Annotated in this window: 53 protein-coding genes and 2 pseudogenes (2 of these 55 only partly in view); 39 read left to right on the forward strand and 16 right to left on the reverse strand. The window is 67.9% G+C overall.

What is annotated here, in order from left to right; all coding sequences use genetic code 11:
* From AC5WS7_RS16025 to AC5WS7_RS16070, 10 genes and pseudogenes are all read left to right on the forward strand, one after another.
* Positions 1–853, forward strand: partial view of a hypothetical protein gene (locus AC5WS7_RS16025; RefSeq protein ID WP_495955916.1) — the 3' portion only. 32 nt of this gene lie to the left of the window's left edge; 853 of the gene's 885 nt are visible here — the last part of the coding sequence; its start codon lies beyond the left edge, outside the window; its stop codon occupies positions 851–853.
* A 147-nt stretch (positions 854–1000) separates the two neighbouring features.
* Positions 1001–1342, forward strand: a complete 342-nt coding sequence (gene rplS, locus AC5WS7_RS16030; RefSeq protein WP_040826229.1) for a 50S ribosomal protein L19 — start codon at positions 1001–1003, stop codon at positions 1340–1342.
* A 120-nt stretch (positions 1343–1462) separates the two neighbouring features.
* Positions 1463–2290 carry a signal peptidase I gene (gene lepB, locus AC5WS7_RS16035; RefSeq protein ID WP_495955917.1) on the forward strand — a complete coding sequence of 276 codons (828 nt, stop codon included), beginning with the start codon at positions 1463–1465 and terminating at the stop codon, positions 2288–2290.
* A gap of 116 nt (positions 2291–2406) precedes the next feature.
* Positions 2407–3198, forward strand: a complete 792-nt coding sequence (lepB, locus tag AC5WS7_RS16040; RefSeq protein ID WP_495955918.1) for a signal peptidase I — start codon at positions 2407–2409, stop codon at positions 3196–3198.
* Positions 3199–3330: 132 nt separating this feature from the next.
* Positions 3331–4026 carry a ribonuclease HII gene (locus AC5WS7_RS16045; protein WP_495955919.1) on the forward strand — a complete coding sequence of 232 codons (696 nt, stop codon included), beginning with the start codon at positions 3331–3333 and terminating at the stop codon, positions 4024–4026.
* 67 nt (positions 4027–4093) lie between these two features.
* On the forward strand, positions 4094–4399 hold the full coding sequence (locus AC5WS7_RS16050; protein ID WP_011210678.1) for a DUF2469 domain-containing protein: 306 nt from the start codon (positions 4094–4096) through the stop codon (positions 4397–4399).
* A 129-nt stretch (positions 4400–4528) separates the two neighbouring features.
* Positions 4529–4885 (forward strand): YraN family protein, encoded by a 357-nt coding sequence (locus AC5WS7_RS16055; RefSeq protein ID WP_495955292.1) that lies wholly within the window; start codon positions 4529–4531, stop codon positions 4883–4885.
* Positions 4885–6393 (forward strand): YifB family Mg chelatase-like AAA ATPase, encoded by a 1509-nt coding sequence (locus AC5WS7_RS16060; RefSeq protein ID WP_495955293.1) that lies wholly within the window; start codon positions 4885–4887, stop codon positions 6391–6393. Before AC5WS7_RS16055 ends, AC5WS7_RS16060 begins: the two co-directional genes overlap by 1 nt.
* A 641-nt stretch (positions 6394–7034) precedes the next feature.
* Positions 7035–8147: pseudogene (gene dprA, locus AC5WS7_RS16065) on the forward strand (DNA-processing protein DprA).
* A gap of 477 nt (positions 8148–8624) precedes the next feature.
* Positions 8625–9551, forward strand: coding sequence for a tyrosine recombinase XerC (locus AC5WS7_RS16070; protein ID WP_495955294.1), 927 nt, complete (start codon positions 8625–8627; stop codon positions 9549–9551).
* A gap of 575 nt (positions 9552–10126) precedes the next feature.
* Here AC5WS7_RS16070 and AC5WS7_RS16075 read toward each other — a convergent pair.
* Positions 10127–10639: a DUF1990 domain-containing protein gene (locus AC5WS7_RS16075; protein ID WP_495955295.1), complete on the reverse strand. Its 513-nt coding sequence runs from the start codon at positions 10637–10639 to the stop codon at positions 10127–10129.
* 127 nt (positions 10640–10766) lie between these two features.
* Here AC5WS7_RS16075 and AC5WS7_RS16080 point away from each other — a divergent pair, with 127 nt between their 5' ends.
* On the forward strand, positions 10767–11534 hold the full coding sequence (locus AC5WS7_RS16080; protein ID WP_495955296.1) for a siderophore-interacting protein: 768 nt from the start codon (positions 10767–10769) through the stop codon (positions 11532–11534).
* Positions 11535–11580: 46 nt separating this feature from the next.
* Here AC5WS7_RS16080 and AC5WS7_RS16085 read toward each other — a convergent pair.
* Positions 11581–12018: pseudogene (locus AC5WS7_RS16085) on the reverse strand (M23 family metallopeptidase); the annotation flags it as partial.
* Between the two features lie 365 nt (positions 12019–12383).
* Here AC5WS7_RS16085 and rpsB point away from each other — a divergent pair.
* The 6 genes from rpsB to AC5WS7_RS16115 all read left to right on the forward strand — a co-directional run bounded on the left by rpsB (position 12384) and on the right by AC5WS7_RS16115 (position 18627).
* The gene (gene rpsB / locus AC5WS7_RS16090) at positions 12384–13226 is read left to right on the forward strand and encodes a 30S ribosomal protein S2 (RefSeq protein WP_495955297.1); all 843 of its coding nucleotides are present in this window, start codon (positions 12384–12386) and stop codon (positions 13224–13226) included.
* Positions 13227–13363: 137 nt separating this feature from the next.
* Complete coding sequence (tsf, locus tag AC5WS7_RS16095) at positions 13364–14188, forward strand: translation elongation factor Ts (RefSeq protein ID WP_495955298.1); 825 nt, start codon at positions 13364–13366, stop codon at positions 14186–14188.
* Positions 14189–14384: 196 nt separating this feature from the next.
* Positions 14385–15113 carry a UMP kinase gene (gene pyrH / locus AC5WS7_RS16100; RefSeq protein ID WP_067888339.1) on the forward strand — a complete coding sequence of 243 codons (729 nt, stop codon included), beginning with the start codon at positions 14385–14387 and terminating at the stop codon, positions 15111–15113.
* Positions 15114–15198: 85 nt separating this feature from the next.
* Complete coding sequence (gene frr, locus AC5WS7_RS16105) at positions 15199–15756, forward strand: ribosome recycling factor (RefSeq protein ID WP_495955299.1); 558 nt, start codon at positions 15199–15201, stop codon at positions 15754–15756.
* 99 nt (positions 15757–15855) lie between these two features.
* On the forward strand, positions 15856–16800 hold the full coding sequence (locus AC5WS7_RS16110) for a phosphatidate cytidylyltransferase (RefSeq protein ID WP_495955920.1): 945 nt from the start codon (positions 15856–15858) through the stop codon (positions 16798–16800).
* A 150-nt stretch (positions 16801–16950) separates the two neighbouring features.
* Positions 16951–18627, forward strand: coding sequence for a metallophosphoesterase (locus tag AC5WS7_RS16115; protein WP_495955300.1), 1677 nt, complete (start codon positions 16951–16953; stop codon positions 18625–18627).
* 3 nt (positions 18628–18630) lie between these two features.
* Here the strand turns inward: AC5WS7_RS16115 and AC5WS7_RS16120 are convergent, their stop codons facing one another.
* Complete coding sequence (locus AC5WS7_RS16120) at positions 18631–19029, reverse strand: LapA family protein (RefSeq protein ID WP_495955301.1); 399 nt, start codon at positions 19027–19029, stop codon at positions 18631–18633.
* 121 nt (positions 19030–19150) lie between these two features.
* Here AC5WS7_RS16120 and rlmN point away from each other — a divergent pair, with 121 nt between their 5' ends.
* The 3 genes from rlmN (at position 19151) to AC5WS7_RS16135 (ending at position 22469) form a co-directional block, all read left to right on the forward strand.
* On the forward strand, positions 19151–20260 hold the full coding sequence (rlmN, locus tag AC5WS7_RS16125; RefSeq protein ID WP_495955302.1) for a dual-specificity RNA methyltransferase RlmN: 1110 nt from the start codon (positions 19151–19153) through the stop codon (positions 20258–20260).
* A 351-nt stretch (positions 20261–20611) separates the two neighbouring features.
* On the forward strand, positions 20612–21541 hold the full coding sequence (locus tag AC5WS7_RS16130) for a glycoside hydrolase family 3 N-terminal domain-containing protein (protein ID WP_495955303.1): 930 nt from the start codon (positions 20612–20614) through the stop codon (positions 21539–21541).
* Between the two features lie 34 nt (positions 21542–21575).
* Complete coding sequence (locus tag AC5WS7_RS16135) at positions 21576–22469, forward strand: fructosamine kinase family protein (protein ID WP_495955304.1); 894 nt, start codon at positions 21576–21578, stop codon at positions 22467–22469.
* A gap of 57 nt (positions 22470–22526) precedes the next feature.
* On the opposite strand, the gene AC5WS7_RS16140 is transcribed toward AC5WS7_RS16135, so the two are convergent.
* From AC5WS7_RS16140 to AC5WS7_RS16155, 4 genes are all read right to left on the reverse strand, one after another.
* Positions 22527–23933: a purine-cytosine permease family protein gene (locus tag AC5WS7_RS16140; protein ID WP_495955305.1), complete on the reverse strand. Its 1407-nt coding sequence runs from the start codon at positions 23931–23933 to the stop codon at positions 22527–22529.
* Positions 23934–24163: 230 nt separating this feature from the next.
* Positions 24164–24865, reverse strand: a complete 702-nt coding sequence (locus AC5WS7_RS16145; RefSeq protein ID WP_495955306.1) for a DUF8020 domain-containing protein — start codon at positions 24863–24865, stop codon at positions 24164–24166.
* A gap of 103 nt (positions 24866–24968) precedes the next feature.
* Positions 24969–25886, reverse strand: a complete 918-nt coding sequence (locus AC5WS7_RS16150; RefSeq protein ID WP_495955307.1) for an enoyl-CoA hydratase — start codon at positions 25884–25886, stop codon at positions 24969–24971.
* Between the two features lie 19 nt (positions 25887–25905).
* Complete coding sequence (locus tag AC5WS7_RS16155; RefSeq protein ID WP_495955308.1) at positions 25906–26952, reverse strand: phosphotransferase family protein; 1047 nt, start codon at positions 26950–26952, stop codon at positions 25906–25908.
* A 251-nt stretch (positions 26953–27203) separates the two neighbouring features.
* On the opposite strand from AC5WS7_RS16155, the gene AC5WS7_RS16160 reads away from it, so the two are divergent.
* The 5 genes from AC5WS7_RS16160 to AC5WS7_RS16180 are packed head-to-tail and all read left to right on the forward strand — an operon-like array spanning position 27204 to position 32866.
* Entirely contained in the window at positions 27204–28682 is a 1479-nt protein-coding gene (locus AC5WS7_RS16160) for a class I adenylate-forming enzyme family protein (RefSeq protein WP_495955309.1), read from the forward strand.
* A 47-nt stretch (positions 28683–28729) separates the two neighbouring features.
* A complete protein-coding gene (locus AC5WS7_RS16165) occupies positions 28730–29908 on the forward strand; it encodes a thiolase family protein (protein ID WP_495955310.1) in 1179 nt (392 codons plus the stop codon).
* Between the two features lie 46 nt (positions 29909–29954).
* Positions 29955–30716: an SDR family NAD(P)-dependent oxidoreductase gene (locus AC5WS7_RS16170; protein ID WP_495955311.1), complete on the forward strand. Its 762-nt coding sequence runs from the start codon at positions 29955–29957 to the stop codon at positions 30714–30716.
* 40 nt (positions 30717–30756) lie between these two features.
* A complete protein-coding gene (locus AC5WS7_RS16175) occupies positions 30757–31521 on the forward strand; it encodes an SDR family NAD(P)-dependent oxidoreductase (RefSeq protein WP_495955312.1) in 765 nt (254 codons plus the stop codon).
* Between the two features lie 52 nt (positions 31522–31573).
* On the forward strand, positions 31574–32866 hold the full coding sequence (locus AC5WS7_RS16180) for an acyl-CoA dehydrogenase family protein (protein WP_495955313.1): 1293 nt from the start codon (positions 31574–31576) through the stop codon (positions 32864–32866).
* Positions 32867–33046: 180 nt separating this feature from the next.
* Here AC5WS7_RS16180 and AC5WS7_RS16185 read toward each other — a convergent pair whose 3' ends face one another.
* Complete coding sequence (locus tag AC5WS7_RS16185) at positions 33047–34270, reverse strand: CoA transferase (protein WP_495955314.1); 1224 nt, start codon at positions 34268–34270, stop codon at positions 33047–33049.
* Positions 34271–34374: 104 nt separating this feature from the next.
* Between AC5WS7_RS16185 and AC5WS7_RS16190 the strand changes: the two genes are divergently transcribed.
* From AC5WS7_RS16190 to AC5WS7_RS16220, 7 genes are all read left to right on the forward strand, one after another.
* Positions 34375–35553, forward strand: coding sequence for an acyl-CoA dehydrogenase family protein (locus AC5WS7_RS16190; protein ID WP_495955315.1), 1179 nt, complete (start codon positions 34375–34377; stop codon positions 35551–35553).
* 126 nt (positions 35554–35679) lie between these two features.
* Positions 35680–36420 carry a 3-oxoacyl-ACP reductase FabG gene (gene fabG / locus AC5WS7_RS16195; RefSeq protein WP_495955316.1) on the forward strand — a complete coding sequence of 247 codons (741 nt, stop codon included), beginning with the start codon at positions 35680–35682 and terminating at the stop codon, positions 36418–36420.
* Between the two features lie 74 nt (positions 36421–36494).
* Positions 36495–36644, forward strand: coding sequence for a hypothetical protein (locus AC5WS7_RS16200; RefSeq protein WP_495955317.1), 150 nt, complete (start codon positions 36495–36497; stop codon positions 36642–36644).
* Positions 36645–36663: 19 nt separating this feature from the next.
* A complete protein-coding gene (locus tag AC5WS7_RS16205; protein WP_495955318.1) occupies positions 36664–36804 on the forward strand; it encodes a hypothetical protein in 141 nt (46 codons plus the stop codon).
* 101 nt (positions 36805–36905) lie between these two features.
* A complete protein-coding gene (locus AC5WS7_RS16210) occupies positions 36906–39278 on the forward strand; it encodes a CaiB/BaiF CoA transferase family protein (protein ID WP_495955319.1) in 2373 nt (790 codons plus the stop codon).
* Positions 39279–39281: 3 nt separating this feature from the next.
* Positions 39282–40541 carry an acyl-CoA dehydrogenase family protein gene (locus tag AC5WS7_RS16215; RefSeq protein ID WP_495955320.1) on the forward strand — a complete coding sequence of 420 codons (1260 nt, stop codon included), beginning with the start codon at positions 39282–39284 and terminating at the stop codon, positions 40539–40541.
* A 51-nt stretch (positions 40542–40592) separates the two neighbouring features.
* Positions 40593–41696: an acyl-CoA dehydrogenase family protein gene (locus tag AC5WS7_RS16220; RefSeq protein ID WP_495955321.1), complete on the forward strand. Its 1104-nt coding sequence runs from the start codon at positions 40593–40595 to the stop codon at positions 41694–41696.
* Positions 41697–41718: 22 nt separating this feature from the next.
* Here AC5WS7_RS16220 and AC5WS7_RS16225 read toward each other — a convergent pair whose 3' ends face one another.
* From AC5WS7_RS16225 to AC5WS7_RS16235, 3 genes are all read right to left on the reverse strand, one after another.
* On the reverse strand, positions 41719–43107 hold the full coding sequence (locus tag AC5WS7_RS16225; RefSeq protein ID WP_495955322.1) for an amidohydrolase family protein: 1389 nt from the start codon (positions 43105–43107) through the stop codon (positions 41719–41721).
* A complete protein-coding gene (locus AC5WS7_RS16230) occupies positions 43104–44276 on the reverse strand; it encodes a CoA transferase (RefSeq protein ID WP_495955921.1) in 1173 nt (390 codons plus the stop codon). Before AC5WS7_RS16230 ends, AC5WS7_RS16225 begins: the two co-directional genes overlap by 4 nt.
* A gap of 81 nt (positions 44277–44357) precedes the next feature.
* The gene (locus tag AC5WS7_RS16235) at positions 44358–45149 is read right to left on the reverse strand and encodes an SDR family NAD(P)-dependent oxidoreductase (protein ID WP_495955323.1); all 792 of its coding nucleotides are present in this window, start codon (positions 45147–45149) and stop codon (positions 44358–44360) included.
* Positions 45150–45398: 249 nt separating this feature from the next.
* Between AC5WS7_RS16235 and AC5WS7_RS16240 the strand changes: the two genes are divergently transcribed.
* Both AC5WS7_RS16240 and AC5WS7_RS16245 read left to right on the forward strand, forming a co-directional pair.
* On the forward strand, positions 45399–46604 hold the full coding sequence (locus AC5WS7_RS16240) for an acetyl-CoA C-acetyltransferase (protein WP_495955324.1): 1206 nt from the start codon (positions 45399–45401) through the stop codon (positions 46602–46604).
* A gap of 82 nt (positions 46605–46686) precedes the next feature.
* Positions 46687–47463 (forward strand): SDR family NAD(P)-dependent oxidoreductase, encoded by a 777-nt coding sequence (locus AC5WS7_RS16245; protein WP_495955325.1) that lies wholly within the window; start codon positions 46687–46689, stop codon positions 47461–47463.
* 18 nt (positions 47464–47481) lie between these two features.
* Here AC5WS7_RS16245 and AC5WS7_RS16250 read toward each other — a convergent pair whose 3' ends face one another.
* Genes AC5WS7_RS16250 through AC5WS7_RS16260 form a run of 3 tightly spaced genes read right to left on the reverse strand, consistent with a single transcriptional unit; the run spans position 47482 to position 49827 of the window.
* A complete protein-coding gene (locus AC5WS7_RS16250) occupies positions 47482–48669 on the reverse strand; it encodes a thiolase C-terminal domain-containing protein (RefSeq protein WP_495955326.1) in 1188 nt (395 codons plus the stop codon).
* Positions 48670–48674: 5 nt separating this feature from the next.
* A complete protein-coding gene (locus tag AC5WS7_RS16255) occupies positions 48675–49094 on the reverse strand; it encodes a Zn-ribbon domain-containing OB-fold protein (protein ID WP_495955327.1) in 420 nt (139 codons plus the stop codon).
* Position 49095: 1 nt separating this feature from the next.
* Entirely contained in the window at positions 49096–49827 is a 732-nt protein-coding gene (locus AC5WS7_RS16260; protein WP_495955328.1) for a FadR/GntR family transcriptional regulator, read from the reverse strand.
* 160 nt (positions 49828–49987) lie between these two features.
* Between AC5WS7_RS16260 and AC5WS7_RS16265 the strand changes: the two genes are divergently transcribed.
* Both AC5WS7_RS16265 and AC5WS7_RS16270 read left to right on the forward strand, forming a co-directional pair.
* On the forward strand, positions 49988–50815 hold the full coding sequence (locus AC5WS7_RS16265; RefSeq protein WP_495955329.1) for an SDR family NAD(P)-dependent oxidoreductase: 828 nt from the start codon (positions 49988–49990) through the stop codon (positions 50813–50815).
* A gap of 21 nt (positions 50816–50836) precedes the next feature.
* Positions 50837–51307 carry a nuclear transport factor 2 family protein gene (locus tag AC5WS7_RS16270; protein WP_495955330.1) on the forward strand — a complete coding sequence of 157 codons (471 nt, stop codon included), beginning with the start codon at positions 50837–50839 and terminating at the stop codon, positions 51305–51307.
* Between the two features lie 180 nt (positions 51308–51487).
* Here the strand turns inward: AC5WS7_RS16270 and AC5WS7_RS16275 are convergent, their stop codons facing one another.
* Entirely contained in the window at positions 51488–52615 is a 1128-nt protein-coding gene (locus AC5WS7_RS16275) for a CaiB/BaiF CoA transferase family protein (protein WP_495955331.1), read from the reverse strand.
* A gap of 320 nt (positions 52616–52935) precedes the next feature.
* Here AC5WS7_RS16275 and AC5WS7_RS16280 point away from each other — a divergent pair, with 320 nt between their 5' ends.
* The 3 genes from AC5WS7_RS16280 to AC5WS7_RS16290 all read left to right on the forward strand — a co-directional run bounded on the left by AC5WS7_RS16280 (position 52936) and on the right by AC5WS7_RS16290 (position 55782).
* The gene (locus AC5WS7_RS16280) at positions 52936–53952 is read left to right on the forward strand and encodes an LLM class flavin-dependent oxidoreductase (RefSeq protein WP_495955332.1); all 1017 of its coding nucleotides are present in this window, start codon (positions 52936–52938) and stop codon (positions 53950–53952) included.
* Between the two features lie 74 nt (positions 53953–54026).
* Complete coding sequence (locus AC5WS7_RS16285) at positions 54027–55466, forward strand: MFS transporter (RefSeq protein WP_495955333.1); 1440 nt, start codon at positions 54027–54029, stop codon at positions 55464–55466.
* Positions 55467–55581: 115 nt separating this feature from the next.
* Positions 55582–55782: a ferredoxin gene (locus AC5WS7_RS16290; protein WP_495955334.1), complete on the forward strand. Its 201-nt coding sequence runs from the start codon at positions 55582–55584 to the stop codon at positions 55780–55782.
* A gap of 98 nt (positions 55783–55880) precedes the next feature.
* Here the strand turns inward: AC5WS7_RS16290 and AC5WS7_RS16295 are convergent, their stop codons facing one another.
* Positions 55881–56152 carry the 3' portion of a cytochrome P450 gene (locus AC5WS7_RS16295; RefSeq protein ID WP_495955335.1) on the reverse strand. 961 nt of this gene lie beyond the right edge of the window, so 272 of the gene's 1233 nt are visible here — the last part of the coding sequence; its start codon lies beyond the right edge, outside the window; the stop codon is at positions 55881–55883.

The raw sequence follows: 56152 nt of genomic DNA on the forward strand, positions 1-56152 counted from the left end.
GCACGGCCACCTGCCGCTGCTGTGCTTCCTGCTCGGATTCATCGTCGGTTTCCTGCTGATCCGGCTCAGCGTCCGGTTGATCCGCAAGCGGGTGCGCTGGTGGCCCGGCAACCTGCGCGCGGGCGATGTGCACATCCACCACATGGTGTTCGGCGTGGTGCTGGTGCTGGTGTCCGGGATCGGCCTGGTCGCCCTCTACCACAGCGGGGTCGGCACGATCAGCGTGCTGGCCTCGGCATTCGGTCTCGGCGCCGCGCTGGTCCTGGACGAATTCGCGCTCATCTACTACCTACGCGACGTCTACTGGGAGGAACAGGGCCGGACCTCGGTCGACGCAGTGTTCGTCGCTTTGGCGGTGACCGGACTGCTGGTACTGGGCTTTCATCCGCTCTGGCTGCTGGACGTAGGAAATATCCGGCATGACCACAGCCCCACCGGCCGCACCTTCCTGAGCCTGTTCGCACTGGTCAATCTGATGCTGGCCGCGATCGTCATCGCCAAGGGCAAGATCTGGACCGGACTGTTCGGTATGTTCTTCCTGCCTCTGCTGGTCGTCGGGGCGCTGCGGCTGAGCCGGCCCGGCGCACCGTGGGCGCGCTGGCGATATGCCGGCCGGCCCCGGCTGATGCAGCGCGCGATCCGGCGCGAACGCCGTTATCGGCGACCGGTGATCCGTGCGAAGATCTTCGTCCAGGATCTGATCGCCGGGAAGCCCGACCCCGTGGCGCATATGCGGGTCGCCGCGGAGGAGGAGTTGGCCCGCACGGTGCTTCCCGCACCCGCACCGCCGCATCCGATCGGGCAATCCCGGCCGAGAATTCCCGGTCACGGCCGCCGGACCGGGGGCGATTAACGGTCGTGCGCGGTCCTCTGGCACAATACTCGGGTTGCCTTGGGCAGATCTGCCCAGCGCACCGCCCATATCCGGAGCACGAACCGGTCGAGCGCCCAGTGCGCGCCGCCAGGTTCCTCTGTTCGCGCGAACTCCACAAGGACGGAAATGAACACCCTCGACTTCGTCGATGAAAAGTCGCTGCGCAGCGACGTCCCCGACTTCCGGCCGGGCGACACCATCAATGTGCACGTCAAGGTCATCGAAGGTAACAAGGAGCGCATCCAGGTCTTCAAGGGCGCCGTGATCCGGCGTCAGGGTGGCGGCATCCGCGAGACCTTCACGGTCCGCAAGGTTTCCTTCGGTGTCGGTGTCGAGCGCACCTTCCCGGTGCACAGCCCCAACATCGATCACATCGATGTGGTGACCCGCGGTGACGTCCGCCGGGCCAAGCTGTACTACCTGCGCGATCTGCGCGGGAAGGCCGCCAAGATCAAGGAAAAGCGCTGACCACATCCCGCTGACGGGATCGCGTTGTTCGAAAGCCTCCGGCCGCACAGCCGGAGGCTTTCGGCTTCTCGGGTCATCGACCCGCCGCGAATGCCAAGTGCGGCTAGGTTGTTCGTCGTGATGCGGGACAGTGAGACGATGCGCGAATCCGACGACGTGCGGGCGGGCGGATTCACGCCGCGCCGGTCCCGGGTGAATACCTCGCGCGGCCGGACGCGGAAGAAACAACGCCCCTTCTGGCAGGAGTTGCCGATTCTGCTGGTCATCGCGGCGGTGGTCGCGGCGTTGGTGGTGACGTTCATCGGTCGGCCGTATGTGATTCCGTCGCAGTCGATGGAACCCACGTTGCACGGTTGTCCGGGGTGTACCGGTGACCGGATCTACGTCGAGAAGCTCGGTTACGACTTCGGTGATCCGAAGCCGGGGGATGTGGTGGTGTTCAAGTCGCCGAGCAGTTCCTGGGACGAGGGCTACCACTCGACGCGATCGAGCAACGCCTTCGTCCGGGGAATCCAGGACTTCTTCTCCTTCTTCGGTTTGGTGCCGCCGGATGAGAACGACCTGGTCAAGCGGGTGATCGCGGTCGGCGGTCAGACCGTTCAGTGTTGTGATGCCCAGGGGCGGGTGCTGGTCGACGGCAAACCGCTCGACGAGCCGTACGCGCGCTACATCTTCCCGTATCAGCCAGGCCTGCCCTTCGCGGTCGAGACGGCGATGGGGGTGTCGACCAATCCGGCAGGCCGGGAGTTCGGCCCGATCAAGGTGCCCGAGGGCAATCTGTGGGTGATGGGCGACAACCGCAACGATTCGCTCGACTCGCGCGGGCATATCGACGATCAGTACACGGGCACCGTGCCGGTGCAGGATGTACGCGGTAAGGCGGTGTTCAAGATCTGGCCGCTGAACCGGATCGGACCGGTGCGATCGCAGGATCCGCAGCAGAACTGAGTGCGTCGTGCCGAACGCGTTGCGGCACTTGTCGACATCCCGGTCACCGGCGCAGGTGTGGGCGGGATAACCTGTTCGGCGTGGCAGACGAATTCGACTCGAGGGCGTCGACCGAGGTGGACGACGACGGTGCGAGCGCGCCGGTGCCGCGCCGTCGGCGATCGCGGGGCAGGAAGCAGAAGAAGCAGCGCCCGTTCTGGCAGGAGTTGCCGATTCTGATCGTGATCGCGGCGGTGATCGCGGCCTTGGTGGTGACGTTCATCGGTCGGCCGTATGTGATTCCGTCGCAGTCGATGGAACCCACGCTGCACGGTTGTCCAGGGTGTACCGGCGACCGGATCTACGTCGAGAAGCTCAGTTACGACTTCGGTGATCCGAAGCCGGGCGATGTGATCGTGTTCGTTGGTCCGAGCGGATCGTGGAACAAGGAGTACCACACGAATCGCTCCAGCAACGTCGCCGTGCGCGGCGTGCAGAACTTCTTCTCCTTCTTCGGCTTGGTGCCGCCGGATGAGAACGACCTGGTCAAGCGGGTGATCGCGGTGGGCGGTCAGACGGTGCAGTGCTGTGATGCGCAGGGGCGGGTGCTGGTCGACGGCAAACCGCTCGACGAGCCGTACGCCCGGTACCTGTACCCGTATCAGGCAGGTCTGCCGTTCGCGGTCAAGACGCCGATGGGGCTGTCGATCAATCCGGTCGGGCGGGAGTTCGGTCCGGTGAAGGTGCCCGAGGGCAATTTGTGGGTGATGGGTGACAACCGCAACGAATCCGCCGATTCACGCGCACATCAGGACGACGAGTTCTCCGGCAGCGTCCCGGTGAAGGATGTGCGTGGCAAGGCGGTGTTCAAGATCTGGCCGCCCGGGCGGATCGGTCCGGTGCGATCCCAGAATCCCCAGCAGAACTGACCAGCTGTGTGCATCCGCCGGGCCTGTGGGGAGTCCGGCGCGCACAGTTGTGAAGAGCGAACGGATAATCGAACGGTGGGTGCAGTGGCGCGCAACGGGCAACGAGCCGGGGACTGGCCGCCGCGAGTGGTGATGCGCAAGGCCGGTGGTCTGCGCACGCTCGAGGCGGCCCTGATTCGCAGCGGCCTGGGGCCGGTTGCCGGAGTCGACGAGGCCGGGCGGGGGTGCTGTGCGGGTCCGCTCGTCGTGGCGGCCTGCCTGCTCGCGCCCAAGGCATACGATTCGCTCGCCGGTCTGGATGATTCCAAGAAACTCACCGAGGCCGCTCGCGAGGAGCTGTTCCCGATCATCAAGCGCCGGGCACTGGCTTGGCAGGTGGTGGTGATTCCGGCCTGGGAAATCGATGCGATCGGCATCCACGTCGCCAATATCGAGGGGATGCGGCGCGCGGTGGCAGGATTGGATCAGCGGCCCGGTTATGTGCTCACCGACGGTTTCAAGGTGCCCGGTATCGTGCCGCCCTCGCTGCCGGTGATCGGCGGTGACGCGACGGCGGCGTGTATCGCCGCGGCCAGCGTTCTGGCCAAGGTGACCCGCGACCGGATCATGGTCGGGATGGACGGCCGACTGCCCGGCTACGGTTTCGCGGCGCACAAGGGATACAACACGCCGGAGCACATCGCGGCGCTGGATCGGCTGGGGCCCAGCAGCGAGCACCGCCAGAGCTGGCGGAATGTTCGAACGATCGGCGGGGCCGAGGCCGAGCCGGTCCGTCGTCTCGGTTCCGGAGCGAGGCGGTTGGCTACCGGTACCGCACATGCGAGATGATGTCAGGACACGCAGGATGGCGAGCCCGCCGGGGGCGGCGTCGTGAAATAGGAGGACTTTCCACCAGATGAGTGCCGAGGACCTCGAGAAGTACGAAACCGAGATGGAACTCTCGCTGTATCGCGAGTACAAGGACATCGTCGGCCAGTTCTCGTACGTGGTGGAGACCGAACGCCGCTTCTATCTGGCCAATTCCGTCGAACTACGGCCGCAGAACGCCGACGGCGAGGTGTATTTCGAGGTACGCATGTCCGATGCCTGGGTCTGGGACATGTACCGGCCCGCCCGTTTCGTCAAACATGTCCGCGTCATCACCTTCAAGGACGTGAACATCGAGGAGCTGGAGAAGCCGGACCTCCGGCTGCCCGAATAACGGTCGGCGGCCGATACCGCGTCCGGCGGGTCGGCGGCGTGTTGTCCACATCCGGGGGTTGTCCACAGCTTTTCTGTTTCCCCAGTTCGGGGCCAGGGATCGCGAGCACGACTCGGTGATCCTGATCGGGTGGCACATAATCTGGCGCTCGGCGCACACGGGGAAGAGCTGGCGGCACAGTATCTGCGTGCGGCCGGGATGGAGATCGTCGAGCGGAATTGGCGCTGCCGGTACGGCGAGCTGGATCTGATCGGGCGGGATGCGGGGGTGACCGCATTCGTCGAGGTGAAGACCCGTTCCGGCGTCAAATTCGGGATCCCGGCCGAGGCGGTGACCTTCACCAAACAGCAGCGCATCAGGCGGTTGGCGCTGCTGTGGCTCAACGAGCAGCAGGGGCCGTGGCGGCAGATCCGCTTCGATGTGGTGTCGGTGCTGGTGAAACCCGAGTCCGATCCGGTCATCGAACATCTGAAAGCGGTGTTCTGATGGCGCTGGGCCGGGCCTTCTCGGTGGCGGTGACCGGCGTGGACGGGCAGCTGGTGGAGATCGAGGCCGATATCGGCCAGGGGCTGCCGTCCATCCACCTGGTCGGGCTGCCCGATACGACGTTGAACGAATCGCGCGATCGAGTGCGGGCGGCCGTGACCAATTCCGGGGAGAAGTGGCCGGACGGCCGGGTCATCCTGGCCCTGTCACCGGCCACGCTGCCCAAGGTCGGCAGCGTCTACGATCTCGCCCTGGCCGCGGCGGTGCTGGACGCGGGCGATGCGATTCCCTCGGCGCGGCTGGCGGGTTCGGTATTGCTGGGCGAGCTGGCGTTGGACGGGCGTGTCCGGCGGGCCAGAGGGGTGCTGCCCGCGGTACTCGCCGCGCGGGCGGCCGGCCGCGACACGGTCGTGGTACCGGAATCCGCACTGGCCGAAGCGAGCCTGGTGGACGGGATCACGGTGCTCGGCGCGGCCACCCTGCGTGAGTTGATCGACTGGTTGCGCGGTGACGGGCAGTTGCGTCCGCCCCGAGGCGCGCTGCCCTCCGCCGAGCGGCACTGCGGCGATCTCAACGAGGTGATCGGCCAGGACGAGGCGCGCTGGGCGCTCGAGGTCGCCGCCGCGGGTGGACATCACGTTCTGCTGACCGGACCGCCGGGAATCGGCAAAACCATGCTGGCGCAACGTCTTCCGAGCCTGCTGCCGATGCTGACCGAACGCGAGTCGCTGGAGGTCACCGCGATCCATTCGGTGGCGGGCATTCTGCCGGGCGATCATCCGCTGATCACCGTTCCGCCGTTCGTGGCGCCACATCATTCGACCTCGGTGACCGCGATGGTGGGCGGCGGATCGGGCTCGGCGCGACCGGGAGCGGTGAGCTGCGCACACCGCGGGGTGCTGTTTCTGGACGAGTGCGCCGAGATCGGCACCAAGGTGCTCGAAGCGTTGCGAACGCCGCTGGAGGAGGGCGAAATTCGCATCGCCAGGCGAGACGGTGTGGCCCGGTATCCGGCACGCTTCCAACTCGTGCTGGCGGCCAATCCCTGTCCGTGCGCCCCCGCACGTGATGTCGACTGCATCTGTGCGCCGCTGGCGCGGCGGCGTTACCTCGGAAAGTTGTCCGGGCCGCTGATGGATCGCATCGATATCTGGGTGCAGATGCACGGACAGGCTTCCGGTGCGTTCGCCTCCACGGAGGCGGAGAGCAGTGCGGTGGTGCGCGGGCGGGTCGAGGCGGCGCGCAACGCGGCCGCCGAGCGTTGGCGGGAGTACGGCTGGACCACCAATGCCGAGGTCCCCGGACACACGCTGCGCCAACGTTTCCGGCTTCCCGCCGAGGCGCTCGCCCCGGTGGAGAACGCACTACGGCAGGGCCGCATGTCCGCGCGCGGCGCCGATCGAGCCATCCGCGTCGCTTGGACGATCTGCGATCTGCGTGGCGGCGAGAGACCCGGCACCCAGGACGTGATGCAGGCATTGAACTTTCGTCAACGAGGTGCGGCATGAGTGCGGGCGCGGACCGGGCGCCTGCGCGTCGGGCATCCTGCGAATATGTCGATTCCCGCACGCCGGACGAGGATTCGACGTCGCGCGAATACGTCACCGGCGCCGCCGCTGCGCTCAACCGACCATTCGCCGACGATGGTGACAGCGCCCCGAGATCGGTGGTGAGTGATGGCTCGATATCCGGTGGTCGCGGTGACTCCGGGGTGGTGGCTGTGAGCGGTGGCTCGGCGTTGGGTGACTGCGATGGCTCGGCTGGGGCGCTGGGTGAGGGCTCGATATCGGGTGGATGTGCTGACTCCGGGGTGGTGGCTGTGAGTCGTGGCTCGGCGTTGGGTGACTGCGATGGCTCGGTTGCGGCGATGAATGGCGGATCGACGCCGGATGATCGTGCTGACGATGCCGTGGAGGAGTTGGGGCAGGCGTTTTCCGGCGGATACGACAGTGCCGGGATGCGGTCGGGTGGGGAGTCGAGATTGCATGATCGTGCCGGAGTTCGACCGGTAGTTGTACACGGGGAGTTGATGTTTCGTGCTCGCGATGGTGTCGAGGCGGTAGGGGCGGGTCCGAGTCCAGCCGCTGACGGGTACGAAGATGACGGGTGCGTCGTGAGTTTCGCGTCGGACGATGCCGATGAGCGGCGGCTGGCCTGGGTGTATTTGTCACGGGTCGTGCAGGGGCCGTGTGCCGCGTTGTCGGCGTTGATCGAACGGGTCGGTGTGGTCGAGGCGGCGCGGGCGGTGCGGGAGTGCGATCTGCCCGAGTCGCTGCGTGGGCCGACGGAACAGCGTCGTGGAATCGACTGTGCTGTAAGGGATCTGGAGAGCATCCTCGAATCGGGTGGGCGGGTGGTGACGCCGGACGATCCGGAATGGCCCGCCTGGCGGATGCTGGGCCTGGGCCAGCTCGACTCGAGCCGGGATCCGGGTGCGGCGGTCCCGCTGGTGCTGTGGGTGCGGGGTCCGGGATCGTTGCTGACCGCCAGCGAATAGGCTCTGGCCGTGGTGGGCGCGCGCTGTAGTACCAGCTACGGCGAGCGAGTCACTGCGGAAATCGTCGGTGACCTGGCGGCGCGCGGCTGGACGATCGTCTCCGGGGCAGCTTTCGGGATCGACGGCGCCGCTCATCGCGCGGCGCTGGCCGCCGGTGCGCCGACGATCGCGGTCCTGGCCTGCGGTGTGGACCGGCCTTATCCGGCCTCGCATGCCCGCCTGCTGGCCGAGATCGCCGGCACCGGACTGGTGGTGAGCGAATATCCGCCCGGCACCGCCGCGCACAAACATCACTTCCTGGCGCGGAACCGGATCATCGCATCGCTGGCCGACGGTGTGCTGGTGGTGGAGGCCGGATTGCGCAGTGGTGCCCGCAATACCGTGAAATGGGCTCGCCGACTGGGCCGTCCGACGCTCGCGGTCCCCGGCCCGGTCACCTCCGCCTCCTCGGCGGGTTGCCACCGCATGATCCGCGAGGGCGAGGCCGTGCTGGTCGGGCGGGCTGAGGAGATCATCGATGAGGCGGGCCCCCTGCATCTGTCCCTTCCCTCCGGCGTCCCCGCCCGCGACCAATCCCTCGACGGTGACGAGGCCCTCGTCTACGCAGCCCTCCCCAGAACCGGCTCCCGGATACCTCTCGAACTGTCCGGTGAATCCGGACTGCCGCTTCCGTCCGTCCGCGCGGCGCTCGCCGCTCTGGACCTCGCGGGCCTGGTCGGCTGCGACGAATCCGGCTGGTTCAGAATCGCCCGCCCCGGTCGATAGCCGTTGCCCGCGATCCGGCAGTTCTCCGGAGCGCAAGCGACGATCCTGTGACTGCCACGACTCGGCCGGCAAGCCGGATCTGCCGCGGATCGGCGAAGATCGAGATGGTCGTCGGTTGACACTGGCGGTCACCACGACCTTCCTCGAACTCTCGAACAGCTCCTCCGGTACCACCGGATGGCTCGAGACGAGCCGTACGGTCAATGAAGCCGGTGGTCAACGACTCGTTCCGGCCCAGCGTGGTCGGCGACGTGGTGGGGGGTAGCGGTTTGGGGGTGGGGTGCCGAACGGCTCGTTCGGTGGTCGGATGGCTCGGGGGATGAGGTGTGCGGTCGGTGAAGCCGGTGGTTGACGATTCGTACCGGCCCGGAGCGTGCACAACGAGGTGGTAGGACAGCGGTTCGGCGTGGGGTGGATCCGGCTCGGGTGCGGTGCGGTGACTTGTCACCGGGGTTGGGCTCGGTGAATGTTGAGGGTATGGATGATGCTCTGCCCGAGGATTTGGAGGCGTTGCTGCTGGAGTATGGGCGGCATCTGCGGCTCGGCCGTAATCGGTCGGCGCATACTGTGCGGGCGTATCTCGGTGACGCGCGGTCGCTGCTGGTGCATTTGTACTCTCGGGCAGCCGATTCCGGGGTGGGGGAGATCGATCTGCCGTTGTTGCGGTCCTGGTTGTCCGAGCAGTCCGGGGCCGGGGCCGCGCGTACCACGATGGCGCGGCGGGCGTCGGCGGCGCGCACCTTCACCGCGTGGCTCACCCACACCGGGCGGCTCGCGATCGACCCGGGACCGCGGCTGGGGTCGGCGCGGGCACACCGGGCCCTGCCCGCGGTGCTCGGTCGCGAACAGGCCGCCGATGTCATGGATGCCGCGCAATCGGGTGCGGCGCAACATGAACCGATGGCGCTGCGGGACAGGCTGATCGTCGAGCTGCTCTATGCGACGGGTATCCGAGTGAGCGAGCTGTGCGGTCTCGATATCGATGATGTCGACCGCGAGCGCCGCCTGGTCCGCGTACTCGGCAAGGGCAACAAGGAGCGCGCGGCGCCGTTCGGCGCGCCCGCCGACGAGGCGCTCGAGAGCTGGCTGCGTGTCGGCCGCTCGGCCTTCGCCACCGCCGAGTCCGGTCGCGCGCTGCTGCTGGGCCGGCGCGGTCGCCGGCTCGACCCACGTCAAGCCAGAACCGTTGTGCACGAGGTGGTTTCGGCGATACCCGGTGCTCCCGATCTGGGGCCGCACGGCCTGCGCCACACGGCCGCGACTCACCTGCTCGAGGGTGGTGCGGACCTGCGCGTGGTGCAGGAAATCCTCGGCCACGCCAGCATGGCCACCACCCAGCTCTACACCCACGTCTCCGTCGAACGCCTGCGAAAGGTCCACGACCAGGCCCATCCCAGAGCGTGAGCCACCGCGGTTTCGCCGCACGCGCACACCCTTTCCGGGCTCGGACCGCCGCGTACAGGTGGCCGGATTCGCCCGCAGACGTCGGTCCGCTCTCAGGCCAGGCCAGGCCAGGCCAGGCCTGGTCAGGTCATGCCTGGTCAGGTCACGCCGGGGCGGGTCACGCCGGGGCAGGGCAGGGCAGGCTATGTCGGGTCATGCCTGGGCAGGTCAGACCACGTCGGATCAGGCATGGTCAGGACGGGGCGGGCTATGCCGGATTATGCCTGGTCAGGTCAGGCCGGGTAGGCCACGTCGGGTCATCCCTGGCCAGGCCAGGCCAGGCCGGGGCAGGGCAGGCCGGGGCAGGGCAGGCTATGCCGGGTCATGCCTGGTTAGGTCAGGTCGGGGTAGGCCACGTCGGATCATGCCTGGTCAGGCCAGGTCAGGTCAGGCCACGTCGGGTCATGCCTGGTCAGGCCAGGGCAGGTCAGGCCACGTCGGATCAGGCATGGTCAGGGCGGGGCAGGCTATGTCGGATCATGCCTGGTCAAATCAGGCCGGGCGGGCCACATCAGGCCAGGCCGGGGCAGCCCAGGTCAGGGGCGAATCGCGTCGATGTACTTCCCCGCGAAATAGCTTTGCAGCAGCCGGGTGACAGGGCCTCCGAGGCGGGTGTACCAGGTTCCGGGTCGGGAGAACGCGGCGATCAGACCGTGCACGGAATCGTCGGTGGGGTCGTATTCGACGGCGAACAGTTCCTCGCCGATCTCGGGATGTCCCGGCAGGGTGCCGTAGGCGAAGCCGCGACGATTCGGTTCATCCAGTACGTAGACGACGCGGCAGGGAGCGTTGATGGCCAGCGGGCCGATGCCGAGGCGGACGGTCAGGGCGGTGCCGGGGGCCGCCGTCGGCGTGCTCGCGGAAGCGAAGATGCCGGTGCCGCGCTGCATGCGATACGTCAGGGTCTCCCGCGCCGCCGATTCGAACAGGGCGCGGCCCGTCCCGATCCGCCGCCGCAGTCGGAAGTGGTGATATCCGGGCGGGAATTCCCCGTTCGTCGCACCGGTTTCGGGATAGGTGAAGGGTGGGGCATCGCGTTCGTCTGCCATCGCTCCATCCTGGCGCACGACGTGCGAGCCCAGTCGGTTTATCATGTCAAAATATATCGCGAGCTATCGGCGATAGTTCATGCTACTGTTCCGTATTAGGTAATCCTAATTACATCGGAGGTGCCTTGTGGCTCGTACACCGTTGTCCTTCGTGGTCCGGCGCACCGAACGCCTGACCGACCATCTGATCCGGGTGCACCTGGGTGGGCCCGGATTCGCGGCCTTCACGCCCAACGGTTTCACCGACGCCTACGTCAAACTGCAGATCCCGGGGGCGGACGGCCCCATCACGCGTACCTATACGGTCCGCTCGATCGACCCCGAACTCGAGCAGATCGCCATCGATTTCGTGTATCACGGCGCCGAGGGAGTGGCGGGTCCCTGGGCCGCCGCGGCGCAGCCCGGCGATGAGCTGGTGCTGGCGGGTCCGGGCGGGGCGTACGCGCCGAAAGCCGATGTCGACTGGCATCTGCTCGCCGGTGACGAATCGGCGCTGCCGGCCATCTCGGCCGCCTGCGCCGCGCTGCCCGAGCATGCGGTGGGTCGGGTCTTCGTCGAAATCGGCAGTCCCGCAGATGAATTGGACTTCCCTCGGCCCGCGGGCGTGGAACTGGACTGGGTGCACCGCGGCGACCGCGAGCCGGGCGTCGCACTCTCCGAGGCCGTGCGCGCGGAACCGTGGCGGGACGGACGGGTCCACGTCTTCATCCACGGTGAGGCGCAGGCCGTCATGCACGAGCTGCGCCCGTATATCCGCAAGGAGCGAGGCGTCCCCGCCGATCACGCCTCGATCTCGGGGTATTGGCGGCGTGGCCGCACCGAGGAGACCTTCCGCCAGTGGAAGCGCGAACTCGCCGAGCGCGAGGGCGCGGAGCCGAGCGGCGCGCGGCGGTAACGCCCCGGCCCGCAGCTGATCGCGGCGGCTGCCCCTGCTCCGGCCGCACCGGTTCGAGCCGGAGCGGCGCGCGGCGGATCAGTCCGAGCGGATCGAGATACTCGCGTCCGCGCCGCGCTCCCCAGTGCAGGCAGGCGCGGGCGCAGCGTGGATGCCCGGCCTCGAGCGCGCCGAGGACTTCGCCGCGAAAAACCCTGCGCCCCACCGTAACCGACGCGCGCACCGGTTCGTAGGTGGTTCGCAGCCCGCCCGCGTGGTCCACCGACACGACCGGTTTTCCGGCGACCTCCCCGGCGAAGACGACGAACCCGTCCCCGGCGGCGAGCACCGGCTGCCCGGCGGCGCCGCCGAGATCGACGCCGCGGTGTCCGGGCAGCCAATCGTGCACCGGCCGGTCGAACCGCCTCTCCAGCTGCGGCCGCGGGTGCAGCGGCCAGTCGAATCTTCCGGGGCCGGCTTGGGCCCGGGGCATGGGCAGCAGCATCGGCAGCACCAGCCAGCCCAGGACGATCGCGATGATGCGGCGCATATCCCCACGGTGCGGGGCGCGATCGTGTCGCGGAAGCCCGTCTTCGGCGAGTGTGGACAACTTCGACAGTGTGAATTGGGAATTTTTCAAATTGCTGTCCGAGGCGTCACCCCCGTTCGGGGCCCTCAGCACCCCGTTTAGGAGTTCCGGCCGCAGGCTCGTAGACTGGTCCGGCGGTCCGCTCATCCCGGATCGACTTCGCGCGTCCCAGCGCAAAAGCCGTCGGCTGGTCCCCGAAACGGGGTTCCGGCGGCAGTGGACGCCAGGGCAGAGGTCGCCGACCCCTGCGACAACCAGCAACGAAAGAGGGATACGCAGCCATGGCTGTCGTAACAATGAAGCAGCTGCTCGACAGCGGCGCGCACTTCGGGCACCAGACCCGTCGGTGGAACCCGAAGATGAAGCGGTTCATCTTCACCGACCGCAACGGCATCTACATCATCGACCTGCAGCAGACGCTGACCTACATCGACAAGGCGTACGAGTTCGTCAAGGAGACCGTCGCCCACGGTGGCACCGTGCTGTTCGTCGGCACCAAGAAGCAGGCGCAGGAGTCCATCGCCGCCGAGGCCACCCGCGTCGGCATGCCGTACGTGAACCAGCGTTGGCTCGGTGGCATGCTCACCAACTTCTCGACCGTCCACAAGCGGCTGCAGCGCCTGAAGGAGCTGGAGTCGATGGAGCAGACCGGCGGTTTCGAGGGTCGCACCAAGAAGGAAATCCTCATGCTCACGCGTGAGAAGAACAAGCTGGAGCGCACCCTCGGCGGTATCCGGGACATGGCCAAGGTTCCCTCGGCCATCTGGGTCGTCGACACCAACAAGGAGCACATCGCGGTCGGCGAGGCCCGCAAGCTGAACATCCCGGTCATCGCGATCCTGGACACCAACTGCGATCCGGATCTGGTCGATTACCCGATCCCGGGCAACGACGACGCGATCCGCTCGGCCGCGCTGCTGACCAAGGTCGTCGCCTCCGCCGTCGCCGAGGGTGTGCAGGCCCGTGCCGCGCGCGCCAGCGGCGATGCGAAGCCCGAGGCCGGCGCCGGTGAGCCGCTCGCCGAGTGGGAGCAGGAGCTGCTGGCTCAGGCGACCCCGTCCACCGACGAGGCCGCCGCCGAGGCCCCGGCCGCGGAGCCGACCCCGGCTGCCGCCGAGAGCTGACCAGCGTCCGATGGCGGTAGCGCTCGCGTTGCCGCCGGAACGGATTTGTTCACCGTGCCGGCCCTTCCTGTTCGGAAGCGGTCGGCATGGTGGTGCTTCGACCTGATACCCACTCCCCGTTAAGGAGGCTCGCCAGGATGGCGAACTACACCGCCGCTGACGTCAAGCGGCTCCGCGAGCTCACCGGCTCCGGCATGATGGACTGCAAGAAGGCCCTGGAAGAGACCGACGGCGACTTCGACAAGGCCGTCGAGGTGCTGCGCATCAAGGGTGCCAAGGACGTCGGCAAGCGCGCCGAGCGCGCCACCGCCGAGGGCCTGGTCGCCGCCCAGGACGGCGTCATGGTCGAGATCAACTCCGAGACCGACTTCGTCGCCAAGAACGCCGAGTTCCAGGCGCTGGCCGCACAGGTCGTCGAGGCCGCAGCCAAGGCGCGTCCGGCCGACCTGGAGGCGCTCAAGGCCATCGATCTCGGCGGCAAGACCGTCGACCAGGTCGTGCAGGAGCTCGCCGCGAAGATCGGCGAAAAGCTCGAGCTGCGTCGCGTCGTGTCCTTCGACGGCCCGGTCGCGACCTACCTGCACAAGCGTGCCACCGACCTGCCCCCGGCCGTCGGCGTGCTGATCGAGTACCAGGGCGAGGGTGAGGGCGCCGCCGAGGCCGCTCGTGCCGCCGGTATGCAGGTCGCGGCCCTGAAGGCCAAGTACCTGACTCGCGAGGACGTCCCCGCGGATCTGGTGGCCAAGGAGCGCGAGATCGCCGAGGCGACCGCCAAGGAAGAGGGCAAGCCCGAGGCAGCCCTGCCGAAGATCGTCGAGGGCCGGGTGAACGGCTTCTACAAGGACGTCGTCCTGCTGGAGCAGCCGTCGGTCACCGACAACAAGAAGACCGTGAAGGCGCAGCTGGACGCGGCCGGTGTCACCGTGACCGGTTTCGCTCGCTTCGAGGTCGGCCAGGCCTGACCGGGCCCGATCGACTCCGGAGGGCTCCCCGTGCACGGCGCGGGGAGCCCTCCGTGCGTCGAATCAGGGTCGGCTCACCGTCGCGGCCCGGCATAGGGCAGGATGGACGGAGCTTTTTGTCACCATCCCGTGCTCGCTGCGACACCGGATGGTCTTTTCGCGTGTGCATGGCTTTCCGCCCAGGAGAAGGAGACAGATGTCGGACCCGGAACCGGCTCGTAAGGGCTATCGCCGAGTACTCCTCAAATTGGGAGGGGAGATGTTCGGCGGCGGCAACGTCGGGCTCGACCCGGATGTCGTGCAGACCGTTGCCGAGCAGATCGCGGAGGTGGTCGCGACCGGCGTTCAAGTGGCGGTGGTGATCGGCGGCGGCAACTTCTTCCGCGGCGCGGAACTCGAGGACCGTGGCATGGAACGGGCTCGCTCGGACTATATGGGCATGCTCGGCACGGTCATGAACAGCCTTGCGCTGCAAGACTTTCTGCAGAAGCAGGGGGTCGACACCCGGGTGCAGACGGCGATCACCATGGGCCAGGTCGCCGAGCCCTACATCCCGTTGCGCGCCAAGCGGCACCTGGAGAAGGGCCGCGTGGTGATCTTCGGCGCCGGCATGGGCATGCCGTACTTCTCCACCGACACCACGGCCGCGCAGCGCGCCCTGGAGATCGGCGCGGAGGTCGTGCTGATGGCCAAGGCCGTCGACGGCGTCTTCAACGCCGATCCCCGGCAGGATCCGGCCGCGACGATGTACTCCGAGATCACCCACAAGGAAGTCATCGAGCAGGGCCTCAAGGTGGCCGACGCCACCGCCTTCAGTCTCTGTATGGACAACCAGATGCCGATACTGGTGTTCAATCTTCTGACCAAGGGCAATATCGCCCGAGCGGTCGCCGGTGAGAAGATCGGCACACTGGTTCGGTCCTGACGAGCGTCGGGAGCGGTGTCCTGTCCGGATGCCCGCCCTCGTGATCCCGGAACCGACAACGACTAACGCTGTGGAGGAAACGGTCGTGATTGAGGAAGCACTCTTCGACGCCGAGGAGAAGATGGAGAAGGCCGTCACGGTGGCGAAGGACGACCTCGGAGGCATTCGCACCGGTCGGGCGAACCCGAGCATGTTCTCGCGCATCGTCATCGACTACTACGGCTCGCCGACCCCGATCACCCAGGTGTCGAGTATCAACGTGCCCGAGCCCCGCATGGTCGTCATCAAGCCCTACGAGAACGGTCAGCTGGGTGCGATCGAGACCGCGATCCGCAACTCGGACCTGGGCGTCAACCCGACCAACGATGGCAACATCATCCGCATCTCGGTGCCGCAGCTGACCGAGGAACGCCGTCGCGAACTGGTCAAGCAGGCCAAAGGCAAGGGCGAGGACGCCAAGATCGCCATCCGCAACGTCCGCCGCAAGACGATGGACGAGCTGAACCGCATCCAGAAGGACGGCGAAGCGGGCGAGGACGAGGTCGGCCGCGCCGAAAAGGAATTGGACAAGACCACGCAGAAATACGTGGCGCAGATCGATGAACTGGTCAAGCACAAGGAATCGGAGCTGCTCGAGGTCTGACGGCCCCGGGCGCGAGTGCCTGCCCGGGGCGGGGACGGAGTGGACGGATACGTGAGCGACGGGACAATCGTGGCCGAACAAGCCGCGGCCGGCGAGGGCATGCCGGCGAGCGAAGCAGCCGGTATACCCGGCGCACCGGACCAGGCGGTTCCTGCCGGTTCGGAGCAGGCGTCCGCCGAGGGTGAGCAGTCGCAGCCCGAGGCCGACGGGGCCGAGGGGGCCAAGTCCTCGCGGGCGGGCCGCAATTTACCGGCCGCGCTGGCGGTCGGTTTCGGTCTCGGTCTGTCCCTGATCGCAATCCTGCTGTTCGCGCCGAGGATTCTGGTCGGCGTGGTCGCGGTGGCCATCGCGATCGCCACCTGGGAGGTCGCCAAGCGGCTCCGCGAGGCCGATGTGCTGGTGCCGCGCATCCCGCTGCTGCTGGGCGGGCAGGCGATGATCTGGCTGGCCTGGCCGTACGGCGCGCAGGGCGTCGCGGGGGCGTTCGGGCTGACGGCACTGGTGTGCATGGCGTGGCGGCTGTTCGATCACGGTCTGGCCGCGACACCGCGAAACTTCCTGCGCGACACCGCGATCACGGTTTTCGTACTGGCCTGGATCCCGCTGCTGGCCTCCTTCGCCGTGCTGATGTTGTCCGAGCCGCGCGGCAATCTGCGAGTGCTGACGTTCATGATCCTGGTGGTCTGCTCGGACGTCGGCGGTTACGTGGCGGGCGTGCTGTTCGGGCGGCATCCGATGGTTCCGGCGATCAGCCCGAAGAAGTCCTGGGAGGGTTTCGGCGGTTCCCTGGTGTTCTGCATCATCGGCGGACTGCTGACGGTGACCCTACTGCTGCAAGCGAATTCGATGATCGGCGTGCTGCTGGGCGTCGCGGTGGTGTTGGTCGCCACCTGCGGTGACCTGATCGAGTCGCAGATCAAGCGGGAGCTGGGCATCAAGGATATGGGCACCCTGCTGCCCGGCCACGGCGGCATCATGGATCGGCTCGATTCGATGCTGCCCTCGGCATTCGTGTCCTGGTTGGTGCTGACCGCGCTGCTGTGAATTCGCCCGGCCCGTCCGGGCATTCGCCTGCGTGACACTCCCCGAGGCCGGGAAGGCTGCGTTCATCGGCCTGTCGGCTGTCGGTAATCTTGCGCGACTTGGATGAGTCCCGGATATCCGTTCCCACTTCTCGGCGCGAAGGTTTCCCTCATGCTCAACCCTCCCGGACTGGCCCCGAACACCGGAATTCCCGCGGCCCTGGCCGCCCGGATGACGATGGACGAGCAGTACGACTGGCACCGGTCGTATCTGAAACGGCATGCGGTGAGCCGCCGAGGGTTCCTGCGTGGCAGTACCGCTGCGGCGATGGCGGCGGGATTTTCCTCCTTCGGCACGCTCGCCTACGCGGACGGGGCTCCGCTCGCGGTGGCCGGACGGCATGTCGGATTCGGCCCGGACGCGGCGAGTCAGTTGCGGTTCTCCGCGCAACTGTCGCGTAATCCGGGCAGCGCCAAGGTATTTCTCGAACACGGTCCCACCCCCGCCCTGGGCGCGCGCGTCGAGGCGCAGGTGCGCAATCTGCTCACGCAGATTCCGCGCACGGACGGCGGGGTGCTCGCGGCCGAGCAGTTCTATGTGCACGCGCCCGTGGACGGGCTGCCCGGACGGATTCCGCATTTCTACCGCTGGCGCACCTCCGACGGTTTCGTGAGCGAGGTGACTTCGGCTGCTCCGGCCATGCCGAGTTCGCGGGCGGCGTTGCTGCCGTTCCGGTTCACGATGATGGGCGATCAGGGGATCGACGACACCCCCGCCCAGCCGACGGGGCTGCGACCCGGCGGGTACCGGAACAAGTACGGCAAGGGCGACGCGCCGGGAGCGCGCAATGCCGCCGCGATTCAGCGCCAGATCGTCGCCTGCAAGCCGGATTTCCACATTCTGGCCGGTGACATAAGCTATGCCGACCCCTCGCACGGCGGCGGGCCGGACTGGTTCGTCCCGAGCGGAACCTCGACGAACGCGAGGATCGACGCGTACAACCCGTTCGTGTGGGACAACTACTTTCAGGCCATCGAGGGCAGTGCCGCGCGGGTGCCGTGGATGTTCGCCACCGGCAACCACGATATGGAGGCGGTGTACGGCACCCACGGTTACGGCGGGCTGACCGCGCGGCTGGATATGCCCGACAACGGCCCGGCCGGCTGCCCGTCGGTGTATTCGTTCCGGTACGGCAACGTCGCCGTGCTCTCGCTCGATGCCAACGAGGCTTGCTATCAGTACCAGGCGAATCTCGGTTATTCCGGTGGGGCACAGAAACATTGGCTGGAACGGACGCTGGCCGCGCATCGGGCCGACCCGGCCGTGGACTTCATCGTGTGCTTCTTCCACGAATGCGCCTATGCCACCGGTGTGGGCGGGGCGAGCGACGGCGGGGTGCGCGGGACGTTCGCGGAACTGTTCGATCGGTACGACGTGGACCTGGCGTTGCAGGGGCACAACCACTGCTTCGAGCGGACCGACCCGATCCGGCACGGCCGCGCGACCCGGGTCGCGGGCGACAACGCGATCGTCTATCCCGAAACCGACGGCACCGTGTACTACGTCGTCGGCGGGGGTGGCGCCGCGCACGGCGAATTCGAATTCGGCGAGAGTTATCGCGGACACGAGTTGCCCGACACCACGGTGGCTCGCAGCGGGCTGTGGGACGCCGACGGGAAGCAGCAGTACGAGGCGGTGCAGTGGTCGCGGGTGCGCTACAGCCGGTATTCGTTCATTCGCGTGGATGTGCGGCCCGGGGTGTTCTCCAGTGAGATGGACGTGATCGCGATCGACGAGTTCGGTCGCGAATTCGACAAGGTGACCTATCGGCGTCTGGTGCGCCGGTAGCGCTCAGACGCGTCTGGCCGCGCGGCGCAGCTGCAGGATTCGCCAACCGCCCGCCAGGCTCATCACCAGCGATCCGGCGATCAGGGACAGCAGAATGGTCACGCCCAGCGGGAGCGAGAAACTCCAGAAGAACAGCGTGACCTTCACCTGATTCAGATTCTGCAGGATGAAGATCAGCAGGATGATGCCGATGATCGCGGCGGCGACCAGGCTGGTCCAGGCGAATCCGGCCCGTGTGCGCAACGACTGCTTGCGTGGGCGGGTGGTGGTGTCGGGCCTGGTCGTGTCCGGGACCGCGGGTGGTTTCGAGCCGGTGGCGGGTTCCGGGGTCGCGGACGGTTCCGGGGCGGCGGACGTCCGCGGGGGAGTGTCCGGGCCCGAGCTCGAGGCGTCGCTGCTCATACTCGATGGTTACCCATTGGTCTGTGTTCTGCACGCAGGCCGCACGCGAAACGCGGATGTGATCGAGTCGACGGGGCCCGGGACCCATCGACCCGGATGTGGATGGGACACTGGTAAGGCTATGGCTACCCCTCTCCCCTTGGTTTTCGATGCTCCGCGTCGCGGCATGCCGCCGCGGCATCTCGCCGACCTCGATGCCGACGAGCGCCGCAAGGCGGTTCAGGAGCTGGGGTTGCCCAAGTTCCGGGCCGATCAGATCGCCCGGCAGTACTACGGCCGGTTGGTGGCCGACCCGGAGCGGATGACGGATCTGCCCGCGCAACTGCGTGCCGCGGTGGCCGAATCGCTGTTCCCGCCGCTGCTGACCGAGGTCCGGCACGTGGTGTGCGATGAGGGCGCCACCCGCAAGACGCTGTGGCGCGCCGGTGACGGCACCCTTCTGGAATCGGTCCTGATGCGTTATCCGGACCGCAACACCCTGTGCATCTCCAGCCAGGCCGGTTGCGGTATGGCCTGCCCGTTCTGCGCCACCGGCCAGGGCGGCCTGAACCGCAACCTGTCCACGGCCGAAATCGTCGACCAGGTCCGCGCCGCCGCGGCCGCCCTCCGCGACGACGAGGTTCCCGGCGGCCCCGGCCGGCTGTCCAACATCGTGTTCATGGGCATGGGTGAGCCGCTGGCGAACTACAAACGCGTGGTGAACGCGGTGCGGCGCATCACTTCTCCCGCTCCGGACGGCCTGGGTATCTCCCAGCGGAGCGTGGTGGTCTCGACGGTCGGTTTGGCTCCGGCGATCCGGAAGCTTGCGGACGAGGGGTTGTCGGTGACTTTGGCTGTGTCGCTGCATACTCCGGATGACGAGCTGCGGGATACGTTGGTGCCGGTGAACAATCGTTGGTCGGTGGCCGAGGTACTGGATGCGGCGAAGTATTACGCGGATCGGACCGGGCGTCGCATTTCGGTCGAGTATGCGTTGATCCGTGACGTGAACGATCAGCCGTGGCGTGCGGACATGTTGGGTTCGAAGTTGCACAAGGCGCTGGGTTCGCGTGTGCACGTGAACCTGATCCCGTTGAATCCGACTCCGGGTTCGGAGTGGGATGCGTCGCCGAAACCTGTTGAGCGGGAGTTCGTTCGGCGGGTGGAGGCGCAGGGGGTGGCGTGTACGGTGCGGGATACGCGGGGTCAGGAGATCGCCGCGGCGTGCGGGCAGCTGGCTGCCGAGGGCTGACGCGCGGCCGTTCACGCGTGTGTGCCCCGCTGCGTCGAACCGGAGATCTGGCACCGGCTTGATGCGAAAGGGCGGTCATCCGTGCGGCATCACGAGGTCGGCGCGGGCGATGTTGCTGAATTTTCTTGCTACACAACAGGTCTCAGGGCACTTTCGCGCAGTTGAGACCGACTCGGTAGAGCATCCTGCTGTTACCGGGTTGTCGGTGACTTCGGTTGTGCCGCGGCATGGCCCCCGCGTCCCGCGCGGTTACGGTGGAGGACGGCCATCCGACTTCGAACGAACGGAACGATACGCATGCTCGACCGGCGCAGGTTCTTGACCTCGGTGTCCGCTGCCACATTGGGCCTCGTGGCACTTCCGGCGATGCGCGCCCAGGGGGCGGCGCTGCCTGCCGGCCGGCGCATCATCTATTCGTACAAGGGGCCCCAGCCCCCGGCGGAATTGCTCACGCTGGCCTCGCGGAGCCAGATCGGGGGCGTCATCTTTTTCGCGGACAACATTACGTCCGTACAGCAGGTCGCCGAGGTCGCCGCGGAATTGCGCAAGGCTTCGCCGGTGCCGTTGTTGCTGACCACCGACCAGGAGGGCGGGCAGGTCAACCGATTGCCGGGTGGGCCGGCCGAGTCCGCTCAGAAGGTGGGCGCCGCGGGGGATGTCTCGCGCGCTGCGGACGCTCAGGCCGCCGCCGCCGCTCACGCGCTGGCCGCGGCGAATCTCGACACCAACCTCGCCCCCGTGCTCGGTGTGCACCGCAGGCCGGGGGATTTCCTGGATCAGTACGGACGCAGCTATTCCGGTCGTCCGGAAGTTGTGGCCGACTGCGCGCAGGCATACGTGCGGACCCTGCAGGGCAGCAAGGTCTCGGCCTGCGCGAAGCATTTTCCCGGGTTGGGATCGGCCCCGGCGGGGGCGAATACCGACGAAAAGCCCGTCACCATCACGTCGTCGGCGCAGGAGTTGACCGGGATCGATATGGTTCCCTTCGCTCGGGCGATTCGAGCCCGGGTAGCACATGTCATGCCGTCCTGGGCGATCTATCCGGCGCTGGATCCGAACCGTCCGGCGGGCATGTCTCCGGTGATCCTGCAAAATTATCTGCGCCAGAAGCTCGGCTTCCGGGGGCTGATCATCAGCGACGCACTGGAGGCGGGAGCGCTGGCGCAGTACGGATCGACCGGCAATCGCGCGATCGCCGCCGATCGCGCCGGGGTGGATCTGCTGTGCTGTTCTTCCCGCGATATCGAACAGGGCAAGGAGGCGGCGCAGGCGCTGCGCTGAACCCGGAAATAGGCGGTGGCGTACCATCGCGCCGATGGACCTCGATTGGCTTCGCGCCAACCCACGCCACTTGGGAATGTTCCTCACCCATCAGCGAATTCGGGTTACTCCCGTCTCCGGCGGCGATGTCTGCGTCGCCGAAAGACTGACGTTGGACGATGGCAGTGAACTGTTCGCCAAGCGGCTGCCGACGCCGCCGCCGGCGGATTTCTTCGCCGCCGAGGCGGCGGGGCTGCGGTGGATTGCGGTGCCCGGCGGTCCGTCACTGCCCGAGGTGATCGCGGTGGACCCCGGCGCAATCGCCTTGGCGTGGATCCATCACGGCGAACCGGATCCAGTCGCTGCGGAGGACTTCGGTCGACGACTCGCTGTACTGCATCAGGCGCCCTGCCGGAACTTCGGCGCCGACTGGGCGGGGTATATCGGTAGCCGGCCCTTGGACAACACGCGGGCCGACGGCACCACCGCGTGGCTCGACTGGTACCGGCAGCGCCGGATCGAGCCTTATCTGCGTGCGTCCCGGGATGCCGGCGCTCTCACCGCTGATGACGTCGCTGCCGTCGAGACGGCTCTGGACAGATGCGACCCGCCCGCCGAGGGACCGGCCAGGATTCACGGCGACCTGCACCCGGGCAACTTGCTCTGGGGGAGCGGCGAGGTATGGCTGGTGGACCCGGCCGCCCACGGCGGACACCGGGAGACCGACCTCGCGACTTTGCGCCTGTTCGGCGGCGCACCGTACCTGGACCGGATAATCGCCGGTTATCAGGAGACCTATCCGCTGGCGAGTGGCTGGGAGGAACGCATCGGCGTACACCAGTTGCATCTGGCGCTGGTGCATACGGCGATGGCCGGACCTGTGTACGCCGATGTGGTACGTGGCGCCGCCGCGCCGACTCGATCAGGCGACTCGCAAGCCGGCCGATGAGGGTCTGTCGGTGACTTCGGCTGTCTCGCTGAATATTCCGGATGATCAGCGCGACGCTCAGGCTTTGGGCACAGGGCCCGGAATGGGTTCGAGGACGACGCTGTCGGGGGCCGACGAGCGGCGGTGCCGGACGAACAGAACGGCTGCGTAACTCAGGGCCGCGGTGAGCGAGCCGACCAGGCTCAGGGGCACCGCGTGGTAGAAGCTCGCGGGGAGGAAGTGAGTGCCCCAAAAGCTCACGACGAAACCCGCCAGGAAACAGAACAGGGCGGGCAGGCGCCATCGGTCGGTGGCCGTGTGGGCGGGTCGAAAGTAGCCGTCGACGTCGTGTTTGTCGCGCAGGCCCCGGAGCCAGTCGACGATCAGCACGAAGGTGAAGGGGCCGAGGAGTTCTCCGGCGTCGGTGACGAAAGTTTCGGCATGGGAAAGGATTCCGGCTTGGGCCAGTAGCACGCCGAGAATACCCAGCACGATCGTCGCGATCGGCTGCTCCCAGTTGCGCGGGGCGCGAATGGTGTTGAGGGACACCAGGATATCGACGGTCGCGGGGTAGAGGTTCATCGCGTTGATGTGCATGATCGCCAGAGCTACCCCTAGTGCCGCCACCGCGCCCCAACCCGGGATGTGTGCCCCGGCAACGGCGATGTTCCAGTCGCCGGTCGCCTGCTTCGAGTACTCGCCCATGATGCCCATGGCCAGGTTCGGCAGCATGATGCCCAGACTCGGTGCGAGGAAGTACCAGCGGCGCTGCGGAGTTCGAGCGGCCGGGACGCAGAAGCGCGAAACCGTGGAGGTTTTGTAGGTCCAGGACAGAATGCAGAATCCGCCGATCACCGAAACCGCTGTGCCCCATTGCATCCGAGCGGTCCGATGCGGGACGTGCAGCGAATAGTGCGTCGCCAGATAGACGGTCAGCGCGCTGTAGCAGATCAGGAACAGCAATGCGGTGTAGCGGTAGAAGTATTCGAGCCACTTGAACCCGAACAGCACCAGCACCACATTCGATCCGCCGATGATCCAGTACCAGGGCGCCGCGCCGGTGTGGGTCAGCGCGGCGAGGATATGGGCGCCACCGGCGGCATTGAGCCCGAAGAAGGCCATGTTGACGAAGGAGAACAGGGCCGACAGCGCGAACGTCGCCGACCGGCCGTAGGTGCGGCGGGCGACCACCAGCGCGGTCAACGGCAGCTCACGGCCCATCTCGGAGAACAGGCCGCACGGGATGAAGAAGACCAGCCAGCTCACCACCATCGCGCCGATCGTGTACCACAGGCCGTAGGGGTAGAGGATCGCGCCGATCAGCGGTGTCATGGCCGAGGCCGCGGTCATCGCCCAGGTGATGAAAAGCTTTCCGGCAGTGGCGTTTCGCTGATCGTCGGGCACCGGTGCGACACCGACTGTCTCGACCTCGTCGCTGACTCGTCGCCACCAGGAGGTCGCGGCGACACCGCCGTCTTTATGCACTTGAAGAATGTACCGTTATATAACGGTACATGCAATGGCTTCGATCGGAGCGACGATGTCGTGCGGCCGATTTCCGTGACCAGCGCCGGTTCCGGGCATGACGAACTACCCGGCGGGGTTTGCGGGTGCTGGATGAACGACCGCTCGGCGGTCGGGAGAATCGGCCGCATCGACATGCGCCGAAAGGGGATCCGGTCGTTCGACGGCCGGAGGAACCCGGTGCCCGAGGGCTACTTCGCCGGAGCCGGGCGCGGAGCGGGTTCGTTGATGGTGGTGAAGTACTGCACCGCGGCCATGATCGTGATCGGCGCGGTGATCAGCAGCTGGCCGACCACGGTGCCCAGCGCGCCGACGGCCACGATGCCACCGAGGCAGCCGACGGCAGCCGCGGGAATGAACGGTCCGAACATGCCGACGATGGTCGCGGCGGCGACGGTGGCGCCGGCGATGCCGCCGAGCAGACAACCGACGGCCGCGCCGGACAGGCCGCCGACCATGGTCCCGACGGTGGCGCCGGTGGTGATCGTGCTGGCCATGCGGCTCCAGGCCGCCTGCTCACGGTCGTACTGGTTCTTGAACGGCGCCTGATCCTCGAACGGCAGCGCGACCGGCCGGTAGCTGGCGTGCGCGAGGTCGAACTGGGGAGTCAGCGTGGCGGTGCGGCCGTTGATCCGCGCGGCGATCGGGAAGACGAAATCGTCCACCCGGAAGGACAGAGCGGATCCGGCGAGAACCTTTCCGGTAGGGCTCTTGATCTCGAACACGCCCTTGTCGACGGCGAGGGATCCCGCGTCGGTCTTGATCACGGTGCCCTTGGGGGTGGCGGTGGTCTCGTAGTGGACGGCGTTCGGCGGCGGGGCCGCTTGCGCGGTCCCGGTGATGCCCACCGCGGCTCCGGCGACCAACGCGCACGTGGCAGCAATTTTCCTCATCGGTATTTTTCCTCTCATCGGGCTCCTCGGCCGCACTGCCGAGAAGGTGTAGCTCCGGCGCGATGCCGGTGTGGGTCGACGGCCGGGTGCCGGCCGGACCTGTTCAGGGGGTATAGGGGTCGGCTCGCTCGATCGGCGGCGCCGACTTCCAGTCGGGCAGACCGAACTCCGGGGTTCCGACCGGGCTCTTGCCGCCGGACAGATGGGTCCACTGCGCGTGCGCGAGCTGGTGGATCGTGAAGGAGGAATCGAGCGCCTGGGAGAAACCCATCGCGTCCTGGGTCTGATTCACCGAATCCTTGACCAGCAAGGCGGCCATGGTCGGCACCCGCGCGATCCGGCGGGCGAAATCCAGGGTCCGCTCGCCGAGCTCGTCCGCGGGGAAGATCTTGCTCACCATACCCAGGGCGCGGGCGTCCTCGGCGTCGATGCAGTCACCGGTGAGCAGCAGCTCCTTGGTCTTGCGCGGGCCGAATTCCCAAGGGTGGCCGAAGTATTCGACGCTGCACATGCCCAGCCGGGTCGTGACGACATCCGCGAACCGGGTACCCTCCGCGGCCACGATGAGATCGCACGCCCACATCAGCATCAGGGCCGCGGAGAAGACGTTCCCGTGCACCTGCGCGATGGTGATCTTGCGGAGTTTGCGCCACCGCGCGGTGTTCTCGTAGAAGTAGTGCCACTCCTGGTGGTAGCGGGATTCGACGGCGTCGCGGGTGGCGCCGGTGCAGGTGAACGACCAGTGCTGATCGGGACCGGGGTCGCGTTCTACCCGGTATTCGGAGCTGCCGAGATCGTGACCGGAAGAGAAAACCGGCCCGTCGCCCGCCAGGATCACCACGCGCACCGTATCGTCGGCCTCGGCCCGCAGGAACGCCTCGGTGAGTTCGACGAGCAGGCCGCGATTCTGGGCATTGCGATATTTGCCGCGGCTCAGCACTATTCGAACGATCGTGCCGTCGTCGTGGGACTCGTAACGCAGGTACTTGTAGTCCGCGGCTGCGCTGGGATCGTGGGGCATGGCTGAATGTTCTTTCCGCTCAGAGGGTTTCGGATGACGGCCGGACGAGCCGCAGCGCCTGGTCGAGCAGGGCCCGGGAGACGCCGTGGAAGCGAGCGCCGAGCGCGGCGGCGGCCTTGCCGGCGCAGGCGCGCGCATGCGTGCCCTCGAGGATGATCGCGAGGCGATAGCACGCGAGCACCTGGTACCAATCGAATTCGGACATGTCCCGGCCGCTGACCGCCCCGTAGCGAGCGATGACCTCCGCACGTGCGGGCAGGCCGTCCAGTCGGCGCGCGAGTCCCATCGTGCGGGGTTCGGTGGGGTCGGGCCAGGTTGCCAAGAGATGGCCGAGGTCGAGCAGCGGATCTCCGACGGTGCCCAGTTCCCAGTCGACGATGGCGGCTACCCGCGGCCGGTCGCGGTGGAACATCACGTTTCCGAAGTGGTAGTCGCCGTGGATGATTCCCTTGCGCCACCGTGCGGGCCGGTGCGCGTCGAGCCACCGGCCGACCTCGCCGACGCCGTCGAGTTCGGGTCCCGGCCAGCCGTCGAGTTCGTGATACGAGTCCAGTTGCCGTCGCCAGCGGTCGACCTGCCGCTCGATCCAGCCGTCCGCGCGAGCCAGTTGCGCCGGGCCGAGGACGGCGGGGTCCACCTGCGCGAGGGCGGCCGCGCCATCGACGACGGACAGTCCCATCGCGTGCTGCAGGCCTGGGGTGGACGCGAACGGTTCGGGCACCTCGGAGGTGGCGGTGAATCCGTCGACCGCTTCCATCACGAAGAAGACGCACCCCAATACGTCCAGGTCATCGCATAGTGCGACGAGGCGGGGATGGGGCACGTCGGTGTCCGCGAGCGCGGCCAGGAGGCGTGCTTCGCGGCGCATCGTCTCATCGCTGTTGCTGCGTTTGTGCAGTGGCGGGCGGCGGAAGACGTAGTCCGAACCGCCCCGGGAGAAGCGGGCGAGGATGTTCTGGGTGCCCCCGGTCAACGCGCGCACATCGGTGACGGGACCGGTCCCGACCTCGTTCCGGTCGAGCCACGCCGCGAGTGTGGCGGCGTCCACCGGATCCCGATCGTTCATCGGATTCACCTCGTATCTTCCCTGTCTGCCGTGTGCGCGGCGCTGCCCTCGGAGCGATGCGGCGGAGTGACCCAGGTCATTCACGCACACCGGAGCCTACACATCTCTAGCAACCATTGTCATGAATTATTTCCAAATTGAGGCGCATGGTTGTTATCGTTCGATGCAGGCTGCCTGAAGGTTGCCGGATGCCCGTCGTCCGGCGCGTCGGGCGCGGATCAACAATCGAAGCGTTCTCACCAGGTGGTGCAATGGGTATCGAAATGGTTCTGGACATGGCTGTGTCGGTCCATCCGGACAGGCTCGCGTTGGGGCGTCGCGACTCCGGCATGACCTACCGGCAGCTCAGCGACGCCGCGTCCCGTGGCGCCGCGGTCCTGGCCGAACACGGCGCCGCGCACCTGGTGTTCGTCGGGGTTAACGGACCGGTGCTCCCGGTGCTGACCTTCGCCTCCGCCCGCGCCGGAGTCCCGATCGCACCGCTGAACTACCGGCTCGCCACCGATCAGTTGCGAGATCTGATCGGGCAGCTCGAGCGGCCGATGATCGTCGCCGATCCGGCGTATCGCGACAAGCTCGACGGCGCGGCCGGCACCGTGCTCACCAGCGCGCAGTTCCTCGAACTCGCGGAATCGTCCGGACCCACCGTCGAGGGTGTCGCACCCGACGACGCCACCGCGGTCGTGCTGTTCACCAGCGGTACCACCTCTGCACCCAAGGGCGTACTACTGCGCCACCAGCACCTGCTGTCCTATCTGCTCAACACGGTCGAATTCGGTTCCGCCGCAGCGGAAGACGCGACGCTGGTGAGTACGCCGCCGTATCACATCGCCGGTATGGGCGCGGTGCTCAGCAACGTCTACGCGGGCCGCCGGATGGTGTATCTGCCGGACTTCACCCCGCAGGGCTGGCTGGACGTCGTGCGAGGGGAGGGGATCACCGGTGCGATGGTGGTGCCCACCATGCTCGCGCGCATCGTCGAGCATCTGGACGGCGCACCGGGTGACGCGCCCACCCTCGCCTCGCTGGCCTACGGCGGCGCGCGCATGCCCCAGCCCGTGCTCGAGCAGGCGCTCGAAGCGTTCCCCGGCACCGGATTCGTCAACGCCTACGGGCTGACCGAGACCAGCTCCACGATCGCCGTGCTCGGACCCGACGATCACCGGGAAGCGTTGGCGGACCCCAAGATTCGCGGTCGCCTGTCGTCGGTCGGGCGGATCGTGCCCGGCATGCAGGCCCAGATCAGGGACGAGGACGGCGCTGTGCTGGCCGACGGCGAGACCGGCCTGCTGTGGGTGCGGGGCGCCCAGGTCAGCGGCGAATACATGGGGAAGGGATCGGCACTGGACGCCCAGGGCTGGTTCCCGACCCGGGATCAGGCTCGCATCGAGGACGGCTACCTCTACATCGGCGGCCGCGCCGACGACACCATCATCCGCGGTGGCGAGAACATCGCGCCCGCCGAAATCGAGGACGTGCTGGTCCACCACGACGACGTGCGCGAGGTCGCCGTCATCGGCGTCCCCGACGACGAGTGGGGTGAGCGGATCTGCGCGGTCATCGTGCCGAACGGCGTGGAACACGCCGGCGCGCAGGAGATCCGGACGTGGTGCCGCGAACGTCTGCGCGGCTCCCGCACGCCCGACGAGGTCGTGTTCCTGGACGAGCTGCCCAGGACCGCCACCGGGAAGCTGGTCCGCCGCGATCTGGTCGCACGGGTCGTCGGCTGACCCGAAACACCCTTTCCACCACAAACTTTCGTTCTCCTGGAGGATCCATGCGAAATGCCGTGATCGTCGACGTCGTGCGTTCGGCGTCCGGCCGGGGCAAGCCCGGGGGTGCGCTGTCCGACGTGCATCCGATCGACCTGCTGGCCGAGGTGCTGCGCTCGCTCATGGCGCGCAGCGATATCGACCCCGCACTCGTCGACGACGTCATCGGCGGGTGCGTCAGCCAGGCCTCGGAGCAGGCCGGAAATATCACCCGTTCCGCCGCGCTGGCCGCCGGCCTGCCCGAATCCACGCCGGCCACGACCGTGACCCGCGCGTGCGGTTCGAGTCAGCAGGCGGTGCACTTCGCGGCGCAGGGCGTCATCGCGGGCGCCTACGACGTCGTGATCGCCTGCGGTGTCGAATCGATGAGCCGGGTGCCGATGGGTACCGCGGCGATGGGACGGGATCTGGTGGGATCCGCACTCGCACAACGGTATCCGCAAGGATGGATCGGTCAGGGTGTCGCCGCCGAACTGGTCGCGCGCAAATTCGGCGCGAACCGCGAGGACGTCGACCGGTATGCGTTCGAATCGCATCGCCGCGCCGCCGCGGCCGCCGCCGCCGGGCATTTCGATCGCGAGATCGTGCCGGTCGCGGTACCCGGCGGTGCGCACACCGTCGACGAGACGATCCGCGCCGCCACGACCGTCGAGGGCCTCGGCACACTGCGCGCCTCGTTCCACTCCGAGGAGTCCGTGCGGCGTTTTCCCGGTCTGGGCTGGATGATCACCCCCGGCAACTCCTCGCCGCTCACCGACGCGGCCGCCGCGACCCTGATCATGTCCGAGGAGAAGGCCACAGCGCTGGGTCTGACTCCGCGCGCGCGATTCGTCGACTTCGCGGTCGCCGGTGACGACCCGGTGTACATGCTGACCGCGCCGATCCCCGCGACGCGCAAGCTCCTGGACCGTACCGGCCTGGCTCTCGGCGATATCGACGTCTACGAGGTCAACGAGGCCTTCGCGTCGGTGCCGCTGGCGTGGGCGCGCGAGTTCGACGCGGACCTCGACCGGCTCAACCCCGCCGGCGGCGCGATCGCGCTCGGTCATGCGATCGGCGCCTCCGGGGTGCGGCTGCTGGCCACCATGGTCGGCCGGCTCGAGCGCACCGGCGGGCGGTACGGCCTGCAGACGATGTGCGAACACGGCGGCATGGCCAATGCCCTGCTCGTCGAACGTATCTGAGCGTTCGGCAGACGAATTTCCGACAGCAGCCGAGGAAGGCGCATTCGTGGATATCAACGGTAAGGTCACGCTCGTCACGGGAGGTGCGTCCGGTCTCGGGCTCGCGACGGCCCGTCGGATGCTCGATCTGGGATCGAAGGTGGTGGTGCTCGATCTGCCGACATCGCAGGGGGCGGCCGTCGCCGCCGAACTCGGGCCGAACGCGGTGTTCGCCCCGGCGGACATCACCGACGAGTCCGCCGTCGCGCGGGCGCTGGACACGGCCGAGGAGTTCGGTGAACTGCGCGCGGTCGTCAGCTGTGCGGGCACCGGCCGGTCGCTGCGGGTGGTCGGCCGCCGGGGCGTCTTCCCGCTCGACGTGTTCACCCGTGTCGTGACCATCAACCTGATCGGTACGTTCAACGTGGTGCGGCTGGCCGCCGAGCGGATGTCGCGACTGGATCGCGACGGTGAGGAGCGTGGTGTCATCGTGACGACGGCGTCGGTCGCGGCCTTCGAAGGGCAGATCGGACAGGCCGCCTATGCCGCCTCGAAGGCGGGCGTGGCCGGGATGACGCTGCCGCTGGCCCGGGACCTGGCGTCGCTCGCGATCCGGGTCGTCTCCATCGCGCCGGGACTGTTCGACACCCCGTTGCTCGCGGGCCTGAACGACGAGGCGAAGGCATCCCTCGGCGCGCAGACCCCGCACCCCGCCAGGCTGGGTGCTCCCGCCGAATTCGGCTCTCTCGCAGCACATATCGTGTCCAACCCGATGCTCAACGGTGAGGTCGTCCGGCTGGACGGCGCGATCCGGATGGCGCCGCGTTGAGCGCGCACCGTATTCGCCTGTCCGACAAGGAGGTACAACGATGACCGATCCGGCCCTTCCGCTGGAGGACAAGGTCGCCCTGGTCACCGGCGGCAGCCGGGGACTCGGCCGTGAGATGGTCCTCGCGTTCGCGCGGGCCGGCGCCGACACGATCATCGTCAGTCGCAAGCTCGACAGCTGCGAGAAGCTGGCGGCGGAGGTCACCGCGACGACAGGCCGGCGCGCCCTGCCGGTCGCATGTCACGTCGGTGACTGGGATGCCCAGGAGCGCTTGGTTTCCCGCGCCTACGGCGAATTCGGCAAGGTCGACATCCTCGTGAACAACGCCGGGATGTCACCGCTGTATCCGAGCCTGGAAGAGGTCTCCGAGGCGCTGTTCGACAAGGTTTTCGACGTCAACATCAAGGGCGCGTTCCGGCTCACGACGTTGATCGGCCCGCGGATGGCCGCGGGCGGCGGCGGATCGATCATCAACATCAGCTCGATCGCATCGGAGCGGCCCACTCCGGAAGACCTGCCCTACGCCGCGGCCAAGGCCGGGCTCAACATCCTGACCAAGGGGTTCGCGCAGGCCTACGGGCCGAACGTGCGGGTCAACGCCATCATGGCCGGTCCCTTCCTGACCGATATCAGCAAGGCGTGGGATATGGACGTGGTCACCGAGAAGATGAAGGCGCTGCCGCTGGGCCGTGCGGGCAACCCCGGCGAGATCGCCGGCGCCGCGCTCTATCTCGCGGGCCCCGGGTCCGCCTACACCTCCGGCGCGATCATCCCGGTCGACGGCGGCCGCACGGCGATGCGCTGATCCTTCCCGCAAGACCGAACCCTTTCCCTACCAAGCGATGAGGAACCACGATATGAGCTGGGGATTCGAGACCGACCCCGAGTATCAGAAGGTGCTCGACTGGGCCGACGAGTTCGTCACCACCGAGGTCGAGCCGATCGACCAGGTCATCACCCATGCGTGGGATCTGCGAGACCCGTTGCGGCAGAAGCTGATACCGCCGCTGCAGGACAAGGTCCGGGAAAAAGGGCTGTGGGCCACACATCTGGGGCCCGAACTGGGCGGGCCGGGCTATGGTCAGCTGAAATTGGCGCTGCTCAACGAGATCGTCGGGCGCACCCACTCGGGTCCGATCGTCTTCGGTTCGCAGGCGCCCGATTCCGGCAACACCGAGATTCTCGCGCACTACGGCACTGCGGAACTCAAACGCCGGTATCTGGAACCGCTGATCGAGAACAGGATCGTCTCCTGCTATGCGATGACCGAACCCCAGGGCGGATCGAATCCGGTCGAGTTCGAGACCACGGCCGTACTCGACGGTGACGAGTGGGTGATCAACGGCGAGAAGTGGTTCGGCTCCAACGCGCGCTTCGCGTCGTTCTACATCGTGATGGCCGTGACCGATCCGGATGCCGAGCCGCACCGGCGGTTGTCGCAGTTCATCGTCCCGGCCGAGACGCCCGGACTCGAGATCGTCCGCAATACCGGTGTGTGGGGCCACGACTACGAGGTCGGCACGCACGCCTACACCCGCTGGACCGATGTGCGAATTCCCAAGGATCACATCCTGGGTGGGGTCGGGCAGGGTTTCGAGGTCGCGCAGACCCGACTCGGCGGCGGCCGCATCCACCACGCGATGCGCACGGTCGGCCTGGTGCAGCGCTCGCTCGACATGATGCTCGAGCGCGCCGTCTCGCGCACGACGCGGGGCAGCAGGCTGGGGGACAAGCAGCTCGTGCAGGAGATGATCGCCGATTCGTGGCTGCAACTCGAGCAGTTCCGGTTGCTGGTGCTGCGCACCGCGTGGCGGATCGATCAGGAGAACGACTATCGCAAGGTCATCAAGGACATCGCGGCGGTCAAGGCGGCGATGCCCAAGGTGCTGCTCGATGTGACCTCGCGGGCGGTGCAGCTGCACGGTTCGCTGGGCGTGTCCAAGGAACTGCCGCTCGGCAAGTGGCTGTTCGAGGCCTATCACATGGGCCTGGCCGACGGCGCCACGGAGATCCACAAGATCGGTCTGGCCCGTCAGCTGCTGCGCGATGCGACGCCGCACGAGGGATTGTTCCCGAGCTATCACCTGCCCGCGCTCGAGGAGCGGGCGCGGGCGAAATTCGCCGACGTACTGAGTGGTCTCGCCGAATAGCGCCGGCCACGACAGGGCCGCGGAGCAATCCACGTTGCGTGAAATGCGCTGCGGCCCTGCGTGTTACGTCGTGTGCGGTCGGGGGTCGGCTGTCTCGCGACGACTTTCGTGACCGCCGGTCTCTCGCTGCGGGCGTTCGTGCCGCTTCCGTCCTGCGTACCGGCGATCCGGCCGGTCGCGTCAGATCGCGACCACGCCCGCCTGTTCGAGTGCGGCGATCTCCGCATCATCGAGGTCCAGGACGTCGCGCAGCACATCGGGGCCGTCGGCGCCCAGGCTCGCGGCCGGTCCGGTCCGAAGGTGGGCACCGTCGTAGGAGGCCGGCATGGCGGCGGCGAGGTAGGTGCCGATGCGCGGCTGCGCCAGCTCGGCGAACAGCGGATTGGCCTGCAGATCCCCGGACCGGACCACCTGTTCGAAACTTCGGTACCGCTCGTGCAGCACCGAGCACGCGGCCAACGCCCGTGCGACATCGTCGGCATTGTGCGTGCGGAACCAGCGCGCGAACAGCGCGGTCAGCACCTCACGATGCTCGAAGCGGTCGCTCTCGCGGCCGAAGTCCGCCCCGAGGGCCGACTCCACCGCGGCGACGGCCTGCTCGGTTCCGGTGACGGCCAGCAGGTCCCGGAAATGGCGCGAGGTCAGTGCGACGACCATGAAGCGCTCACCGTCGGCGGTGACGAAATCTGTTCCGTACGTTCCGTATACGGCATTGCCGGTGGCGGGCCGGCCACTGCCGTTGATCTGCACCTCGGTCAGGTAACCCAGCGCACCCGCCGTCGCCAGGGCGACATCCTCGAGTGGTAGCACGATCCGCGAACCCGCCCCGGTGGCCGCGCGGCGATGGACGGCAGCGGTGACCGCGAGGGCGGCGTGTAGCCCCGCTGCGACGTCCCACGCGGGCAGGACGTGGTTCACCATGCCGCCGTGTTGCAGCGGTCCGGTGATCTGCGGGAAGCCCAGCGCGGCGTTGACGGTGTAGTCCACGGCGGGCCGCCCATCGTGCCTGCCGAGCAGTTCCAGCGTGATGACGTCGGGGCGCAGCGCGGACAGGGTTTCGTGGCCGAGCCAGTCTCGCCCGCCGGCATTGGTCACCAGGATGCCGGCGCCGTCGCCCGGGGCAGTGATCAGACGCTGCACGATGTAGCGGCCCGAGTCGCTGCGCAGGTCCAGCGCCAGCGACCGCTTACCGCGGTTGAGTCCGGTCCAGTAGATCGATTCCCCCGCGGCGGTCAGCGGCCAGCGGTCGATATCGGCGGCGCCGCCGAGCGGGTCGATGCGAATGACCTCCGCGCCGAGCTGGCACAGCGTGAGGCCGCACAGGGGCGAGGCGACGAAGCTCGAGATCTCGACGATGCGCAGCCCGGCGAGGGGGCGATCATCCGCGTGGTTCGTGGGGGTCATCCAGGGATCCTCCGGTCGATGCTCTCAGCAAGCAGCGTCAATTCATGATAATAGTTCGAACCATAACATTTGACAGCATGATTGGTTGGGGTGATACTTCCATCATGGCAAGCACTTCGGCAGTGAGTCCGGAAGATTTCGCTGACATCCTGGCGCAGACTCGCGAGTTCGTCCGCAAGCAAGTGGTGCCGCGGGAACAGGAGATCGCGGATACCGACAGCATCCCCGAGGACATCCGCGCGAACGCCGCGGCGATGGGCCTGTTCGGTTACGCGATCCCGCAGGAGTGGGGCGGGCTCGGGCTCGATTTGACCCAGGACGTCGAGTTGGCGATGGAATTCGGCTACACGGCGCTGTCGCTGCGCTCGATGTTCGGCACCAACAACGGCATCGCGGGACAGGTGCTGGTGGGATTCGGTACCGATGAGCAGAAGGCGCGGTGGCTCGAGGACATCGCCTCGGGGGCGGTCGTCGCCTCGTTCGCTCTCACCGAACCCGGGGCGGGATCGAATCCGGCCGGATTGCGGACCAGGGCCGTGCGCGACGGCGAGGATTGGGTCATCACCGGCCAGAAGCGCTTCATCACCAACGCCCCGCTGGCGGATCTGTTCATCGTGTTCGCGCGAACCCGGGCGGCGGACGAGCACGGCACCGGGATCGCGGTCTTCCTCGTGCCCGCGAACACACCCGGAGTGGAAGTAGGTCCCAAGGACCGCAAGATGGGGCAGGAGGGAGCCTGGACCGCCGACGTCCATTTCACCGACGTCCGGGTTCCCGCCGCGGCGCTCGTGGGCGGTAGCGAGGATGTCGGCTACCGCGCGGCGATGACCTCGCTCGCCCGCGGCCGCGTCCACATCGCGGCGTTGTCGGTGGGCACCGCGCAGCGCGCCCTGGACGAGGCGAGTGCGTATGCCGCGACCGCGACACAGGGCGGAACCCCGATCGGGGACTTCCAGCTCGTGCAGGCGATGATCGCCGATATCGCGACCGGCGTCATGGCGGGCCGGGCGATGGTTCGCGAGGTCGCGGCGCGCTACGTCTCCGGCGAGGACCGGCGGATCGGCCCGTCCGCGGCCAAGCTGTTCTGTACCGAAATGGTCGGCCGCGCAGCCGATCTCGCGGTGCAGGTGCACGGCGGATCGGGCTATCTGCGCGAGGTTCCGGTGGAGCGGATCTACCGGGACGTGCGGCTGCTGCGGCTCTACGAGGGCACCAGCGAGATCCAGCGCCTGATCATCGGCGGCGGCGTGGTGAACGCGGCCAAGAAGGCTGCCGGGCGCTGAGTCGGCGCACTTCCGGCAAGGCTTGGCGTTGCCGGGTAGTGCGGGCGTGATGATCGCACCGCGGCGCGGCCGGCCCGGATTGCGCGGCGCCGACCGGATTCGATTCGAGACGAACAGGAGTGAACATTGGGACTACTGGATGGCAGGGTCGCCGTCGTGACCGGCGCGGCGCAGGGGATCGGCCTGGAGATCGCGCGGACCTTCGTGCGGGAGGGCGCCCGGGTCGTGATCGCTGACGTCAACGACGAGGCGGGTGCGCGGGCGCAGGACGAACTCGGTGGCGCGGGGGTCGCGAGATACGTGCGCTGCGATGTCCGCGACAGCGCCGCGGTGGAGGCGGCCGTCGATATCGCCGAGGACGCCTTCGGGCCGCTCGGCGTCTTCGTCAACAACGCTGGTATGACGCGGGATTCGACGATGCGCAAGATGAGCGAACAGGATTTCGACGACGTCATCGCCGTCCACCTCAAGGGCGCGTGGAACGGCACCCGGTCGGCCGCGAACCGGATGCGCGAGCACGGCGGGGGCGCGATCGTCAACATCTCCTCGATCTCGGGCAAGGTCGGCATGCTGGGGCAGACCAACTACTCGGCGGCCAAGGCCGGAATCGTCGGTTTGACCAAGGCGGCCGCGAAGGAGGTCGCCTTCAAGGGCGTCCGCGTCAACGCGGTGCAGCCCGGACTGGTTCGCACGGCGATGACCGAGGCGATGCCCGAGCGCATCTGGGAGCAGAAGCTCGCGGACATCCCGATGGGCCGCGCCGGCGAGCCGAGCGAGGTCGCCTCGGTGGTGTTGTTCCTGGCCAGCGACCTGTCGAGCTATATGACGGGCACCGTGCTCGAGGTGACCGGCGGCCGTCTGATGTGACGGCGAACGGCCTCTTGCCTTAATTCATGACTATCATTATGGTGATCTAAGAGATTCACAGCTGAGGAGCGGAGATGTCCGACAACACACCCGGTACGCAGGCCTCCGGCGGTAGCCGCCTGCGCTGCAACGAATGCGGTTCCGAGGCGATCGTCACGACCGCGGGCGGGTCCACGCTGACCTGCTGCGGGGTCCCCCTCGAGATCACCTTCGCCGGCAGCTGACCGGAGAGAGGACATCACGATGAACGAGATCGGTAAGCGCTACACCTGCGCCACCTGCCAGACCCAGGTCATCTGCGTCAAGAAGGGCGCGGGCAGGTTCAGCTGCCACGGCGCTCCCATGGAACTGCTCACCGCCAAACCCCTGCCGTCCTCGGACTAGGTATTCGGCTCGAGCCGAAATTCTTTGTGCCGCAACACCGTCCATCGCGCGTGACCGCGCCGGGACCGGTGCGGTCCTCGTGTAACAGAAGGAGTGTTCAGATGGCTGGTCCACTCGACGGACTCGTCGTTATCGATGCGAGCTGGGGTATGCCGGCGGCCATCTCGACGATGACGCTGGCCGACTACGGCGCCCGCGTCGTCAAACTCGAGCGCCCCGGCGGCCCGGTCGACGCGAATTCGGCTCTGCGCAGGTCCACCGACCGGGGCAAATGGAGTGTCGAGGCGGATCTGAACACACCCGAGGGGCGTGCGATCGCCGGACAGCTGCTGGCGAACGCGGACGTCTTCGTCGAATCCTTCGGCACGGGCCGGGCCGAAGCGCTCGGTCTCGGCTACGACCGGATCCACGAGCTGTTTCCCGAACTGGTCTACTGCTCGGTCACCGGCTACGGCAACGACGGCCCGCTGGCCGCACGCCCGGGATACGAGGCGTTACTCAACGCGCGCCTGGGTCAGATGGCCGAGCAGGGTGGTCACCGCGACGGCCCGATCTTCATGGGGCATCCGACCGTCTCCTACGGCACGGCATTCATCACCACGATCGGAATCCTCGCCGCGCTGCGGGCCCGCAAACTCAACGGCTCGGGTCAGAAGGTCGACACGTCCCTGCTCGACGGCATGCTCGCGATCTCGTCGATGAACTGGTGGTGGAACGAGAAGGACATCTCCTATCTGGCCCGCAGTGGAAACCAGAAGGGTTTCGGCAACAAACGGCTGATCACCGACCCTTTCCAGTGCGCGGACGGCAAGTGGTTGATCCCGCACACCGGCGGGCCCGGATCGTACAAGCGGATGATGGATCTGCTGGGCTTCGGCGAGCAGACGCAGACGATCGCCGGTCCGGAGATGGCGGTACCGCTCGACGACGTCGAACTGGACATAGCCCGGAACAAGGTGCCGCAGGCATTCCGGTCGCGTCCCCGCGACGAATGGCTCGAGCTGTTCCACGCGGCGGACATCGCGGCGCTGCCCGTGCTGCATCCCGAGGAAACCTTCGCCGACGATCAGGTCGTCTTCGCCGGGGTGGCGATCGAGCTGCCCGACGCCGAATACGGCACGCTGCGGCAGATCGGCCCGGTGATCCGCTTCGAGAAGTCCTCGCCCGCGACACCCGAGCCGGCCCCGCGCGTCGGTGCGCACAACGAGCTCATCGGCGAGATCACCCGCTCGCCGATCTGGGCGCCCGCGCCGGTGGGCGGTGCGATCGGCGCACCGCTGGAGGGCGTGAAGATCCTGGACTTCAGTTCCTATTTCGCGACCGGTTTCGGTGCCCGGCTGCTCTCGGACCTGGGCGCCGACGTGATCAAGATCGAGCCGCTGGTCGGTGATCAGATGCGCCCGCTCGGAGACCTTTTCGAGGCGGCCAACCGCGGTAAGCGCAATATCGCGCTGGATCTGCGTACCGCCGAGGGGCAGGAGATCGCGCACCGCCTGGTCGCCGAGGCCGACGTGGTGATGCAGAACTATCGCCCCGGCAAGGCCGAGAAGATCGGCCTGGGTTACGAGCAGCTGCGAGCGATCAACCCTGACCTGATCTACGCCTACCTCCCCGGATTCGGGTCGAGCGGACCGAAGTCGACGCTGAAGTCGTTCGCGCCGTTGGTATCCGGTCTGGTGGGTCTGAACTTCGAGGGCGCGGGCGCGGGCAATGCGCCGATCCGCCGGGTGATCGGCAACGAGGATCTGTACAACGGATTCCTCGGCGCCGTCACCGTCCTGCTCGCGCTGCACCATCGCGCGAACACCGGCGCGGGGCAGTATGTCGAGAGCCCGCAACTGCATTCGAGTCTGTTCGTGATCAGCGAGCACTCCGCCACCCTGGACGGTGTCGCGGTGCCCGCGCATCAGCTCGACGCGCAGCAGATGGGTCTGTCCCCGCTCTATCGCCTGTACCGCACCGCCGATGGCTGGATCGCGATCGCGGTATTCGGTGACGCCGCCTTCGGCCGGCTGGCCGCCGCGCTGGGCCTGCCCGCATTGGCCACCGACCGACGGTTCACGAGCACCGCGGCGCGCGCCGCGAACGCGGACGCGCTCGCGGATCTGCTCACCGCCCGATTCGCGGAACTGCAAAGCGCACAAGCGTTCACGCTCCTCGACGACAATCGCGTGCCCGCCGAGATCCCACTGGACTACCCGGTCATGCCGGAGCTGCTGTGGGAGGAATGGGCTGTCGAGTCGGGGCGGGTGGTCGAACATCACCATCCCGAATACGGCTGGTCGCGGGAGGTCGGCATGGTGATCCATCTGTCCGATACGCCGGGGCGGTTCAAGGGCGGAAGTCCACGGCTGGGCCGGGATTCGGCGGAGATTCTCGGCGAACTCGGCTACTCCGCCGACCGGGTCGCCACCTTGCTGGAGACCGTGTGCGGCGTACCCGCGGTCGCCGTAGCGGCGGCGAAGGAAGCCTGAGCCATGGACATCAGCTATCCCGCGGCGGCGGAGGCGTATCGCACCGAGGTCCGCGCACTGCTCGAACCCGAACTGCCGCAGGACTGGCGGGGCATCGGCGCCCTGCCCGCCGCCGAACAGGAAGAGTTCCTGAAGAGCTGGCGAAAGGTCTTGTCCGACAACGATCTTCTTGCGGTCTCCTGGCCGAGGGAGTTCGGCGGCGCCGGTCTGTCCAGCATCGAACAGGTCGTGCTGAACGAGGAACTCATGCGCTTGGGCGTGCCGGACGGCACCGAGAACGACACCCTGGGCATCAAACTGCTCGGCAACACCATCACCGTGCTCGGCACCGATGAGCAGAAGCAGTACTTCCTGCCGCGCATGCTGTCCGGGGAACATGTGTGGTGCCAAGGCTATTCGGAGCCCGAGGCCGGATCCGATCTGGCCGGGATGCGCACGCGCGCGGTGCTCGACGGCGACGAATGGGTGATCAACGGTCAGAAGACGTGGACATCGCAGGGGCACAACGCCAACTGGATCTTCGTGATCGCGCGCACCGATCCGGCCGTGGCCAAGCACAAGGGGTTGTCGTTCCTGCTGGTGCCGATGGATCAGCCCGGCGTCCAGGTGCGGCCGATCCTCAACGCGGCCGGTTACGTCGCCTTCAGCGAGGTGTTCTTCACCGATGCGCGGACCCCGGCCTCGCATGTGCTCGGCGGTGTGGGCGGCGGCTGGAAAACCGCCAATACGCTGCTGGGTTTCGAGCGCGGGGTGCGCGCGACCACCGACGCGGTCCGCTTCGGCCGTGAGGTCGAGCGATTGATCGAACTGGCCCGCGAGCGGGGCCTGACCACCGACCCGCGGATCCGCGCGGAACTGGCGTGGTGCTGGTCGCGGGTGCAGACCATGCGTTTTCGCGGATATCGCGCCCTGACCAAACTGCTCAACGGCGGATCGTACGGCGTGGACGGATCGTTCTCGAAGGTGATCTGGAGCGAATTCTTCCAGCGGCTCACCGAGGTGGGGATGGAGGTGCTCGGACTCGAGGCGCTCACCCCGACCGGCGCGGGCAACGACGGCATCCTGGTGACGCCCAATCCGGGCACGGCCAATTCGTCGCGCTGCTGGACCGACATCGCGCTGTACGCCCGCGCCGCCACCATCTACGGCGGCAGTTCGCAGATCCAGCGCAACATCATCGGCGAGCAGTTGCTCGGGCTGCCGAAGGAACCGCGCCTGGACGGCGGTCCCTTCCAGGACATCGGGCGCCGTCGCAGCGCCTGATTCGACACCTCGCCGCAGCCACGGCGATACGGAAGAACGGAAGACAAGACCGTGTACTTCGCATTCGACGAAGATCAGGAGGAGTTTCGGAGTTCGCTTCGCCGTCTCCTGACCGAACGCGCACCCATGAGCCGCGTGCGAGAGATCGTCACGAGCGGCGGTCACGATGCCGACACCTGGCGGCTGCTGGCCTCGAATATGGGCGTTCCGGGCCTGCACGTCGCGGAGGAGTTCGGCGGCGGCGGGTTCAGCTTTCTCGAAACAGTGATCGTGGCACAGGAATTGGGCCGCGCGCTCACGCCGGTGCCGTTGATCGCCACCACCGGGGCGATCGAGGCCGTGCTGCGGCTCGGGTCCGCCGCGCAGCATCGTGAACTGCTGCCGAAACTGTTGGACGGCAGCGTGATCGGCGCACTGGCGCTCAGCGGGTCCGATGACACCGCGGTCGGTTCCGCGCGGGTGCGTGCGACGGGTGATCGTTCGGCGCCCACGCTGACGGGCCGGCTCGACTACGTCGCCTTCGGGCATGTGGCCGATCTGCTGGTCGTCCCGGCGTTGGCTCCGGGCGGCGACGAGGTGGCGCTGTACGTGCTCGACGCGCGCGCCGACGGTGTAAGCATCACGGCGCGAACATCTTTCGACCCGACCCGGCCGATGGCGACGGTCGATCTGGCCGATGCGCGGGCCCGGTTGCTGGGGGCCGATCCGGCCGCGATCGGGCGCGTGGTCAATGTCGTGCGCACCCTGCTCGCGAACGAGGCGCTCGGGGCGAGCGAAGCCGTGCTCGAGATGGCCGTGGACTATGCCAAGCAGCGCGTCCAGTTCAATCGCCCGATCGGATCCTTCCAGGCCATCAAGCACAAGTGCGCCGATATGGCCATCGCGATCGATGCGGCGCAGGCGACGGTCATGTACGCCTCGATGTGCGCGAACGAGGACAACGAGGAGTTCCCCCGGGTCGCGGTGATGGCCAAGGCGCAGGCCTCGGAATGCCTGACTCTCTGTGCGGCACAGAACATTCAGGTGCACGGCGGTATCGGGTTCACCTGGGAGGCCGAACCGCATCTGTACTTCCGTCGCGCGAAGGCCACCGAACCGATCCTCGGCAACAACGCGCACCACACCGAACTGCTGGCCGGACTCGTCGGGATCTGACCGGCGGGCGGTACCGGATCGCCTACCGCTCGTGGACGATTCGCCCACCGATGAGCGTGCAGCGCACCGCGTCACCGCTCGGTCGCGAGTGCACCTCGGCGATCGGCCGATCCAGGAGCACCAGATCCGCCGCCGCGCCGGGGACGACGGCGCGGGGCGGGCCACCCGGATCGAGCAGCGGAGTCAGGTAGCGTGCGAGGGCATCGGATGGCCGGAGCGTCTCATCGGCGCCGACAAGGACGCCGTCCGGAGCCCGCCGCGTGGTGGCCGCGGCGATCACCTGCCACGGATCGGCGGGGCCGTAGGGGGCATCGCTCGAAAGGGCAAGGCGCACACCGGCTTCGCACAGGCTCCGGCAACGGTAGAGGTCCGGCAGATCGCGGGCGTCGACGCGACGCAGATAGTCGTCGCCGCGGTCGGCGATGAAGCCGGGCTGGGTCACGACGGTGATCCCGAGGCGTCGCAGTAGCTCGACCGACTCCGCCGGGATCAGCGCACCGTGTTCGATCCGATCGCCCGGAATCACGCCCGTGGCGTCCAAGACAGCGAGCAGGATCAGCAGAGCCTCACGGCTGACGCAGTGCACCGCGACGGGGCGTCCGAGTTCGTGCGCCTGCCGGACGGTGGCCTCGAGGCTCTCGATATCGGGCAGGTCGGAGTCCGCGATGACGATCTTGTACGGCCCGGTCGTGACGGCGGGATCGCCGGGATGCCCGAGCGGCGCCCCCAGCAGATTCAGCCGTTGCGGAATCGACCCCGAGGCGACCGCGCCGATCAGGCCGGTGAGCGATTGCGCGCTGAGATCCGGTGTGGCATCGGTGATTCCGGTGATCCCGAACCGGGCGAGTCGCGTGCCGACCGCGGTGAGGTCCGGTGGCCCGGTGTCGGGCAACCGCGATCGCAGCCAGGTATCCGCGCGCCAGACGCGGCCGGTGGCGCGGCCGTTGCCGTCGCGTTCCACCCCGTGCTCGGTCGCCGAATCGAGGCCGACGAGGCGGGCCGCGGCCGAGTTGAGCATCCACATCGCCCCGCTGCGATGCTGGACGCGCACCGGACGGTCGCGGTACAGCGCGTCGAGTGCGCTCGAATCCAGCAGTCCGGCAACGGTTTCGACGTAACCGACGCCGCGTATCCAATCCTCGCCGGGAGCGGCGGCCAGCGCGTCGGCAAGTTCGCGGGCGGTGCGGACATGCGGTGGACCGCAGCGGACCGAATTCGAATCGGCCGCCATAGCGTGCAGGTGCAGGTGATGATCGTGCAGGCCCGGCAGCAGTGCCCCGCCCTCGGCGTCGAGGACAGGGGGGCCGGGTGTCGGCGGTGCCGTCCCGATCGCGGCGACGCGATCGTCCCGTATCAGGACGTCGGCGCGCGTTCCGGAAACCTCGGCATCGCGAATCAGCAACTCGGTCATGGGTTTCGCCTGCGCAGCCGGGCGAGAACCGCGTCGGTGTCGCGGCCGCTGGGTGGCGCCTCTCCGGCCACTTCCCGGCGGCTCGGCGCGAGAATCCGTGTTTCGTCGACGGTCTCGGTGACCGATTCGGAATCGAGCGTCGCCGCCACGACCGAGGACATCGCGATGTCCCACAACCGGCCGGAGCCGTCGGCCGGTGCCGACATCGCCAGCGCCGCCGCGGTCAGTCCGGTCAGCGGGTCGGCGATCGCGTCACCCACGAAAAGCGGTGTGCCGCTCTCGGTTCGGGCGACGAGTCCGGCGCAGGCGGCGATATCGTCGCCGAATCCGACCCGGTTCGAATCCCGGCCGTGCGCGGTGATCGAGACCCAGGTTCCGCCGGCCTCGGCGAAACCCTGTGCGTCGAGCCCGAATCCGGCCAGGGCGCGCGGGCGCGACGCCTCGATCACGATATCCGCCGAGGCCACCAGGTCGGCGAGTATGCCGCGCTGCTCGCGGTCGCCCGGGTCCAGCACGACCGATTCGTGGCCCGCGTGCAACAGGCGATAGAAACCGGCATCGCCGCGGCGCGCACCGTCGGGTCGCGTGGGCGTCTCGACCTTGATGACGTGCGCGCCCGCCAGGCCGAGCAGGTGCGCGCACAGCGGTCCCGCCCACAGCGCGCTGAAGTCCACCACTAACAGGCCGTCCACCGAACGTGGAGAGAGTGGTTGTGGCACAGGTGTTTTCACCTGAGCGACGGGGCCTGCGGCCACGCCCAGCAGTTCTGCCCGTTCGGCCAATTCGGCCCCGGTATGTGTGCGCAGCCAGTCCGCGACGTGGGGCCACGGATCGTCGCCGACCTCGCGGCAGACGAGCGCGCCGAGCAGGACCGGATCGTCGGGCCGGGCGCAGCTGACCGCGGCCCAGCCGTCCGCGGTGGGCAGCAGGCGGCACTGTCCGCCCGCCGAGGTGGTGCCGCCACGCCCGAATGCGGTGAAGGCGGCCCGCTCGGAGAGCAACCGGGCCCCGTCCAGCCGGACGCGGCCGTCGGTCGCCCTGGCGATCCATTCGGTGTGCCGCCGGGCGACGGTCGCCGCTGAGCCGGGAGGAATCAGCGGTGAACCGTCGGCGTATCCGGTGAGCAGCGGCACGCCGCTCTCGGCCCAATCGCGCACACGATGCGCCATATCTCCCGAGGTGCCGGACACTTCGCCGATCCTACACGCCGCTAATAATCATGCGCAGGAATTTGTGGTCGAGATATCTGTTCAGAAGGCGCTGCGGCCGCCGTCGACGGTGTAGATGCCGCCGGTGACCCAATCGGCCTCGTCGCTGGCCAGGAACAGCGCGATCGAGGCCAGATCGTCCGGGGTGCCGAGGCGGCGCAGCGGAAAACGCGCGGCGGCGGCGTCGTCGAGGGCGGCCTGGTCCGCATCCGGCGCGGCCGCGCCGCGGTCGACGCGCGAGCGGTACACCAGCGGGGTCGGGATGGTGCCCGGGCAGATCGCGTTGACGCGCACGTTGTCCGGCCCGTACGTGACGGCCATCTGTTTGGTCATCGCGATGACTCCGCCCTTGGCCGCGGCGTAGGGGAAGATTCCGGGCAGTCCGATCAGCCCGCCCATACTGGCCTGGTTGATGATCGATCCCGTCCTGCGTTCGATCAGGTGGGGCAGGGCGTATTTCGAGGTGAGCCAGACGCCCTTGAGGTTGACCGCGATGACCCGGTCCCATTCCTCCTCGGTGGTGTCGGCCGCGTCGCCGGCGCCGTTGATCCCGGCGTTCGCGAAGACCACGTCGAGCTGTCCGAACTCCGTGAGCACCTCGGCGATCATCCGCCGCGCGTCGGCGTCGGCGGTGATGTTCGCGGTGACCGGCAGCGCGCGCCCGCCCGCCGCGACGATCCGCTCGGCGGCGGCCTCCGCCGCCGCGCTGTCGAGATCGACGACGGCGACGGCCGCGCCTTCGCTCGCGAAGCGAATCGCCGAGGCCAGGCCGAGGCCCGATCCCGCGCCGGTGATCACTGCGACCTTGCCGGTCAAGCGTCCATTGGTGCTCATCGTGTTACCTCCAGAGATTATGGGTCCGGGTCTTCCGCCGCGCCGAAGTCACTGTAAATGTTTATCATGATTGACATTTTCTTTCACCTGACTGACGATGTCGGTACCAATCCTTTCGGGCTCGCGGGCCCGCGACACGACTAGGGCACCGGGCGTGAGCTACTACCTGAACGACGAAGAGACTTTTCTGGCGGGGACGGTGCGTGCGATCACCACACCACTCGTGGCGCGCGGAGGTCTGTGATCGCGATGAGTGGCTCGAGACGTGCGGCGCTGGTGGCCCCCGTCCGCACCGCGGTCGGACGCTTCGGTGGCGCGCTGAAGGATGTGCCCGCGGTCACGCTGGCGAAAACGGTTCTGACCGAGACGATCTCGCGTTCGGGAATCGATCCCGAACGAATCGAGGACGTCGCGATGGGGCAGTCGTACGCGAATTCGGAGGCTCCCTGCATCGGCCGCTGGGCCGCTCTGGACGCGGGCCTGCCCCTCTCGGTGGCCGGATTGCAGACCGACCGCCGGTGCGGGACCGGACTGCAGGCGGTGGTGACCGCCGCGATGATGGTGCAGACCGGGGCCGCGGACGTCGTCGTCGCCGGGGGCGTGGAGTCGATGAGCACCATCGAGCACTACACGACCGGGGCTCGCTGGGGCACCCGCGCCGGCGGCCTGCAACTGTTCGACCGCCTCGACCGTGGTCGGGAGCGTTCGCAGCCGGAATGGCGATTCGGCCGGATCAGCGGAATGATCGAAACCGCCGAGAACGTCGCCGCCCGTTACGGGATCACTCGCGAGGAGTCCGACATCCTGGCCGCGGAAAGTCACCGCCGCGCCCACGAGGCCTGGGAGACAGGGCGTTTCGATGCCGAGGTCGTGCCCGTCGAGCTCACCGACCGCAAGGGTAACGTGACGAAATTCGTTCGCGACGAAGGGATCCGGCCGGACACCACTCCCGAAACCCTCGCGAAGCTGCGAGCGGTCACGCCGGGGGGAGTGGTGACCGCGGGCAACGCCAGCCAGCAGAACGATGCCGCGGCGGCGGTGCTGGTCGTCGCCGAGGATCGTCTGGACGAGCTGGGACTCGAGCCGATCGGCTTCCTGGACGGCTGGACCGCCGCCGGATGCGATCCGGCGTTGATGGGCCTGGGGCCGGTGGCCGCGGTGGAGAAACTCTTCGCGCGCAACGGTTACGGCTTCGACGACTTCGAATTGATCGAGCTCAACGAGGCATTCGCCTGTCAGGTGCTCGGCGTCCTGCGCGGCTGGGGCTGGGACGACCGGGATCGGTTGAACGTCAACGGTTCCGGGATCTCGCTCGGCCACCCGATCGGCGCCACCGGTGTGCGCATGCTGACCACGGCGCTGTACGAGTTGCGTCGTCGCGGCGGTGGCCGCGCGCTGCTGACCATGTGCATCGGCGGCGGTCAGGGGATGGCGGCCGCGATCACCTCGGTCTGAGATACGTCCGGTCGGCTGTCGGCGTGTGTCGCGTGTAGGGAGAAGAGCATGAGCGCAGAGCAATTCGTGTGGGCGGACGTTCATGTCTGACCGGAGCGCGATCGTCACGGGCGGTGCAAGCGGGATCGGGGAGGCCTGCGCCGAGCGACTGGCCGCCGACGGGTTCCACGTGCTCGTCGCGGATGTGCGGGAAGAGTCCGGCCGGAGCGTCGCCCGGCGGATCGGCGGCGAGTTCGTATACACCGATGTGACCCGCGAGGACGATATCGAGACGTTGGTGAACCGCGTCGGATCGCTCGACGTATTCTTCGCCAACGCAGGCGTTTTCGGTGCGCTGGGACCGATCGAGCGGACCGACGCCGCCGAAGCCGACCGCACGATAGCGGTGAACCTGCGCGGGACACTGCTGTGCCTGAAGCACGCGGTTCGCGTGATGCGCCCGCGCGGGCGGGGTTCGATCATCGTCACCGCGAGTCCGGGCGGGGTCGTCGGCGGCGTCGGCCCGCACGTCTACAGCGCGACCAAGGCCGCGGTCGCCGGGCTGGTGCGATCGGTCGCCGCCGAGGTGCGCGACCACGGCATTCGGGTCAATTCTGTTGTGCCAGGGGCGATCGTCTCGGCGATGACCGCCGCCGTGCTCGCCGACGACCCCGCCGACCTCGACGCGGCGGCGCGGGCGATGGCTCCGAGCCCCCTGGTCGGGCGGCCGGGCGTACCCGGGGATGTGGCCGGTGCGGTGTCGTTCCTGGCGAGCCGGGACTCCGCATTCGTCACCGGCACAGAGCTTTTCGTCGATGCGGGGTACACCCACGCCCCGGGCCCGGCGAGCTTCGCCGAGGGCAGGTTCGCCGGGCACTGAGCCCCCCGGGGGCCGGGCTCAGCTGTCCCGGCTGAACACGAATGCGGTCGATTTCACCAATCCGTTGGAGACGGTGACCAGCGCCCGGGACGCACCGGGCACCTGGCGTTCCCCGCCGCGGCCCGTCACCTGCAGAACTGCCTCGGCCAGATGCGTCATCCCGTGCAGGCGGCCCTCGCCGAGCGCGCCGCCGCCGGTGTTCACCGGGAGCTTGCCGGTCAGCGCGGTATGTCCGTCGCGGGCGAACGGCACGGCCTCACCGCGATCGACGAAACCCATCCCCTCCAGCCAGGTGTACACGAAAACGCCGAAACCGTCGTACAACTGGGCGTTGTCGATATCCGACGGGCCGAGACCGCTTGTGCGCCACAGCGTTCGCGCGATCTGCCCGGAGCCTTCGACGAGGTCCTCCAACGTCATCACCGCACCGGTCGGCGCGGCATGCGTGCCCGCGGCGAAGCCGGTGAGCAGCGCCGGCGGCTGTCGCAGATCCCGGGCGCGCTCGGTCGATGTGAGCACGAGCGCCACCGCGCCGTCGACGGGCAGGTCGCAGTCCAGGATCGACATCGGATCGGCGATCATGCGGGCATTCAGATAGTCCGCGGTGGTCAGGGGCTTCCCACGCCAGTACGCGTTCGGGTTCTTCTGCGCGTTGTCCCGGTTGGCCACGATGAACGGACTCAGGTCCGCCCGGGTCAGGCCGTTCAGGTCGAGGTATCGGCGCAGGACGGTCGCGGCCCACGCGGGCGGCATGCTGAAGCCGAACGGGGCCTGGAACTGGTCCGGGCCGGCGGCAATCGTGTTGTCGTAGTTGATGTATCGGCCCTTGGGCACATGCAGTGCGCGGTAGACGATCGCGTGCGTGCACACCCCGGAGTGGATCGCCATCGCGGCGTCCATCACGCTCTGGGTCACCATGCCGTTCGTCGATCCGGTCCAGGTGATCTGCGGTTTGATGCCGAGCAGCTCCGGAAGGTAGTACGGCGTGACGACGTCGATGCCCTCGCCGGTGCCCTTCGTCCCGCCGTAGCGCGGCATCGACGGGGAGGTGGCGATGCCGTCGACATCGCCGCGGGTGAGACCGGCGTCGGACAGTGCGCGATCGCACGCCTCGACGGTGAGCGCCGCGAGCGTGCGCGGCAACCGCCGGCCGAGTTCGCTGTATCCGACACCCGCGACCGCGACCTTGTCCCGCAGCTCCCACATATCTCTCACACTTTCGCCAACCGGAACTGCGGCAGTACGCAGTCCTCGGAGATCTCTTCGAATTCCACCTCGACGGCCGCGCCGATCCGCACGTCGTCCGGTCCGGCGCCGAGCAGATCGGCCACCATCAGCAGTCCGGGTTGTTCCACCAGCTCCACCACGATGACCACGAGCGGCACCAGCCCGGCGAATCCGGGGCCGGGCGCCTCGTCCAGTACGGTGTAGCTGTACACGACGCCGCGGCCCGAGACCGGCTCGTAGGCCAGCTCCTCGCTGCCGCAGGCCGGGCAGGTCAGGCTCGGCGCGTGGTTGAAACGCGAACAGGCGGCGCATCGCTGAATACTGAGCGTGCGCGCCCGGACGCTGTCCCAGAATCCCTCGGTCACATCGTCGGGGAAGGGGACCGGTCTGCTGGCGGTCGTCATCTCACATCTTCCACATCACTGGTGCCGCAAGCACTTTGGCGTAGTGCTTCTCGGTATAGGTGGCAAGCGCCTGCATCTGCGTGGCCATCAGCTCCTCGGCGCGGTCGGCATCGCGTTCGGAGATCGCCGTGGCGATCGAGGACTGGATGTCGACGGTCAGCCGCCGCTGCTTCGGCGGATATTCGATGCCGACCGCGGCTCCGTCCAGAATGTCGAACAGCGCGTTGAACAGCGCCGCGAAGATCAGGTTGCCCGACCCCTCGGCCACGGTGGTGTGGAACCGGCGGGTCTGGGCCAGGAATCCCGCGTGGTCGTCGAGATTCTGGCGTTCGAGTTCGATGATCTCGAACAGTTTGGCGATATCCTCCTCGCTCATGCGCTGGGCGGCGAGCCGGGCCATATGCGGTTCCAGCGCGGCGCGGGTCTCGATCACCGTCTGGAACGGCGCCTGCTGGAACTGCAACAGCAGACTCAGCGAGGTGGCCAGCGCGGAACTGTCCGGCTGCTGCACGATCGGGCCGCCGCTGGGGCCGGGCTTGAGCGTGATGACGCCCTGTAATTCCAGGAAGCGCAACGATTCTCGCAGCGTGCCGCGCCCGACGTCGTAGTCCTCCAGCATCGCTTTCTCCGGGGGCAGTCGATCTCCGACCTGATTCCCGCGGGCATTGATGTCCTCGACGATGCGCTGTGCCACGAGCAGCGCGGTCTTCTTCGGTCGTTCCAAAGCGGTCATAATCGTTCTCCCCTGGGTGGCACTCTTGTGCTGGCAGCTCCCACACCCTACATTCAATGCTATTCATGTGTATAGATTGGCGCGCAAATCGGTGCGTGTCGCTCTGCCGGGCGCGCATCTGCTCCCCGCTCGGTTCTCCTCCCGGATGAAAGCAGGAAGCATGCTGGGCGACAAAAGGATTCTCGTCACAGGCGCGGCGCGGGGTATGGGCCGCGAGCTCGCGCTCGAGGCGGCCCGGCAGGGCGCGACCCGGATCGGCATCACCGATGTCGACGACGCGGAATTGGCGGTGACGGCCTCGCTCGTCGCCGAATCGGGCGCGCAGGTGCGGCGGATGCGGGCGGACCTGCGTTCCACCTCCGAGATCCGGGACATGGTGGAGGATTTCGCGAGTTGGGCCGGTGGTCTGGACACGCTGTTCAACAATGCGGGCGTGCTGGATCACATGTTCACCGATGCGGACCGGACCGGGGTGGAAACGCTCGCGGAAGAGGTCTGGGACACGGTGATGGATATCAATCTCAAGGCGGTCTGGTCGGCGATCAAGTTCGCGGCTCCGCATCTGCGCGCGTCCGATCGCGGGCCGTCGGTGGTCAATGCCGCGTCGGTCGCGGGCCTGGCCGGTACGCATATGCCCGCGTACGGGGTGTCGAAGGCGGCGGTGATTCAGCTGACCAAAGTGGCGGCGGTGAACCTGGCGCCGCACGTCCGGGTGAATTGCTATTGCCCGGGCGCGATTCGCACCCCGATGAGCGATGCGCATCTGGCCGCCGCGACGGACAAATCCGCCCGCGCGCGGTCGATGTACGGAACGCACCTGATTCCCCGGCTCGGCCTGCCGGTCGAGGTGGCGCGTACCGCGTGCTTCCTGGCCGGCGACGAGGCGTCGTTCCTGACCGGCGTCGCGGTCCCGGTCGACGGCGGCACGATGGCCTGGCGCGGCGTGCACGATGTGGTCTCGGTCGATGAGGCGTTGTGTGACAAATGATTTGCGATCGCGAGAACGCTCATGAGCGGTGACGAGCTGACCGAACTGCGGGAGCGGGTGCGGCGGCTGGAAGCGGCCGAGATCGCGCGCGACCACGTGCACGCCTATGCGCGGGTCCTCGACGATCCGCGGCCGGAAACGGTGACGGCGCTCTTCGCCCCTGACGCCGTACTCACCACGCCGTCACGAAAGGTGCACGGCCGTGCGGAGATTCGCGCGTTCTTCGAACGGGCCTTCCGGGCCGATCGGTCGGTCAAACGGCATTTCATCGCCAATGCGCGAACGACCTGGCTCGGCGATTCCCGGGTGCGCGTGCGGTCCCAGGTGTTCTTCACCGGTCGCGGCGCCGATCGTTCCGTCATTGGGTGGGGCGGCTACGACGACATCGTGGACGTCAGCGGGCCGGAGCCGAGCTTCGTGGAGAAGAACATGGTGATCGAGGTGAGCACCGATCTGGCCGCCGGATGGCCGCACGCTCCCGAAATTCCCTGAGCCCGGCGCGGCTCGGGTTGCGTGGCACCTGAATCCGCGACCGGGGCGCATTCTGTGCCCGGAGAAGCATTGGCGCGCACGAGGTTCGGCGCTGTGCAGCGGCAGGCGACGACCGCGGGTTGCGGAATCGCCGAAGCGGCGCGGGGACAGGCGATCCCGCGCCGCCCGATTCGGCGACGTTCAGCGAACCGGGAGCTTCGGCGGATTGGTCCGGTAGGTGGCCGGTGTGCGGGACAACCGAATCGGGTTGCGCACCTGGGCGATTCCCCGGCCCCCGGATTCCTCGGTCGGCAGCGCCACGGGTTCCAGGCCGAGGCTTTCCGCGAGGGCGACGGCCTGGCCGATGTCGTTGATCGGGCCGGCGGGCACCCCGGCGTCGACCAGGACGGTGAACCAGTGGTCCGCGTCGCGCGTGCGGAAAACGCTCTCCAGATCCGCGATCAGCGCCTCGCGGTGGGTCACGCGGTCGGTGTTGCTGCGATACCGCGGATCCTCGGCCCATTCGGGACGGCCGAGCGCGCGGCACAGGGCGATGAACTGTTTGTCGTTCGCGGCCGCGATGGCCAGCGGCCGGTCGGCGGTGGCCACCGGCTGATACGGCGCGACGCTCGGGTGCGCGTTGCCCATCAGCTTCGGCACGTTGCGGGTGAGGATGTGCCCGGAGACCTGGTTGGTCAGCGAGGCCAGCGCCGAGGACAGCAGGTTCACCTCGACCCGCTGCCCCTGCCCGGTGCGCAACCGGTGGATCAGCGCGGTCTGGATGCCGAGCGCGGCGTGCAGTCCGGTGATGGCATCGATCATCGCGACGCCGACCTTGGCCGGGCCGGTCTCCGGATGGCCGGTGATACTCATCAGCCCGCCGGTGGCCTGCGCGATCAGGTCGTAGCCGGGCAGATGCGCACCCTTACCGGAACCGAAGCCGGTCACCGAGCAGTACACCAGCGCGGGGTGTTCGGCCGCGAGCTGCTCGTAGCCGAATCCGTATCGCTCCAGCGTGCCGGGTTTGAAGTTCTCCACCACGACGTCCGCGCCGCTGATCAGCTCCCGGGCCACCGCGCGGTCCGCCTCGTCGGTCAGGTCGAACGCGACCGACGTCTTGTTCCGGTTGAGCCCCAGGAAGTAGGTGGACTCGCCCTCGTGCCAGGGTGGTCCCCAGCCGCGGGTGTCGTCGCCGACGCCGGGGCGTTCCAGCCGGATCACCTCCGCGCCGAAGTCGGACAGCAGCATCGTCGCGTAGGGGCCCGCCAGCACGCGACTGAAGTCGACGATGCGCATCCCGGACAGGGCTCCGGGTTCGGTGACGGTCATGGTCGTCCTTTCCTGCTGCGGTCGATCGCCGCGGGAGTCTGTTCGCCGAGGAATTGCGCGATCGGCCGGAATCGGACCAAACCCTACACATTCATGCGCATGGTTGCTATGGTTCTACTGGATTTGCGAGTGACCTGGAACACGTGAAGTGAGGTGCACAACCCATGGCCGGAGACTCCGGAACGGCCGCCACCAGCCGAAACCGCTTGCGCGGTAACCGCTGGAGTTCGGCGATGGCCGTCACGAACGCAGGTGGCTCGGCGTCGGTATACCGCGACGCACGAAGCGGCAATATCTTTGCCGGGGCGTGAGGGACGACTGTGAAACTGGCTCTGCGCTTCGATATGCGGGCCCCCGGGATCGGGGTGGGCAGTCCCGATCAGTACGCCGCCGCGCTCGATCACGCCGCGTGGGCGGACGAACTCGGGTTCGAGACGGTCTATCTCGCCGAACACCACGGCGCCGATGACGGCTACTGCGCCGCCCCGATGATCCTGGGCTCGGCGATGCTCGGCCGGACCCGCCGGATAACGGTGCATCTGTCCGCGCTGGTCGCGGTTCTGCACCATCCGCTGCGGCTGGCCGAGGACCTCGCGGCGCTCGATCTGATCGGCGGCGGCCGGGTCGAGGTCACACTCGGACTGGGCTACCGCGATTCGGAATATCGGATGTTCGGCATCGAGCGTCGCCGGCGCGTGCAGGTTCTGGAAGAGATCGTCGAGGTGCTGCGACAGGCGTGGACCGGCGAGGAGTTCGACTTTCGCGGCGAACCGGTGAAGGTCCGCCCGCGCCCCGCGCGCCCGCAGGGTCCGCCGCTCTACGTCGGCGGCTCGGCCGAGGCGTCCGCGATCCGGGCGGCCAGGATCGGTGACGGATACCGCCCGGCCGGGTCCGAGAAGGACCGGCTCTACGAGATCTACGCCGCCGCGCGCCAACGGCTCGGTGAGCCGGTTCCGCCGCGCGCCCCGGTGCTCGGACCGCTGTTCCTGTTCGTCTCCGAGGATCCCGCGCGCGACTGGGAGATCGTCGCCCCGCACGTGCTGTACACGACCAACGCCAATGCGACCTGGGCTCGCGAGCGCGGGGTGGGCACCACCGCCTACCGGCCCGCCGCGGGACTGGCCGAGTTGCAGGCCGACCCGAATATCCGGGTGGTGACCCCGCAGGAGTGCGTCGAGCTCTGCCATAAGCTCGGGCCCGACGCCGAACTGGTCTTTCAGCCCCTGATGGGCGGACTGCCCCTGGACGCGGGCCGACGCAGCCTGCGCCTGTTCGAAACCGCGGTCCTGCCCGAACTCGTCGAGTTGGGCTACCGCCCCCGGAACCGCCGCCCCTGAGCGGCATCGACAGACGACTTTTCCGAATACGCCCGGGCTCCCGGGCATCTCCATCCACTCAATGAAGAGGCAAGATGACAACTACTGCAACGGATTCGAACGGCAGTGAGGTGTCGGCCGCGATGCCACGCGGCCTGGTCCTGATGATCGGCTATTTCGTCATCCTGGCCACCCTGGTGCTGACCATTCCGCTCAAGCTGCTCGGCCAGATCGGGCCCGCCCTCGGTGCGTCGAGCAGCCTGCTCAACTGGGTGGTGATCATCGGCTCGCTCAGCGGGGCGATCGGCACATCCCTGCTCCCGCCGCTCGCGTCGCTGTTCGGGCAGCGGCGGATGGCCCTGGTCACGATGGGCCTGCTGACGTTCGGCAGCGTCCTGGGAGCCTGCGCGCCGAATATGACCGTGCTGCTGATCGGCAGGTTCATCGGCGGGTTCACCCTCGGCGCCATCGCCCTCGCGCTGGCGATCGCACGGTCCAACCTGACCGGGCGGACGCTGCGGGTCGTGCTGTCCTGGATCGCGGCCGCGGAAGGGATCGCCGCCGGCCTCTCGTTCGCCATCGGCGGACTTCTCACCGACACCGTGCACGTGAACTGGCGGATCGTCTTCGTGATCCTCGCGGTGCTGGGAATCGTCGGATTCCTGGGCACGCTCGCGGCGGTCCCGAGCCGGCAAGGCCCGGGTCGCGGCCGGGTCGACTGGGTCGGCGGGCTGCTGCTCGCCGTCGCGCTCGCCCTGATCCTGGTTCCGCTCAGCATGGGTTCGAAGTGGGGCTGGTCGTCGCCGAAAACGTTGGTGCCGTTGGTGTTCGGTGCCATCGTGGTGGCGGTCTGGTGGAACGTCGAGGCGCGGGTGTCCGAGCCGCTGGTCGACACCCGTGCGCTGCGGAACATGAACTTCCTGCGCGGCTGGCTGGTGTTCTTCCTGGCCGGCATGCTCGCCTGGATCGTCAACTTCACGCTGCCGACGTTCACCGAGGTTCCCGCGTCGGCCGGTTTCGGTTTCGGCTACGACGAACTGACCAGCGGTCTGCTGATGCTGATGTTCTGCTTCGGCATCGTGGCGGGCAGTGCGTCGGTCGGGCCGCTGAGCCGGGTCGTCCCGGCTCGTGTGCTGTGCCTGTTGGCGTTCGTCGGCTGTGGCGTCGGCATGCTGCTCATCGCGTTCGCCCACGGGTCGGAATGGCAGCTGTGGGTGTGGCCGATCATCGTCGGCCTGTCGTACGGACTCGCCGTCGCCAGCGCCTACCTGACGTTCATTCAGGCCCTGCACCCCGATCAGGTCGCGACGGCGGCGAGCATCGGGCAGATCAGCGGTCCCCTGGGCGGCGCGATCGGCAGTGCGGCGATCAGCGCGGTGCTGACGGCGCAGGTGGTGAAGGTGGGGCACAAAGCGGTTCCGACTCAGCACAGTTTCCAGCTGGGCTGGGTGATCGGGGCCGGGCTCTCGGTGGTCGGCTTGCTGCTGGTCGCGCTCATCCGGGCTCCGAAATCCGCTGCGGCCGAGTCGGCCTGATGACCCCGGGCAGGGCCCCGCATCCGGCCGGATGCGGGGCCCTGCCTCCTCCGCGTGGCCGATCGGAGCCGGAACGAACCACCCCGCGACAACGTGACCGCTGGAGAGGACGACGATGTTCATTTCGATCGACAAGGCCCGGTGTATGGGCCACGGCCGCTGCTATGCGATGGCCGAACGGCTGCTGACCGACGACGACGATGGATTCGTGGCCGAGCGCGGCCGCACCTGGGAAGTCCCGGAGGAATTGACCGCCGAGGCCGAGTCGGCGGCGCACGCGTGCCCCGAATCGGCCATCGCGGTACGCAATTCGTAACTCCCGCAGTGCCCCGGAACGACCGACGGCCCGGCATCCTCGTGAAAGGATGCCGGGCCGCAGGTCGGTGTTCCGACGTGAATCCGACTGTGCCGCAGTCAGTCCCAGACCAGCGGGACCTGCTGCAACCGCAGTTGGCTGCCGCGCTCGCGCAGGTCCGCGCCCTCGGCGATCCGGTAGTGCGGGATTCGCCGGTGCCACTCGGTCAGCGCGACGACCAGTTCCGCACGGGCCAGATGCATTCCGAGACAGCGGTGGTAGCCGGCGCCGAAACCCAAGTGCTGCTGCAGGTTCGGCCGGTCCGGGTCGAAGACGTGCGGGTCGTCGAACACCCGCGGGTCCTGGTTGGCCGCCGCCAGGCCCAGCCACA

The sequence above is a fragment of the Nocardia sp. PLKS1-43 genome, assembly GCF_059510335.1.

Excerpts from the sequence above, each read along its gene's own strand:
- rplS (WP_040826229.1), top strand. The coding sequence starts at position 1,001 with ATGAACACCCTCGACTTCGTCGATGAAAAGTCGCTGCGCAGCGACGTC.
- lepB (WP_495955917.1), top strand. The coding sequence starts at position 1,463 with ATGCGGGACAGTGAGACGATGCGCGAATCCGACGACGTGCGGGCGGGC.
- AC5WS7_RS16045 (WP_495955919.1), top strand. The coding sequence starts at position 3,331 with ATGCGCAAGGCCGGTGGTCTGCGCACGCTCGAGGCGGCCCTGATTCGC.
- AC5WS7_RS16050 (WP_011210678.1), top strand. The coding sequence starts at position 4,094 with ATGAGTGCCGAGGACCTCGAGAAGTACGAAACCGAGATGGAACTCTCG.
- AC5WS7_RS16060 (WP_495955293.1), top strand. The coding sequence starts at position 4,885 with ATGGCGCTGGGCCGGGCCTTCTCGGTGGCGGTGACCGGCGTGGACGGG.
- AC5WS7_RS16070 (WP_495955294.1), top strand. The coding sequence starts at position 8,625 with ATGGATGATGCTCTGCCCGAGGATTTGGAGGCGTTGCTGCTGGAGTAT.
- AC5WS7_RS16075 (WP_495955295.1), bottom strand. The coding sequence starts at position 10,639 with ATGGCAGACGAACGCGATGCCCCACCCTTCACCTATCCCGAAACCGGT.
- rpsB (WP_495955297.1), top strand. The coding sequence starts at position 12,384 with ATGGCTGTCGTAACAATGAAGCAGCTGCTCGACAGCGGCGCGCACTTC.
- tsf (WP_495955298.1), top strand. The coding sequence starts at position 13,364 with ATGGCGAACTACACCGCCGCTGACGTCAAGCGGCTCCGCGAGCTCACC.
- pyrH (WP_067888339.1), top strand. The coding sequence starts at position 14,385 with ATGTCGGACCCGGAACCGGCTCGTAAGGGCTATCGCCGAGTACTCCTC.
- AC5WS7_RS16110 (WP_495955920.1), top strand. The coding sequence starts at position 15,856 with ATGCCGGCGAGCGAAGCAGCCGGTATACCCGGCGCACCGGACCAGGCG.
- AC5WS7_RS16115 (WP_495955300.1), top strand. The coding sequence starts at position 16,951 with ATGCTCAACCCTCCCGGACTGGCCCCGAACACCGGAATTCCCGCGGCC.
- AC5WS7_RS16120 (WP_495955301.1), bottom strand. The coding sequence starts at position 19,029 with ATGAGCAGCGACGCCTCGAGCTCGGGCCCGGACACTCCCCCGCGGACG.
- rlmN (WP_495955302.1), top strand. The coding sequence starts at position 19,151 with ATGGCTACCCCTCTCCCCTTGGTTTTCGATGCTCCGCGTCGCGGCATG.
- AC5WS7_RS16135 (WP_495955304.1), top strand. The coding sequence starts at position 21,576 with ATGGACCTCGATTGGCTTCGCGCCAACCCACGCCACTTGGGAATGTTC.
- AC5WS7_RS16145 (WP_495955306.1), bottom strand. The coding sequence starts at position 24,865 with ATGAGGAAAATTGCTGCCACGTGCGCGTTGGTCGCCGGAGCCGCGGTG.
- AC5WS7_RS16150 (WP_495955307.1), bottom strand. The coding sequence starts at position 25,886 with ATGCCCCACGATCCCAGCGCAGCCGCGGACTACAAGTACCTGCGTTAC.
- AC5WS7_RS16155 (WP_495955308.1), bottom strand. The coding sequence starts at position 26,952 with ATGAACGATCGGGATCCGGTGGACGCCGCCACACTCGCGGCGTGGCTC.
- AC5WS7_RS16160 (WP_495955309.1), top strand. The coding sequence starts at position 27,204 with ATGGGTATCGAAATGGTTCTGGACATGGCTGTGTCGGTCCATCCGGAC.
- AC5WS7_RS16165 (WP_495955310.1), top strand. The coding sequence starts at position 28,730 with ATGCGAAATGCCGTGATCGTCGACGTCGTGCGTTCGGCGTCCGGCCGG.
- AC5WS7_RS16175 (WP_495955312.1), top strand. The coding sequence starts at position 30,757 with ATGACCGATCCGGCCCTTCCGCTGGAGGACAAGGTCGCCCTGGTCACC.
- AC5WS7_RS16180 (WP_495955313.1), top strand. The coding sequence starts at position 31,574 with ATGAGCTGGGGATTCGAGACCGACCCCGAGTATCAGAAGGTGCTCGAC.
- AC5WS7_RS16185 (WP_495955314.1), bottom strand. The coding sequence starts at position 34,270 with ATGACCCCCACGAACCACGCGGATGATCGCCCCCTCGCCGGGCTGCGC.
- AC5WS7_RS16190 (WP_495955315.1), top strand. The coding sequence starts at position 34,375 with ATGGCAAGCACTTCGGCAGTGAGTCCGGAAGATTTCGCTGACATCCTG.
- AC5WS7_RS16200 (WP_495955317.1), top strand. The coding sequence starts at position 36,495 with ATGTCCGACAACACACCCGGTACGCAGGCCTCCGGCGGTAGCCGCCTG.
- AC5WS7_RS16205 (WP_495955318.1), top strand. The coding sequence starts at position 36,664 with ATGAACGAGATCGGTAAGCGCTACACCTGCGCCACCTGCCAGACCCAG.
- AC5WS7_RS16210 (WP_495955319.1), top strand. The coding sequence starts at position 36,906 with ATGGCTGGTCCACTCGACGGACTCGTCGTTATCGATGCGAGCTGGGGT.
- AC5WS7_RS16215 (WP_495955320.1), top strand. The coding sequence starts at position 39,282 with ATGGACATCAGCTATCCCGCGGCGGCGGAGGCGTATCGCACCGAGGTC.
- AC5WS7_RS16225 (WP_495955322.1), bottom strand. The coding sequence starts at position 43,107 with ATGACCGAGTTGCTGATTCGCGATGCCGAGGTTTCCGGAACGCGCGCC.
- AC5WS7_RS16230 (WP_495955921.1), bottom strand. The coding sequence starts at position 44,276 with ATGGCGCATCGTGTGCGCGATTGGGCCGAGAGCGGCGTGCCGCTGCTC.
- AC5WS7_RS16235 (WP_495955323.1), bottom strand. The coding sequence starts at position 45,149 with ATGAGCACCAATGGACGCTTGACCGGCAAGGTCGCAGTGATCACCGGC.
- AC5WS7_RS16240 (WP_495955324.1), top strand. The coding sequence starts at position 45,399 with ATGAGTGGCTCGAGACGTGCGGCGCTGGTGGCCCCCGTCCGCACCGCG.
- AC5WS7_RS16245 (WP_495955325.1), top strand. The coding sequence starts at position 46,687 with ATGTCTGACCGGAGCGCGATCGTCACGGGCGGTGCAAGCGGGATCGGG.
- AC5WS7_RS16250 (WP_495955326.1), bottom strand. The coding sequence starts at position 48,669 with ATGTGGGAGCTGCGGGACAAGGTCGCGGTCGCGGGTGTCGGATACAGC.
- AC5WS7_RS16255 (WP_495955327.1), bottom strand. The coding sequence starts at position 49,094 with ATGACGACCGCCAGCAGACCGGTCCCCTTCCCCGACGATGTGACCGAG.
- AC5WS7_RS16260 (WP_495955328.1), bottom strand. The coding sequence starts at position 49,827 with ATGACCGCTTTGGAACGACCGAAGAAGACCGCGCTGCTCGTGGCACAG.
- AC5WS7_RS16265 (WP_495955329.1), top strand. The coding sequence starts at position 49,988 with ATGCTGGGCGACAAAAGGATTCTCGTCACAGGCGCGGCGCGGGGTATG.
- AC5WS7_RS16270 (WP_495955330.1), top strand. The coding sequence starts at position 50,837 with ATGAGCGGTGACGAGCTGACCGAACTGCGGGAGCGGGTGCGGCGGCTG.
- AC5WS7_RS16275 (WP_495955331.1), bottom strand. The coding sequence starts at position 52,615 with ATGACCGTCACCGAACCCGGAGCCCTGTCCGGGATGCGCATCGTCGAC.
- AC5WS7_RS16285 (WP_495955333.1), top strand. The coding sequence starts at position 54,027 with ATGACAACTACTGCAACGGATTCGAACGGCAGTGAGGTGTCGGCCGCG.
- AC5WS7_RS16290 (WP_495955334.1), top strand. The coding sequence starts at position 55,582 with ATGTTCATTTCGATCGACAAGGCCCGGTGTATGGGCCACGGCCGCTGC.